Raw genomic sequence first — 40,809 nt, forward strand, 5'->3', positions numbered from 1 at the left:
CGTGAGGCAGCCTCTCGGCGACCCGCAAGGTCAGGTCCCAATCCTGCGCGCCCTCGAATCCCTCGAGGAAACCACCGACCGCATGCACCGCTTCGGCACGATAGACAGTCAGGTGGCAGACGCAGTTCTGCGACAAGAACAGATCGGGATTCCAGTCCGACTTGAAGTAGGGATCCGAACGCTTCCCCTCGATGTCGATCTTGTCTTCGTCGGTAAACAGCATCTGCCACTGGGGATTTTGTTCGAACGCGTGAACGCTCTTGAGCAGGGCCAGGGGATGCAGTTCGTCGTCGTGGTCGAGCAATGCCACGAACTCGCCCCTGGCCATCTGCAGGGCTGTGTTCGACGCCGCAGAAATGTGTCCATTCTGCTCCCGTCGCTGGAACCGCACGCGATGGTCGAGTTCGGCATATTCGGCAAGCACCTGCATCACCACAGGATCGGTAGAGGCATCGTCGGCGATGCACAACTCCCAATCCGGGTACACCTGCTCACGCACGCTTTCGATGCAACGCCGCAACCAACGTTCGGGGGTGTTGTACGTCGGCACGATGACCGAGACCAGCGGCCTGCGCGTCAGTGACGCGAGCTCGGCGTCTGCGGCCTCCTTCCATGCAGCGTCGCGGCAATCATAGAACTCCTGCCACACCTCGTAATCGGAGAACGACCCCGAACACATGCGAGCCGAATACTCGTGATAGAGGCGGTCGGCCATCCTGCGAACGCCCTTGGTCAACACATCGATCGCCGTTCGCGCCAATAGCCGGAGCTTGCTCACGCTACTTTCGCGGCGGGCAAACGATGCACTGAATAAACGCCGCATGGCTTCGCCGCGCTCGATGCGCTGCAACTGCAAGGTGGAATGACTGAAATCCATCGGCGCGACCGATGGATCGAAACGGATGCGTGTGGTCGACTCCACCAGACGGATTACGATCTCGAACCGGCACGTCTTGCCGCTGGGTATATCCAGGGGAAGATCGATGCGCTCGGCCTCACCGCTGTGTCTGACACGATAGGACGGATACAGCACCGGCGCGAACATGCGCCCGCGATAGATAGACAGTTCCCCGCTGAGCAGATACCAGCCCCCAGGCAGAGACTCGCCTTCCCAACGCAATTGCACCTGAGGATCGCTGCCAGAGGCGCGCCACCTTGCGTCGTGCGCTGCCGTGGTCGGGAATGTCGAGGCCAGCGGCGCAATCTGCTGCAGGGGAATAACGCTAAGTGCAATTGTTTCGGACATCTAGCCCTCGGGGAAGGTCCCTCGGGTCACCGGGGGTAGGTATTCTAAAGGATAAACGGGCTGTAAATCCCGTGCTAGCGTTTCCGCATGGCGGTCCGGATCTAGCGAGAAAGCGGGGCCATCAAGCGACAGGCACGGGCTGTAGGCCGGGTCGGCAGCGAGCACCTGCTGCCAACGCCCCAGCATCGTGGCGACCTCGCCTGCGAACCGCGCCTGCTTCTGTGGATCATCTTCAATGCCCCGGCTAGCCGATTCGTGATGATAGGCCTGGGCATGCGGCGTCCACGCGTTTTCGTAACCGTGCGCACGTAGCCGCAAGCAGAAATCGACGTCGTTGAAGGCCACCGCGATCGATTCATCCAGGCCTCCAACGGCGACATAGGCCGCACGCGTCACCGCCAGACAGGCGGCGGTGACCGCCGAATAGTGCTGCACCACAAGAGCGCGCCCGTATTCGCCGGCAAAATCGTGCGGCGCATGGGCAAAGGCATGCGCAGCAACGCCACCGATGCCCAGCACGACGCCTGCGTGTTGCAACGAGCCGTCCGGATAGAACAGCTTCGCACCAATTGCCCCCGCCCCCGGACGTAAAGCCAGCCGCACCAGTTCCTGCAACCAGCCCGCATCGGTGATCTCGATATCATTGTTGAGCAAAACCACGATCTGGGCAGCGCACTGCGCCACCGCATAGTTGTTGATCGCAGAATAGTTGAACGGGCGATCGTAGCGCAGTATCCGAACCCGAGCGTCTTGGCTGATCGCGTTGAAATAGGCATGCGACTGCGCTTCGATGGAACCGTTATCCACCACGGTGATGCGATAGCGCGAATACGCTGTCGTGGCGAGAAGAGTGCCAATGCACCGTTCAAGAAGATCGATGCGGTCGCGCGTCGGGATGATGATCTCGACCTCTGGCTCTGCGCCCAACCCATACCGCACGCGCAGGCGCTGCCGTCCGAAGACCTCGACCTCCGCGCCCTGTGTGCGCAATGCCCGCCCAAGCACGCGCGCACGCGCCGCCGCGTTCACCTCGTGACGCGCAAATGGCGCATAGATGGGGCCGACGTCGCCGCTCACGTGGCGCAGCACATGCGGCAAGTGCAGCGGGATGACACCGCGCTCGTGAATCAATGCAGACAGCAGCGAGAACCACGGCACTTCCGGATCCAGGCCCTCGAGCAGGCCGTCCTCGATCTCTTGCCTGCGCACGAACGCACTGCGCCCCAGATAATCCTGTTCGTACCAGCGCAAACGATCCCAAACCGGCTTGAACAGCGGCGCGAATCGCCCCCCCTGTTCCTGCACCCTATCTTCGTCGCTGTAGAGCACGGAAGCTGCGGGGAACGAGCAGGCCGCCATGGTCAGGACCTTGACGGTCATTGGATGGATGCGATCGTCCGCCGCAAGCACAGCGACAAAGTTCGCTTGAGCCATACGCAGACGAGCGCCCAGCGATGCGGAGGCATCCACCATCCGCAGCGACGGCATCGCACGGTCCTTGGGCCATTCGCCGATTTGCCGGGCATCGGCCACGATCTCGACGGCCTGACCCGCCAAGCATGCAAGCGCTTCAAGGCATGCGGAGAAATCCGCTTCCTCTTGGTCGTGGAAGATCAACGAAAGAACGCGAGCCTGCACCGATGTGTCGTTGTGTGCTGACGACACCAGCCCCGCCAACCACCGGTCCTCGCGCTGCGCCCAGGTCGCGTAGCCGGCATCGCGCGCCCTGGCATCCTCACGCTCGGTGTGGAGCAGCGCCTGCAGCGACGCGCTTGCGCCCTGCTCGCGCCATTGCGCCCGCGCACCATCGGCCAACTCCAGCGCCTCCTGTGGCGTATCGCGTAAACGCTCACCAATCCCGTTACGCAACAACAACCAGAACGCTTCGCGTTCACTCAACCGGTAGATTTCAAGCGGCCCCAGCTCAAACCTGGCATATGCGCCTGTCGGGTCGAACCGTAGCGCCTGCAAGGGATCGGAAAAATGCACCACAGCATCCAACATGCCACGACCTACAGCCAGAGCGAGATCGATGCGGGTGTCTTCGGCGATCCCGCTGCCATAGTCGGGATAGAGGCAGGGATCGGACAAGTGACCGTCCAATTCGCGCAAGCTGCCACGCAGCCTGTACCAGCCGGCGGCAAGGGGCAATGCCGAATGGGTCAAGGCGAACTGCGGGTCGGACCCGACAGATTCCCAGATTGGAATGCCGCCAGAGACGATGCAGGCAAGATTGGCCAACGGCGTCACATCCAGGCGCATTCGTGTCGGCAGTCGTTGGCTCGCAGCCGGCACCGTCACCGCAGCTTCCACCATCTGCGCCCTTGTAGCTTCACAAGCATGGCCATCTGCTGGTTCTGAATCTCGGCCATTGCATCCAGCTTGGCTTCCAGTGCAGGCAGCACTGCGGACGAATCAAGCTTCTCAATCGCGCCGCCGAGCCTATCGGTTAGTTCGCTCTGCTGAGTCCCCCAGTGCTGGATCGAGTCAACCAGACGGTCGTCGGTGGCAACGAGCCGGTCGTGCAACGCGCCCTGCCCTTCGGCCAATTGCTGGACGAGGGCCTCGATCCGCTGCAACGTCGGCTGCATATAGGCAAGGCCGCTCCCAAGAGCGGCATGCAGTTGCTCAATGGACGCGTACATATTCACGCCGTGCTGGCCCGCCAGGTTGAGCGAATGTTGCAGCGACGCGAACCCGTCGGCGATCTCCAGGTGCCTGCCGGCGCCGGCCGGCCCAAACCCCGCCGTGCGCGGCACGGATGCATCCAGCATGGCCTCGATCGCTTTGCGCTGGTCCTTGCCCGTGACCTGCCGCTGAAATGCCAATTCGCGGTCAAGCCAGAGATCAAAATTGCCATCCGCCGCCGAAGCGAACACGCCAGCCAACACGTCCAGCAACAGAGTCCGTAGGTTGATCGGCTCGCCTTCTGCCATCGTGGCCACGACACTGCCGCCATAGGTGAACAGCAGCGAGCGCAGCAGCAGCCAGCCGAGCGTTGGGCGCTCGACGACCCACTCGCGATCGAAATAGACGATCCGACCATCGGCGGTGCACAACAAATTCGATGGAGTGGCGTCGAGGTAGTCGTCAGGCAGAACGCTGCCGGCGCTGTCCAGCGATACGGCATGCCCGTCGTCGTGGAGCACCTGCGCCAAAGCATGCAAATAACGCCGCGCTTCCGCGACGATGTCGTTCCGGGTCCAGCCAGGCTTGGCCAGTGCCGCGCGGATTCCGTCGACCAGCAAGACTCCCTGAAAGTAGTCGGAATCGCCTTGCACATGCAGACGGACGCCGCTCTCTGCCGGAGGCGAATCGGACAATCTGCGCGCGCGCACCCGCAACGACTGATCTGGCTCCGCTACAAAAAGCGTTTCGCGGGCATAGGCAGCCAGCCGTTGCGTGCTGTAGTGGTAAGCCAGTTCCGTTTGTTCGGCCATCACGTCTTCGGCCACAGCTTCGACCAAGAAGGAGTTGGCCAGATCCAGCGCCAAGCCGTTGGAAGCGACCACCGGCCAGACGCGCTGCAGATTGAAGGTCGTCGGTGTGAGTTGAGGATCGCGACGAACCGCCTGCGCCGCCAGCGCACCGGCATCGAACAGCGACGGATCGGCAGAGAGGCCGCGCTCGGTCACGATCGTTGCCGGCATCTTGTAGTCGGGCAAGGGCGCCGAAAAACGGCTGCGTCCATATCCGGCTTCGCGGAGCAGTCCATCGAGCTCGGAGCGTCCGTAGGTGCGTGCGCCACGTGGTTGATAGCGATTTTCAAGCCCGACCATCGGATGTCCCAGATGGTCTTCCGGCACGCCGGCCATATATTTCAGGCCCAGCTGATTCTCGATAGCCAGAATCAGTCGTCCACCCGGCGCCAACAACTGCCTGGCGGCCTGCAGCATGTGCAACGCGGGATTCTGTGCATCGGAGAACAGACTGGCGTATTCCAGCACGCCGATCAGGGTCACGACGTCGAAGCGTTCGGCAACAGCGAAGTCCTGAAAACGCTCGGCCACCACAGCAACATTGCGCAACTCGCGGGTGCGTTCACGGGCAATGCTGGCACGCCGCAACGAGCCTTCGAGCGCCAGGACGTCCGCCCCGCTCTCGCCGAGGTAGCGCGTGATCGCACCGCATCCGGCGCCGATTTCGAGAACTCTCGCACCCGGATGAAGATACTGCGCGAACGGCCGCAGCAGGTTCGCCCGCTCCGTGGACAGGTGATAACGACTCGGCCAATCAACGCAGGCAACTGCCAGTTCGGCCGAGAACACGCTGACGTCGGCAGCGGCGCGCAACGTCGCCAGGAGTCCATCTTCGGAGTTGTCGCCATCGCTGTAGTCGATGCTGTCATAACCCTCGCGGCGCCACACGGCAACGTCCGCAGGCAGGACATAGCCAGCTGCTACCAATAGATCATTCATGCAATGCTTCCCTTGAATCATCGACGCGACTGGTCAGTCGGACTGGCGAGGCGCAGCTATCTCCAGCCGCATATCAAGCCCGCCCATACCGAAAAAGTCGGCGTTGATCACTTTGAAATGGATGCTGTCGTAGCGCCTGTCATGGGGCACCACATCTTCTTCGCCGCGACTGGCCACGCCGACGGATAAGAAATAGTCGCCATCGGCCAGGTCGCAGCGGAATGCGGCCACGACATCGACCGTGCTTCCGGCGATGCCGCCGGCAATGAACGCAGGCAGCGGCTTGTACTCGCTATTGGTGCCGTAAACCACGACCCCCTCGGCCGTCTTCAAGGTGAAACCGACGATCGGCCTGACCACCTCGCGATCGAACACCATCCTGACCACGAGGCGTACTTCCTGCCCGGATTCGAGAATCGGCGGGTAAAGCGTGTTCGCCGATCGCAACTCGAAGTCGGTGATACGGACGGCTGCGTCGCCCCAGCGGAATTCGTTCGGATTGTAGTTGGGGCGCGACTCGTAGCTACTGTCCGCGCCGGAAAACGGCACAGTCTCTTCGAATGGCGTCTCTGCAGCCCGTTCGCCTGCATCGGACGAGGGAGCATCGGTATCTCCGCTACCGAACAACAGGTTGTAGTAGGCATTGACCACATCCTTGGGTTTGCCTTGACGCAGGACGCGGCCGCTGTCCAGCAGCTGGGCAAACTCGCAATGCTGGACGATCTGATCGGCCGAGTGGCTGACCAGCAGGATCGAAGCGCCGTCGTCCTTGAGCTGCTTCAGACGCGCAAAGCACTTGGCCTGAAACTTTGCGTCACCGACCGACAAGGCTTCGTCGACGATCAACAACTGCGGATGCACCTGCGCCTGCACCGCAAACGCCAAGCGCACCACCATGCCACTGGAGTAGCTGCGGATCGGCTGGTCGATGAACGCGCCGATGTCGGCAAACGCGAGAATGCGATCAAGCGCCGCATCCACTTCTTCCTTGCTCAATCCGAGGATGGCCGCATTGAGATAGACGTTCTCGCGCCCGGTGAATTCGGGATTGAAGCCGCTTCCCAGTTCCAACAATGCTGCGACGCGCCCCTTTACCTGGATGCTGCCCTCCGTTGGCGTCAGCGTGCCGGCAATCATCTGCAAGAACGTCGATTTCCCCGAACCGTTGCGACCGATGAGGCCGACCGTCTGGCCGCGACGCACCTGCAAGTCGGCGCCGCGCAGCGCCCAGAATTCCCGGTAATAGCGCCGCGAACCGCCGACCAAGCCCTGCAACAAGCGGTGCGAAGGGCGATCGTAGATGTGATAGCACTTGCCGACCCCGCGTGCGTCGACGATCAGGTCGGCGTCGCTGGAAATCGGGTTGACGGCGTGTGACGCAACCTGGAGTTCAGAGGACATCGGCGAATCCCCGACGCGTCTTCTGAAAGACGAAATAGCCAAAATAGGCGAACGCCAACGCGCCAAGCGTATACAGCCCCAAACCCGCCCAATCCGGCGCACGCCCCCAGAACGCGACGTCGCGCGCCTCGTCGATGATGAAGGTCAGGGGATTGAGGTGGAAGACGAACTGGTATTTGGGCGGCAGCGTGCTCACCGGAACGATGGCCGAAGACAGGAACAACGTCGCCGTGGCGATCACGCCGGTCATCTGCCCGATGTCGCGCAGGAAGACGCTCAGCGAGGACAGCAGCCACCCCAAGCCAAGCAATCCGACTGCCAGCGGCAGGAACACGATCGGCAAGAAAACCAGCGTCGGGTGCATTTCATGCCGCACGATCAGGTTCAGCACGACGAACACCAACGAATTGGTGCAGGCATGGAACAGTGCCGACAGCACCATCGTCCACGGCAGCACGTCGAGCGGAAATACGATCCGCTTGACCAGGTTGGAATTCCCGATGATCAAGGTGGGCGCACGCGTCAGGCATTCGGCAAACAGTCCATGCACGATCAACCCGAGGAACAGCAGCATGGCGAAGTCCGCGATGTTGCCGCTGGTACCGGGCCAGCGCGATTTCAGCACGTAGCCAAATGCCAGTGTGTAGATGACCAGCATCATAAAGGGGCTGATCAGCGACCACAGCAGACCAAAGCTGGCGCCGCGATAGCGACCGAGCACGTCACGCCGGGTCATTTCCATGGTCAAACTGGGATAGTGCAGCCAGGCATGGAATGGACCGGTCGGCGAAATGCGAGCCGCCCGTTGCAACACATCGTGCATGTCAGTTCCCCAGCGCGTCATCAAGGTCGGCACGCAAATCCCCCACATCCTCAACGCCCACACTCAGCCGCACCAGCGCATCGCTGATGCCGAGATTCGTGCGCCGTTCTACCGGAATGGAGGCGTGGGTCATCACAGCCGGATGGTTCACCAGGCTCTCCACACCACCGAGGGACTCGGCCAGGGTGAACAGTTCGGTCTTTTCGCAAAACCGCTTGGCTGCGTCGAAGCCGCCCTTGAGCACGATCGAGACGATGCCGCCGAAACCTGACATCTGGCGTGTGGCGAGCGCGTGCTGCGGGTGCGAGGCGAGGCCGGGGTAGATCACTTTCTCGACGGCGGGATGGGTTTCCAGCCACTGGGCCAGCGCCAGCGCGTTCTCGCAATGCGCGCGCATGCGCAGCGGCAGGGTCTTGAGGCCACGCAAGGCGAGGAAGCTGTCGAACGGGCCTTGCACGCCACCGATGGAGTTCTGCAGGAAAGCCATCTGTTCGGCCAGTTCGGCGTTGTCGCCGACCACCGCGATGCCGCCGACCATGTCCGAGTGACCATTGAGATACTTGGTGGCCGAGTGCACGACGATGTCGGCACCCAATCCGAGCGGGCGTTGCAGCATCGGCGAGGCGAAGGTGTTGTCGACCACGATCAGCAGGCCGTGCTTGCGCGCGATGGCGACAATCGCAGCGATGTCGACCAGCTTGAGCATCGGGTTGGTCGGGGTTTCGATCCACACCATCTTGGTGTCGGGACGAATCGCGGCTTCGAAGGCGGCCGCATCGGTCAGATCGACGAAACTGAAATCCAGGCCGGCGGTGCGGCGACGTACGCGCTCGAACAAACGGAACGTGCCGCCATACAGGTCGTCCATCGCCACCACGTGGCTGCCGGCGTCCAGCAATTCCATCACCGTGGAGGTGGCGGCCATGCCGGAGGCGAATGCGAACGCGCGCGTACCGCCTTCCAGCGACGCGACGCAGCGCTCATAGGCGAAACGCGTGGGGTTATGGGTGCGCGAATACTCAAAGCCCTGATGCTCGCCCGGGCTGGATTGCGCATAGGTGGACGTTGCGTAGATCGGTGGCATCACTGCCCCGGTGCTGGGGTCCGGCGACTGCCCTCCATGGATCGCCCGCGTGGCAAGCGAGAGTTCGCGCTCGCCATCGTGGCTAGTTGTGGTGCGATTGGACATGGAGGTTCCCGGAAAAGTGGCGAATTGTAACAAGCAGGTCTGAACGGCCAATGCCGCGCGTCTCACTGACACGCGCGGGCTTGCGCGATCACTGCACGCGACGGCGCAGGTAGTTGAGCAGATCGATGCGGGTGATCAGGCCCAGGAACTGGTTGCCGTCCATGACGATGGCGACCTGGCCGCGATCGAACACCGGCAGCAGCGCTTCGATCGGGGAGGCGACATCCAGGCGATCGAGCTTGCTGACCATCGCGGTGGAAATCGGGTCGCGGAAGCGCGCCTCATCGCCATACACATGCAGCAGCACGTCGCTCTCGTCGACGATGCCGACCAGCTCGCCGTCGTCGATCACCGGTAGCTGCGAGACGTCATACAGCTTCATGCGCTGATAGGCGGTGGTCAGCAGGTCCTTCGGACCCACCACCACGGTGTCGCGCTTGTTGTAGGGGCGCAGGATCAGGTCGCGCAGGTCGCCGTGCTGCGGGCGCTCCAGGAAACCGTTGTCCAGCATCCAGTAGTCGTTGTACATCTTGGACAGGTACTTGTTACCGGTATCGCAGACGAATACCAGCACGCGCTTGGGCGTGGTCTGCTCGCGGCAATACTTCAGTGCTGCCGCCAGCAGGGTGCCGGTGGACGAGCCGCCCAGGATGCCCTCCTTGGCCAGCAACTCGCGCGCGGTGTGGAAGCTTTCCGCGTCGCTGATCGAATAGGCCTTCTTGACCCGCGAAAAATCCGAGATATCCGGCAGGAAGTCCTCGCCGATGCCCTCGACCAACCAGCTGCCGGACTTTTCGCTGACTGTGCCCTCTTCGATGTACTGGGTCAGGATCGAGCCGACCGGGTCGGCCAGCACCAGTTCGGTATGCGGCGAGGCCGTGGCGAAGGCGCGCGACAGCCCGGTCATGGTGCCGGAGCTGCCGCAGCCGAACACGATCGCGTCCAGATCGCCGTCCATCTGCGCCAGGATTTCCGGACCGGTGCCGAATTCGTGCGCGGCCGGGTTGTCCGGGTTGCCGAACTGGTTGATGAAGTAGGCGCCGGGCGTGTCGGAAGCGATCTTGGCGGCTAGGTCCTGGTAGTACTCCGGATGGCCCTTGGCCACGTCCGAACGGGTCAGCACCACCTGGGCGCCCATGGCCTTGAGGTTGAAGATCTTCTCGCGGCTCATCTTGTCCGGCACCACCAGGATCAAGTGGTAGCCCTTCTGCTGCGCCACCAGCGCCAAGCCCAGACCGGTGTTGCCGGCGGTGCCTTCGACCAGGGTTGCGCCGGGCTTCAGATCGCCACGGCGTTCGGCCGCTTCAATCATCGACAGACCGATGCGGTCCTTGATCGAGCCACCGGGGTTGGCCGCCTCCAGCTTGAGGAACAGCTCGCAGACGCCAGTGTCCAGGTGCTGTGCCTTGACGATCGGCGTGTTGCCGATCAGTTCGAGTACGGAGGAATGGATCGCCATCGGGGATATGTCACTGCGTCGCGCGGGGCTTGGCCGCCCATTATCCGACGAACGGCTAGGGAATGCTCATTCAGGCTGGAAGCGAACGCGCCCGCGCATGAACAAGCGGGCTCGGCAAACGCGCGCAACGCGCCGCGGCCCCGCAGAACAAAAGACGCGGACGGTGGCAAGCCGACGAGGAGGCCGCCACCGCCCGCGACGGTGAACTTGTTCTAACGGTGGGGAAGGATCAGTGGGTGCGCTGGTCGTACATCCGGGTGAGCTTTTCTTTGGCCTGCAATTTCTCGCGTTTCATCTGGCCCAAGGTCACGTCATCGATGGGAAGCACCCCGAGTTCGGCATCCATGCATTTCTTGTTCAAGAGCTTGTGCCGTTGGTAGAGCTGCTTGAACTCGGGATCGGACTTGACCAATGCGTCGATTTCGGTCTGCGGTTGCCCTTCGAACATGGCGTTACCTCCTTCACTTAAAACAAGAACGCCCCGGCCGCTGGCGGCACGGGGCGCTGCTTGGGGATGGAAGACTCGCGGATCACGTCAGCAAGGACCACAACGGCAAGCGCACAGGCAGAACCAGACACCTTTCCACCCGATTGCGTTGATGCGCGCCCTTGCGTCACTGGCCCGGCCCTCCGTACATCCAGGCAGCGGAGTTGCTGCCCGGAGGTACGACCCTACGCCGGTCGCGGAGGGGGTTCAAGGCCGGAAAGGCCGCTTTTGCCGTTCCCTGTACCAATCAGTGACCGCGGTTCAACCGGGCGTCATGCCCGGGTTAAAAGCCCTTAACTTCCAAACAGTTGCATCATGGCGCGACAACGACCTCGGCAGCGCGGCTCTTGCTGGCTGCGGCCTTGGTGCCACTGACCTGCACCCGTGCACTGGCGACACCGGCGGCAACCAGGGCGTCGCGCACGGCTTCTGCCCGCTTCTTGGCCGTTGCGGGATCGGTGTCGTAGCCGACGATGCTGACCCGGCCTTTCTTGCCGATGTTCAGATACTCGGCCAACGCCTTGGCCTGGCCCGTGGCATCGCCAGACAGTGCAGCCTTGCCGCCGAACGCACCGCTGCCCAACGAAAACACTTCGCCGCGGCTATCGAACTTGGCAGACGGCAGTTTCGCCCCGGCCACCAGTTCGGCTTCTTCGTGCGCCAGTTGCACGGCCTTTTGCTGCGCCGCATTGAGCTTGGCGGTCTGCTTGCCGGCCACGCTGGTCAGCGCCAGCTCGGCGTCCTGGCGGGCCAGGGTCTCCTGCTCGGCCGCCTGACGCATGCGCTCGGCCTCTTCGGCCTGGATCTGGGTCTGCACGCGCAGGCGCTCGGCCTCCTGCCGGGCGCGCGAGGCATCACGGCGGCTGGCTTCGATCAGCAGATCGTTGCGGGTGCTTTCCAGCCGGTCCAGTTCGCGCCGCGCCAGCGCCGTGCGGGCAGTAAGCTCGGCGATCTCGACCCGACGATCGGCCAGAAAGACCAGTTCGTCGCGGTCGCGCCGCTTGGCCTCGGCCAGGGCGGCCACACTTTGCTGCGCCTGCAGCCGCTCGAAGCGGGCCACCTCGCTCGTCTGCGGATCGTTCTGCAGCATCGCCAGGCGTCGGTTGAGCGCGTCGGCCTGCGGGTCGTCCTTGGCGGCCATCGCCGATAGCGGCAATGTCGCCAGACTCAGCACACCGATGTAAAGGAATGGACGCAGGTTCATCGGCCGCCCTCCCCGGTGTTGAGGCTGTTCTGCAACTGCGCCACTTCCTTGCGCCGCTGTTCCAGCTGGGCGCTGACCACAGCTTCTTCGCTGCGCGCCTTGGCCAGATCGGCATCGGCGGCCGCACGCAACGCGATCTGCGGCACCTGCTTGCGCTGGCGCTTGTCCAGTTGAGCCTGCTGGGCCTGCATCAATTCCTGGCGGGCCAGATTGACCAGATCAGGGGCGTATTGGTCGGCATCGGCCTGGGTGGCGCGTTGCACGGCCTGTTCGGCGGCGGTGAGCTCCGGCGCCACCTGGGCGGCAACCGGAGAGGAAAGAACCATGAAACAGGCGATGCCACACAGGGATCGCCGCAAGTATGCGAAGCTAGCCGTCATTAGGGGAGCCGTAGCGAGAAGTCTCGATCGCGGCCATTGTCGGAAGCCTGCGGCGGACTTGCAACGAGACGCTGCTGTTTGTTGGGGAACCATTGCGCATGGATATCGGCTACTTCCTGAAGCTGATGACCGAGAAGAACGCCTCGGACATGTTCTTGACCACCGGCGCGCCGGTGTACATCAAGATCGAAGGCAAGCTCTACCCGCTCGGCAATACGGGCCTGCCGCCGGGGATGGTGAAGAAAATCGCCTACTCGTTGATGGACGAAGGCCAGGTGCCGCAGTTCGAGCGCGAGCTGGAACTCAACATGGCCATTGCCCTGCAGGACGCCGGACGCTTCCGCGTGAACGTGTTCAAGCAGCGTGGCGAGGTCGGCATGGTGATCCGCGCCATCCGCAGCCGGATTCCCAGCATCGAAGAGCTCAACCTGCCGCAGGTGCTCAAGGACGTCATCATGACCCCGCGCGGGCTGGTGCTGGTGGTCGGTTCCACCGGCTCGGGCAAGTCGACCTCGCTGGCCTCGATGATCGACCACCGCAACAGCACCACTACCGGGCACATCCTCACCATCGAGGACCCGATCGAATATCTGCACAAGCACAAGATGTCGATCGTGAACCAGCGCGAGGTGGGCCTGGACACCCATGCCTTCCAGAGCGCGCTGAAGAACGCGATGCGCGAGGCGCCGGACGTGATCCTGATCGGCGAGATCCTGGATGCCGAGACCATGGAGGCGGCGATTGCGTTTGCCGAAACCGGCCACCTGTGCCTGGCGACGTTGCACTCCAACAACGCCGACCAGACCATCGAGCGCATCCTCAATTTCTTCCCCGAAAGCGCGCACAAGAACGTGCTGATGAATCTGGCGCTGAACCTGCGCGCCGTGGTGTCGCAGCGCCTGGTCAAGGGCGTGGACGGACGCCGCCGTCCCGCCACCGAGGTGCTGCTCAACACCCCGATGATCCGCGACCTGTTGCGGCGCGGCCAGGTGCACGAGGTCAAGCAGGCGATGGAAGAGTCGCTGGAAGAAGGCATGCAGACCTTCGACCAATGCCTGTTCCGCATGGTCAAATCCGGCGAAATCGAGCAGGAAGAAGCGCTCCGCGCCGCCGACTCGCGCGATGGCCTGGCGCTGAAGTTCCGCCTGTCCGAAGGCGGCTCCGGCGAGCACGACCCGTACGCAGATTACGAATCGCCGGCGTCACCGCAGATCAGCCACGGGTTCAGTTAGCAGGGCGGTGTATCTGGTGGCTGGGTGTTGCCTTGCCTTGTTGCAGAGCGCAGCGAGAAGGGCCGGGTCAACGTATCGCGGGGTAGTCACCTGCAGTTGCGGCGATGGGGTTTGAACGGCGGGCTGGTTTGCCGATGCGCGTGGGTGTGCGTCGGTCATTTCGGTGCGCACTGGCCCCTCAACTGCGCCCGGCCCTCATCCGCCCTTCGGGCACCTTCTCCCGCAGGCGGGAGAAGGGAAGACAAGGCCTCTGCCTTCTGGCTTGGATTCGGCCCTTGGCTTCGCGTTTGGCGTTTGGCGTTTGGCGTTTGGCGTTTGGCGTTTGGCGTTGGCGTTTGGCGTTGGGGTTGGGCTTTTAGCTTTTAGCTTTTAGCTTTTAGCTTTTAGCTCTCCGCTCCTGCCGCCTCCCTTCTCCCGCTTCGCGGGAAAAGGTGCCCGAAGGGCGGATGAGGGCGCAGAAAACCCCAACCACTACACCCCGGCATCCAGCTGCGTTTCCGGCCGCGCCGCGTCGAATGCCGGCAATGCCAGACACGCCTGTTCGATCCGCCGCAAGGTCGGATACGGGCTCAGCTCCACCGCAAACCGATGCGCGTTGTAGAGCTGCGGAATCAGCACGCAATCGGCCAGGCCCGGGTTGTTTCCATGGCAGAACATGCCGGTGTGCGGATCGTTGGCCAACTGCGCTTCCAGCGCTGCAAATCCGCACTCCATCCAGTGCCGCGCCCACCCCTGGCGTTGCCCAGCATCCAGGCGCCATTGGCGTTCAAAAAATTGCGTCACGCGCAGGTTGTTGAGCGGGTGCACATCGCAGGCGATCACCTGCGCCAGCGCACGTACGCGGGCGCGCTCGGCGGCTGCGGCGGGTAGCAGCCGCGCACTGTCCGGGAACGCGTCTTCCAGATACTCCAGGATCGCCAGCGACTGCGGAATCACCACCGCGCCATGCCGCAGCGTGGGCACCAGTTGCTGCGGGTTGAGCTGCGCATACGTCGGCGCATGCTGTTCGCCGCCATCGCGCACCAGATGCACCGGATGCGCAACATAGGCCAACCCCTTCAACTGCAGGCCGATACGCACGCGATACGCAGCGCTGGAGCGCCAGTACGAAAACAGTTCCAGTTGCATACTCATAGACGACCTCGTGCACGGTTTTCTACAGAGACCTGCGCCGATGTCATGGCAGCGGTTGACGTTCGACGCGCTGTTCGATCGCACCGAAAATGCTGGCGCCATCTGCGGCGAACATTTCGATCCGCACCACGTCGCCGAACGCCATGAAGGGCGTGCTCGGCTTGCCGTCGCGCAGGGTTTCCACCACGCGCTGCTCGGCAAAGCACGAAGCGCCCAGCGTGGTGTCCTGATTGGCGATGGTGCCGGAGCCGACGATCGTGCCGGCCGACAGCGGCCGGGTCTTGGCGGCGTGGGCGATCAACTGGGCGAAGTCGAACTGCATGTCGTTGCCCGCTTCCGGCGCGCCGAACCAGGCGCCGTTGACGTGGGTCACCAGCGGCAGATGCACTTTGTTGTCGCGCCACGCATCGGCCAATTCGTCGGGCGTGACGAACACCGGCGACAGCGCCGAGCGCGGCTTGGACTGCACGAAACCGAAGCCCTTGGCGAGCTCGGCCGGGATCAGGTTGCGCAGCGAGACGTCGTTGACCAGGCCGACCAACTGGATGTGCGCTGCCGCCAACTCGGGCGAGGCGCCCATTGGCACATCGTCGGTGACCACCACCAGTTCGGCTTCCAGATCAATGCCGTGGTCTGCGCTGATGACCTTGATCGCGTCGCGCGGGCCGTAGAAACCCGCGCTGGTCGCCTGGTACATCAGCGGGTCGGTGTAGAAGCTCTCCGGCACCTCGGCATTGCGTGCGCGGCGGACGCGCTCCACATGCGGCAGGTAGGCGCTGCCGTCGACGAACTCGTAGGCGCGCGGCAGCGGCGCGGCCAATGCCTGCAGATCCAGGTCGAACACGCCATCGGCACTACCCTCGTTGAGCGAGGCCGACAAGGCATTCAGCCGTGGCGCGGCATTGCTCCAGTCTTCCAGCGCGCGCTGCAGCGTGGCGGCGATGCCGGTGGCGCGGACCGCCGTTTTCAGGTCGCGCGAGACCACGATCAGGCTGCCATCGCGGCCGCCTTCCTTCAGGGAACCTAGCTTCATGACCATCCTGTGCTGTGGCTGATCGGCCGATTGTACGGCCTGCCGCCACAGTGGTTGCAACTGAAACAACTGACCCGTAGCCCAACCGATGACCTCGCCTTTTGTGCAGCGCGCCAAACGCGCGTACACTTGCCGGGTCTGCATGCGGCCGTCCGTTTCCCTTAGGGACAGCCGGCGAGGCCAGGATCGATCGATCCGCTCGCCCGCCCCACCCGACGCCTTTCGTGGTGCCGACAAACCCATCGCTCTTTGATTGGGTTGTTCCACCATCTCGCAGCGCGGTTCACGGGAACGCTCCGAGCCTCACTTTTTGCATCTGCAATGCGTCTGCGCTCCGGGCCCGTCCTGGCGGCAACGCTTTACTTGGAGCTTCCTGATGTCTTTTGAATCCCTGGGCCTTGCGCCCTTCCTGCTGCGCGCGTTGGCCGAGCAGGGCTACGAAACCCCCACTGCGATCCAGCAGCAGGCAATCCCGCTGGTGCTGGCCGGTCACGACCTGCTGGCCGGCGCACAGACCGGTACCGGCAAGACCGCCGCATTCGGCCTGCCGCTGCTGCAGCACCTGGGCACCACGCCGCAGCCGGTCAACGGCCCGCGCAAGCCGCGCGCGCTGATCCTGACCCCGACCCGCGAGCTGGCCACCCAGGTGCACGACAGCCTGCGTGGCTATAGCAAGTACCTGCGCATTCCGAGCGCGGTGATCTACGGCGGCGTCGGCATGGGCAACCAGCTCGACACCCTGCGTCGTGGCGTGGATCTGCTGATCGCCTGCCCGGGCCGGCTGATCGACCATATCGAGCGTCGCAGCGTGGACCTGTCCGGCATCGAAGTGCTGATCCTGGACGAAGCCGACCGCATGCTCGACATGGGCTTTTTGCCGTCGATCAAGCGCATCCTGACCAAGCTGCCGCGCCAGGACCGTCAGACCCTGCTGTTCTCGGCGACGTTCGAAGAGAACATCAAGCAGCTGGCGCTGGAGTTCATGCGTAACCCGATGCAGATCCAGGTCACCCCGAGCAACACCGTGGCCGAGAGCATCACCCACCGCGTGCACCCGGTCGATGGCGCGCGCAAGCGCGATCTGCTGCTGCACCTGCTGGCGCAGGACAGCCGCGAGCAGACCCTGGTCTTCGCGCGCACCAAGCACGGCAGCGACAAGCTGGCGCTGTTCCTGGAGAAGTCCGGCATCAAGACCGCGGCGATCCACGGCAACAAGAGCCAGGGCCAGCGCATGCGTGCCCTGAGCGACTTCAAGGCCGGCCGCGTGACCGTGCTGGTGGCCACCGATATCGCCGCGCGCGGTATCGATATCGACCAGCTACCGAAGGTCATCAACTACGACCTGCCGATGGTGGCCGAGGATTACGTGCACCGCATCGGCCGCACCGGCCGTAACGGCTCCACCGGCGAAGCGATTTCGCTGGTGGCGCAGGACGAAGCCAAGCTGCTGCGCCAGATCGTGCGCATGCTGGGCCGCGACGTGGAAATCCGCGACGTGCCGGGCTACGAGCCGCAGACCCCGATCCGTTGGGGCAACAGCGCCCCGGGCCGTGCCGAACAGCCGGGTGGCGATCGCGCGCCGCGCAAGAGCCACGCCCGTCGTCCGCATGGCGATGCACCGCGTCAGGCACATGCGCATGCCGGCCCGAAGAAGCCGGGTGGCCAGCGCAGTAGCGGGCCGCGTCAGGCCGGTGTTGCCGCCGGTGCTGGCGCAGGCCGTCGCGATGGTGGCCGTGGTGGTCAGCGTCCGAGCGGTACGCGCTGAATCCTGCGCGCCGGTGTATCCGGCGCCCAGGCATGCGGTGAACTGACAGAAAAAGCCGCCCTTCGGGGCGGCTTTTTTGTGGGCGACCTGTCGCCGGGGCGGTCCGCGCTGTCCATCCATGGCTGCAATGCGCCGGTCGCACCGGCCTGCGAGCCGATGCGAGCCAGCGCGGCGCAACGGGAAGGCGCTCGCCTCGGTCGTGCGCGAGGACACCGGCAAGGGCCACTGGCGCTGCGCGGCCGCAGCGAAACGCCCACCGTCAGCCCGCCTTTCATGGTCTGGCTGCGTGATCCGATCGAGCATGCCGCTCGCCTGTGACGCGACATCGGCAAGCCGAGATGGCTGCCGGTTTTCCCCGGCAGTGTCCCGCTGACGCCTGACCGACTGCAGTGGCCGCGCACGGATGGATACCCGCAGTGTCCAGGCAGCGTCATACACCGGATCCGGGATGCCAAGCACCAACCCGCCGCGGCCTGCAATGCCTGGGTGCGACGCCATCGAGCACCGGGAGCTGCCCGCATCGGCCACACCTGCACCACAACGTTGCCGTCGCCAGCGGCCGCATGACCGCTGGCGCACTTACAATGCCGTGCATGGATATCTTCAAAGTCTTTACGCTCGAAGCCGCGCATCGGCTCCCCAATGTGCCGCCCGGCCACAAGTGCGCCCGTTTGCACGGGCATTCGTTCCGGGTCGAACTGCATGTCAGCGGCGAACCCGATGCCGAGACCGGCTGGATCATGGATTTCGGCGACATCAAGGCCGCCTTCCAGCCGATCTACGACCGCCTCGACCATCATTACCTCAACGACATCGAAGGGCTGGAGAACCCGACCAGCGAGCGTCTGGCGATCTGGATCTGGCAGCAACTCAAGCCTGTCCTGCCCGCGCTGAGCGAGATCGTGGTGCATGAAACCTGCACCTCCGGCTGCCGCTACCGCGGCTGATCCACCAGCGCACCGTGTGACCCAAGGCCGCCTGCTGGGCGGCCTTGGCATTTCTGGGGCAGCGCTAAATTATTGAATTTTCAATACTTCCACAGCTGTTCTGGAAATTTTCAGCAAACTTGTTGCATCGCAGCAGTATCTGCGTATGCTGCAACGCAACAGGCGGTCACCGCATTCCCCAAGGGGTTCGCAATGTCGGCGCAGTTCGAAAACGGCTTCAACAGCTTTGCTTCCGCCGCGGCACGCGCCAACCAGTTGGCGATGGAACACGCAGAAAACGCGTTTGGCCTGCAGTTGAAGACGCTCGAACGCAACGTCAGTGCAACCACCAGCTTCTTTGGCGAGTTTGCACAGGCCCGCGACGTGAGCGCCTACCAGGCGCTGTTGCCGAAGGGACTGCAACTGGCACGCGACAACCTGGAACGTCTGGCCTCGGCCAATCAGGAAGTTGTCGGTCTGGGGTTGAAGGCGTCCGATGCATTCGGCGCGTTGGCAAAGCAGCAGTTCCACGCCAACAGCGAGCAGGCGAGCACAGGCAAGACCCGGCGCACCTAACGGCCACCAAAATTCAGCGTCTTTGCATGGGTCCCTCCCCCCATGCAATCCCGGCCCGACAGATCCCTCCCTCTGTCGGGCTTTTTTATTGTCCACACGTTGGGCCCCGTGCTGCCGTTGCGGCCTGTGGCGCATGGCGGCACGGTGCAGTGCGCCCAACGACCGAGTGTGCCGACGACGTCTGGGACACAGACGCTGGCTGGTCGCCGATGCCTGCAGCGCTTGGCGTTGTCTGCCCGTTGAAACCAGCGGCAGCCGTGGCCTGGCCGCTACGTAATCGCCAACTTGCCGGCCTCACTCAGATCGGCACTTGCAGCCCGTGTGCCTGCATGGCGGCATCGGCATCCGGTCGCCATGGAATACGCCCCCAGCACGGCATCGCCAGGCGCTGGCGCAACATGGCGATGTTCTCCTCGATACGCTCCATCTGCGGATCGACCTGGTTGGCGATCCAGCCGATGCAGTCCAGCCCATCGGCAGCGATGGCGGCGGCGGTCAGGCGCGCATGATTGATGCAGCCCAGCCGCACACCGACCACCAGCACCACCGGTAGCTGGAGCGCACGCACCAGGTCGGCCTGGTCCAGGTCGGCGCTCAACGGTGCGGCCCAGCCGCCGACGCCTTCGACCACCACCACCTCGGCCTGGGTACGCAATTGCGCAAAGGCCTGGGCGATCGGCTCCAGCGACAAGGTCACGCCGACGTCGGCGGCGGCCAGTTCCGGCGCCAGCGGTGCGGGCAAGGCGTAGGGATTGAGGGTGGCGTAGTCCGGTTGCGGAGCGCTGGCGGCCTGCAACGCCAGCGCGTCCTCGTTGCGCCAGCCGTGCGGCGTGTTCTCGCAGCCGCTGGCCACCGGTTTCATCCCCACCGCCGAGTGCCCGCGTGCGCGCAGCGCGTGCAGCAACGCGGTACTGGCCATGGTCTTGCCGATACCGGTGTCGGTGCCGGTGACATACAACGCCGAGTGCTGCATGCATGCGTTCCTGCGGCCGCGCCGCCATTGCCCTGAGGGCGCGCAGCATAGCGCGCGGACCCGAACGCGCGGCTGAGTCGCAATGCCGCTGCGGATGGCCGCTGCTAAACTTCGGCCATGTTCGCAACCTCTTCGCTGACCGGCAGCAAGCCGGAACAATACGCCCAGCTCACCGCCCAGGCCCAGGCACTGGTGCACGGCGAGCCGGATCGGATCGCCAATGCCGCCAATCTGGCCGCGCTGATCTTCCATTCGCTGCCGTCGCTCAACTGGGCCGGTTTCTATTTCCACGATGGCCGCGAGCTGGTGGTGGGGCCGTTCCAGGGCTTGCCGGCGTGCGTGCGCATTCCGTTGGACAAGGGCGTGTGCGGCGCGGCCGCCAGCACCCGGCAGAGCCAGCGCATCGCCGACGTGGAGGCCTTCCCGGGACATATCGCCTGCGATTCGGCGTCGCGCTCGGAGCTGGTGATCCCACTGGTCAAGGACGATGCGCTGATCGGCGTGCTTGATCTGGACAGCCCGGAGCTGGATCGCTTCGATGCCGACGACCAGCGCGGCCTGGAAGCCATTGCGCAGGTCTTTGTCGGCGCGCTGACATGACCACCGAACGGCTGCGCAATATCGGCCCGAAAAGCGCAGCGTGGCTGCGCCAGGTCGGGCTGCGCACGCAGCAGGACCTGCAGGCGGTGGGCGCGGTGGGCGCCTTCGTCAAGGTCCGCCGCGCCGGTTTCAAGCCCAGCCTCAACCTGCTGTATTCGCTGGAAGGCGCGTTGACCGACTGCCATTGGCAGGACGTGCCGGAAGCACGCCGGCATGCCTTGCTGGCCGAATACGAAGCGGCCAGTGCGCTGTTGCCGGTGCGCGGCCGCGCAGTCGGTGGGCCGGTGGAAACCGTGCATTACGCACGGGCGGAGAACGACGACACGCATAGCGACATGCTCGAAGCAGACGACGATGCGACGCCAGGCCAGACGCACGACGATTGAGGGTTGCTGATGCGATCGGCAGATGGGCGATTGCCGCTATCTCGATCGTTGACCGACTGCTCGCTCGATCGCGCCTTCAATGTGCCGCTGCAGCGCGCAAGGTTGGCGCAGGCGATGCACCCAGCGCCCCTGACCGTGGCTGAGGGCTGAGGGACTCGGTTGCTGCCATCGCGCGCGTTGCGCCCGAAACTGCGGCCATATCCGCCGCATCGCGCGACGCCACCGACTGACCATCGACCAGATGTGTTTCTCCGTGCCCAGGCCGTGCAGATCGAGCTGACGCTTGTTGCGGTACTGCATCGGGCGATCTGGAAGTGTTTTCCCGACGCATTCGTATAGCTGGATATCGCCCATCCGGACTCTGTCGAACGAACTCGCTGCGGCTGATGTTCCTGGTCGTCCTGTGCGGGGCCGACGCCTGACGAAGAAAAAACCAGGGTGATTTCACAGCTTGTTTGCGTGCGCTATCCGGTCAAGCTGTTTTCGCGCACGCTCCACCACGCTGTGATCCGGATGGTGCAAGAGCCGACGCAGTGCGTTGACTGCGGCGTCCGCGACCTCAGGATCACTCTGCCTGGCATCCAACGGCAAAGCCATTTTTCCGAGGCCCCAGATCGCCCTGCGAGACAATGCATCTGCTTGGTCTATCTGCGCCAGCACAGGCGGCTTCATCTCCACCATATGCCTCAGTGTTTCGACCGTTTTCAGGTGAGGGAAATGTTCAAGCTCCGCGACCAGGTCTTCATGCGCGCCATGCCATGGCTGCAAAAGAATGTCGGTGATGAGGTCTACCGACTCCTCGACGACAGCGTGGTCGCCGCGTTTTGCGACCCCATAAAATGACTGCCTGGGCCCAAGAACCGAGCTTATCGCGTCCACCAAGGCGCCACTTTTCCGATGCAGGGCAACCCATAGCAAGGAGTTGATATCGCCCTCAATGCCGTGGTTGTCCATGAAATCCGTAACGAGGCGTACATAGTCATCATAGCTGCGGACTTCCGTGCCGATGTCTCTTTCAAGCGCTTCTCGTGTCATGTCGTCCACTCTTCTCTTGATATTTCCGGGTCAACCTTATCCAGCATCGGTCCTCTGGCCAGCGTCGACGTTCCCGGATCACGTCCGGATTCTTAAACATCCCGCAGTGTTCGTCCATGTCTTGGATCTGTGAGGTCGAGATACGTCTTTGTCGAAATTTCCCGGTGCGCGGCGGCATGTAGTGGGAACCGTGCATGACGCCTGGAAGGACAACAACACGACGCACGCTGAGATGCTCGAAGCAGATGGCGATGCGAGACCAGACAGGCGCGCAATGCTTGCGTGTGGGTGATGCGATCGGCAGCGATGCGATTTTCGATATCTCGATCGCCTGATCGTCACCGAAGCACGCCTTCAACGCGCCGCCGCGTCTGGCAAGGTCGGCGCGAGCGATGCGCCCGGCGTCTGACCATGGCCGAGGCCGGGCAGCGGTTGGTACTCGGCGGCGAGCCCGGGTGACGACGACAGCATCTTCATCGCGTGGTGTGCGCTACATGGATCTGCACGCGATCTCCCCGGACGATCCGGTTTTGCAGGGGTCGCCGGCGCTGCGCCCTCGCCTGCCCTCAACCTCAGACGACGCTTCGCCTGCCGCATGTCTGCAGGGACTTCCTGTGCACGATCGAGCACGCGCTGCGCCTGCTGGACGACAAACCCATCGCGCCACCACAGCGACGGAGCGACCGCGACATCGTGCTGGAATAGCTTTGGCTGCGTCAGCAACACCTGTAGCACGAACAACCCGCCATCCGAATGGCCCCATCGCGTCTATCGCTGACGATCCCACCGCCCCGCGCGCGTCCACCCGCGAGGCGAATACGTGTTGCGATCAGCTGCGCGAACGCAGCCGCGCCGCCGGTTCTGCGCTGCGGATTGAGCGGATCGGTCCCCACCCGACCATCGCCGTAGCACGCAGGCGTGTCATCCAGGCTGCGCTCCACCGCATCGATACGCAGCGCACTGTCGTCGGCGATGAACACCAGCACCGGCACATCGCCGTGCATGGACAGGCTCTCGAGCAGGCGCTCATCCAGTTTGCTCGATGCCGCGTTGCCATCCAGCAGATACACCATCGGATACCCCGCAGCCGGCGCCGCCGCGTTGGGAGGGGCAACGCGCACGCGATCATGGTGCTGGCCATTGGCCGAATCCGGCCGCAACGCGCTGAAGACATAGGATGCGCTCGGACATCCATTCAATGCGACAAACGCGGCCATATCACAGCCGCGCATCCGTCACTTCCCGCCGTGACTGGCGATGCCTTCAGCACGCGCCGTTGCTGCCGAGCGGCTACTTCAACGCAAGCAATTGCCGCATGTCATCGACAATGGCCACCGCACCGGAGGTCTGCACATCGAAGCCGCGCAGATAGCCGTAACGCACCATCGCCAGCGGCATCGCAGCAGCATTTGCGGCGGCCGCATCGGTGGCCGAATCGCCCACCATCAGGCACTGCTGCGGCGTGTGCTGGAAGTGTTTGGCCAGGTGCAGCAGCGGCGCCGCATCGGGCTTTCGCTGCGGCAGCGAGTCGCCACCGAGCACGCTGCTGAAATGCGCTGCGATGCCCAGATGCTCCAGCAGCGGCGCGATGAAACGCGCTGGCTTGTTGGTACACAACGCCAATGTGACGCCGGCCTCGCGCAGGCTGGCCAATGCCTCGGCAACACCGGGATACAGCTGCGGGTTGTGCAACAGGCAGTCCGCGTAGTGACGCATCATCACCGGCATCTCGGTGTCGGCATCGTGCGTGCTGCCGGCTTGGCGCAAGGCAGTGGCGAGCAGCACGTGCACCCCTTCGCCGATCCAGCTGCGGATCGTCGCCTCGCTGAACTGCTGCAACCCTAGCTCCTGCAAGGTGGCATTGAGCGCTTCGGCGATGTTGGGTGCGCTATCCACCAGCGTGCCATCCAGGTCGAAGATCACCAGCGAATACGGAAACATGCGCACGGCCTCGTGTGGGAGCGGACTGCAGTGTACGAAGTGCAGGATTCAGCGCGTGTCACCGCCGGGGAGGCAAGCGGAATGTCCCCGCTTGCGTCGGATGCGGGTAGCACGCCCAGGCAGCGGTACTGCATGCACAACGCGGCGCGCTCACTGCGCCTGCGGCAGATCGCCGAACAAGTCGCCCTGCACCGCGCCCTGCTCCACATCGCTGAAACCGCTCAGTCCCACACCGACCAACCGATATCGGGTGTCGTCCGGCAACTCCACCCGTCGGGTCAGCGCCAGTGCAATCTCTGCCAATGCATCGAGCGAGGCAGGTGGCTGATCGGGCGTGTAAGAGCGGGTCAGAATCCGAAAATTGGAGGTCTTCAATTTCAGCACCACCGTGCGCCCGATACGCTCGGTGCGCCGCGTGGCGAGCCAGGTTTTCTCGGCCAGGCGCAGGATGTGCGGATCCAGCGCCTCCAGCGCGATGTCTTCGCTGAAGGTGTCTTCCGACGACACCGACTGCACCTCCTGATCCGGTTCCACCGGGCGCTCGTCGATGCCGCGCGCCCGGCGATACAGGCTCTGCCCGAAGCTGCCGAAATGGGCCTGCAATTCTTCCTGGGGACGCAGCCGCAGATCGCTGACGGTAACGATGCCCAACGCGGCCAGCTTGCCGTTCATCACCTTGCCGACGCCGGGAATGCGATTGACCGGTAACGGCAGCAGGAATGCATCCACACGGCTGGGCGCGATGACGAACTGCCCATCGGGCTTGCGCCAGTCCGAGGCGATCTTGGCGAGAAATTTGTTCGGTGCGATGCCGGCCGACGCGGTGAGCTGGGTTTCCTCGCGGATCTGGGCACGGATCAGCTGCGCGATTTCGGTAGCCAACTGCATGCCGGTCTTGGCGTGCGTGACATCAAGATAAGCCTCGTCCAGCGACAACGGCTCGACCAGATCGGTGTGTCGATGAAAGATCTCGCGCACCTGCCGCGACACCGCCTTGTAACGCGCAAAATCCGGCGGCACGAAGACCGCATCCGGACACAGACGCTCGGCACGGATCGCCGGCATGGCCGAACGAATGCCGAAGGTGCGCGCCTCGTACGATGCCGCGCAGACCACCGAGCGCGCGCCGCGCCAGGCCACCACCACCGGTTTGCCGCGCAGCGAAGGATCGTCACGTTGCTCCACGGACGCGTAGAACGCATCCATGTCCACGTGCACGATCTTGCGCATCAAACTGGCGTCTCTCCATCGATAGGCCGTCCATGATAAATCAGCCGCGTCTCATGCCTTGAGCTGGCATCGCGCCTGGCGAGCGCGACCGCGACGCAACACCACATGCGCAAGCCGTTGGCAGCGGGTCCTGCGCCTCCCCGCCCCAGTCTCACGGCTGCATGCCATGAGGTGTGGCGCGCCATCGATCCGCTGGCACAGATTGCCTGCCGCTCCACGCAAACGGCGGAAAACAGCACGCATGCGTACGGATAAAACGTTTGATTGAACCGCGCGCCCTCATGCACCCTTGCGGGCTTGGCCTTATCGCTGCTTGCAGGAATGTTCGTGATGACTCGTCAAAATGCGTACTCGCGTGACCAGTTGCTGGCCAGCGCGCGCGGGGAATTGTTCGGGCCCGACAGCGGGCGTCTGCCCAACGATCCGATGCTGATGTTCGACCGCATCACCGAGATCAACGACACCGGTGGTGCGTACGGCAAGGGCGTGATCCGCGCCGAACTGGATGTGCGCCCCGATCTGTGGTTCTTCGATTGCCACTTCATCGGCGACCCGGTGATGCCCGGTTGCCTGGGCCTGGATGCGATGTGGCAGCTGACCGGCTTCTTCCTCACCTGGATCGGCGCAGCCGGCCGTGGCCGCGCGCTGGGCTGCGGCGAGGTCAAGTTCACCGGCCAGGTCTTGCCGAGCGCCAAGCTGGTGAGCTACGAAATCGATATCAGCCGCGTGATCAACCGCAAGCTGGTGATGGCGCAGACCGATGCACGCATGCTGGTGGACGGGCGTGAGATCTACACCGCCAAGGATCTGCGCGTAGGCATGTTCACTTCAACGGAGAATTTCTGATGCGCCGCGTCGTCGTCACCGGAATGGGCATTACCTCGTGTCTGGGCAATGACCTGGACACCGTTTCAAGCGCACTGCGTGAAAGCCGCTCCGGCATCACCGCATTGCCCGATCACGCAGAGGCCGGCCTACGCAGCCAGGTCGGCGGCGCGGTGGCGCTGGATCTGGACAGCCTGATCGACCGCAAGCTCAAGCGCTTCATGGGCGATGCCTCGGCCTACGCGTACCTGGCCATGCGCGATGCGATTGCCGATGCCGGCCTGGATGCTGCGCAGGTCAGCGACCTGCGGACCGGCGTGATTGCCGGCTCCGGTGGCGGCTCGAGCCAGTGGCAGGTGGAAACCGCCGACCTGCTGCGCAACCGTGGCGTGCGCAAGGTGGGCCCGTATATGGTGCCGCGCACCATGTGTTCGGCGGTGTCCGCATCCTTGGCCACCGCATTCAAGATCCGTGGCCTGAGCTATTCGCTGTCGGCCGCCTGCGCGACGTCGGCGCATTGCATCGGTGCGGCCGCCGATCTGATCCGGCACGGCGCGCAGGATGTGATGTTCGCCGGCGGCGGCGAAGAATTGCACTGGACCATGAGCGTGATGTTCGATGCGATGGGCGCGTTGTCCACCGGCTTCAACGATCGCCCTGCAGTGGCCTCGCGCCCCTACGATGCGCAGCGCGATGGCTTCGTCATCGGCAGCGGCGGCGGCATGCTGGTGCTGGAAGACTACGACCACGCGATCGCCCGCGGCGCACGCATCCATGCCGAACTGCTTGGCTATGGCGTGACCTCCGATGGCGCCGACATGGTCGCCCCGAGCGGCGAAGGCGCGGTGCGCTGCATGCAGATGGCCATGCAAGGCCTCAGCCAGCCGATCGACTACCTCAACACCCATGGCACCTCCACACCGTTGGGCGATGTCACCGAGCTGGGCGCGGTGCGCGAGGTGTTCGGCGACAACGTGCCGCCGCTGTCCTCGACCAAGGGATTGTCCGGGCATTCGCTGGGCGCGGCCAGCGTGCATGAGGCGATCTACAGCCTGCTGATGCTGCGCGACGGCTTCATGGCCGGCTCGGCGCATATCGACGAACTCGACCCACGTGCGGAAGGCTTCCCGATCCTGCGACAAACCCAGGACGCCACGTTGAACACGGTGATGTCCAACAGCTTCGGCTTCGGCGGCACCAACGCGACGCTGGTGTTCGGCCGGGTGTGAGGACACGGCGGCGGTATTGATTGCCGGGTGCCAGTGCAGAACAGCGTCTCCGAGCAGGAAGTGAAGCCGTCTTTCACCGAGCCGAGGGTGCTGGCCGGCTTGTTCGATGTGATCCACAGCCTGTATGGCCTGACCGTCAAACCCGATGGCGCGCCGGTCTGGCGTGAGGACGTGCGCTTTTATCGTCTGCAAGATGCGCAGGGCGCGCTGGTCGGCCAGGTCCAACCGCCGCGATACCGCCAACGGCGTGCAGACGCCGCTGGTGTATCTGGTGTGCAACTCGCGTGCAGACCGGCTAACCGCTGCCACGCAATCTGTTCGATCGGTTGCTGGCCGCACGCACTTTCCAGAGCGGCATGTTCACCGTGCGTCAGTGGCCAACAGGCGCGCAGCGAGGTGGTCGTCGCGGCAGTGCGATTCCGGCATGGCCGCATCGCATACATTGATCAGGACACAAGGAGAGCGCAATGAAGCGACGTCCGTCATTGACTGTACTGTGGTTGATGCTTGTGGCGGCGCCGGCGGCGGCGCAGCACGCCGGGCATGCCAGCAGCCTGGCCGGCCTGCGCGCAGGTCCTGCCGAGGAGTATCGACGTGTGGGCGAGGTCCAGCCTGGCGGGGCGCTGAAGGTCTACGGCTGCTTCAACAATCGCCAATGGTGCGACGTGCGCTCGGCAGATGCGCGCGGCTGGATGCCTGCGCAGGCCATCGCCCTCAACGGTGGCGTTGCGACCCGCGTTGTGCCGAGCGTTGGGTTTTCGCTGGATGCGTACTGGAATGCCCATTACAGCGGCCGCGACTGGACCATCGAGAGCGAACGCGCGCTCTGGCGCGAGCATACGCCGGGCAGCGCGCCGGAGTTGGAGATCCTCGCCCCCGGTGAGGGCCTGCCGGCGATGGGCAAGCCCTCCATCGCAAGACGTACCAAGGCAGAAACACGCGCAGACAGCGAGCGGATCCAACGTGACCGGGCCGAGACCGAGCGGGCGAAGCAGGAGGGGGCCAAGAGAGAGCGTGCCGAGCAAGCCGAGCGGGAGTGCATCGACAAGGCCCGCGCCGAGCAGAACGTGCGAGGCCGCGGCCCGGTGAGCGAAGCCTCGGCGACGGCATGTCGCAAGGCAAGCTACTAGCCAGGCGATGGGTTCGAACACGCGAGCGGCGGGCGGTCCGCCATGGCGCGTGCATGGCGTGCCTCAGCCATGCGCGCATCGAACGCTGTGGAATGCAGCGGTTCGATGCTGGCGGGGGATCGAAACCTTGTGAACAATCGTTGGCGGCAAGAGGCGCGCACCGGAACCGGAGCGGGTGCGTGGTAATGCCGACTCCGAACACAGCGCCTGACTACGGGCGCATTGGCGCTGTAAGTCGCTCTTGAACTGCGTCAAGCCTCCTGGCCGATCCACCTCCCGCCAGCGAAGCTCGCCCTATGAGCGCGGTGCAGCCGGAAGAACCGGCGGCCTTGTCGGCATGCGTGGTGATGACCCTGACGTGTCTGAGACGAGCGAGGCACGACCGATGTCGCGTCATCGCACGCGCCCTGCTACCTGATCGCCCGGTGCGAGCCGGTCGTCTTGCACACGACCGGTTTGCTCTTAATCGTCACGCTTGAAAAATTCACGTTGCCGTTCTTCGTTCTCGAAAGAGGTACGCTTCTCGTCGATACAGCTCTTCACGGCACTACTCTCCAGTCCCGATCGCTTGCAGCGATGGAGCTCGTCCTGCTGCCTGTCCATGCGTATGCGCGACCTCTGGTATGCATCGATCTGCGCCCGCTCCCGCGCGGTACGTTCGTTGTTTGCGCGGGTTTCTTGCTTGACACGTTTTGCGATGGTGTCCGGGCCAGCGCCCGGGTCGTTACTGGGCGCCATCATGTCCAGGCTGGGAGCGTCGCCCGGCATATAGTCGCGCCACAACGCACGTTCGCTCTCAACGGTCCATTCGCGGCCGCGATAATGCGCATCCCAGTAGTCATCGAGCGAAAACGACACCACGCGGGTCACCGCCTTGCGATCGAATGCAATGTCCTTGGCCAGCATCCAGCCACGCGAATCGGGTGAACGCACGTCGCACCATATCGTGTTCTTCAGGCAACCGTAGACCTGAAGCGTATTGCCCTGCTGCACATCGCCAACGCGCCGGAATTCCGCAGCCGGGCCGGCGCGCAAACTGGTGCTGCTACTAGCGTGGCTGATCTGTTGCGCCACGACCGGAAAGGCCACCGCCATCAGCCCCCCTGCAATCCATGACAGATGACGTGTCATCGCATTCTCCTTATGTTCCGATTACTCCGCGCGATCCAACCACGTCGGGACCGGCGATGGGCGCAGATACAGCGAAAGCAACCTCAACGTAACGCGAACGCACCACCAGGCCAACGCCCGGCAAGGCAGCGCAGCGCCGGCCGCGATCCCGCAGGTTCCAACACGATCTGCAGCGCATCGCCAGGCGCATGATGAATATGGCGATATCCAGTGGTGCAGGTTCGCCGCAACACATGCAACATCGCTGTTCGGACCGATGTGATGGAGCGCTGACGGCCAACGTCTGTCATCTCAAACGACAGAACACGCGCTAGTTGTGGTCCTGCAGCTGGTAAGGCCGCGGCGGCCACCAACCGGTTTGGGGCGGATCGTTCTCATAGCGTTTACGTTCCCGCTGGATGCGTGCATCGCTTTCGCGCGCTTCTCTTTCGCGGTTGCGCTTTACAACATCCGGTGGCGGAGCCTGATACATGCGTTCGCCGGGTGGCACCCACTGCGGCGGCGGCGCGGCGCCAAGGGTCGGCGGCGGCACACTCGCCTCGGCGGGCCGCGCGATCATGCCCGGGGCCAGGGGAGTGCCTGGCTCATGCCTGCGCCAGTAAGCGCGCTCGCTCTCGACGGTCCATTCGCGGCCGCGATAATGCGTATCCCAGTAGGTGTCCAGCGAAAATGGCACCACCGGGACTACGCGGGTCACGCTGCCGCGATCCAGGGCGATGGCCTGCGCCGGCATCCAGCCGCGCGAATCGGGCGAGCGCACATCGCACCATGCCCCGTTCTTCAGGCAACCGTAGACCTTGAGCGCACCGCCGGGCTGGACGTCGCCCACACGCCGGTATTGCGCGTCAGGGCCGGCATGCAGGCCCACCGCGCGATTGGCGTGACCGGCCTGTTGCGCCGCGACCGGAAAGGCCACGGCCATCAATCCTGCTGTTATCCATGCCAGGCGTCGCATCATTGCGTTCTCCCTGTGTCCTGATCCATTCACCCGGTCCGACCACCGCAGCGGTCACCGGCGCGACAGATATAACCCAGGCAACCTCAACGCAACACGAACGCGACACCTCGAACCATCGCAGCGCAAGGCACGCTCAGCCGGCCATGCCGTTGTGCCGCAACAGCGCATCGATGGTTGGCGCGCGACCACGGAAAGCGCGGAAGTTGTCGGCCGCACTGCGGCTGCCGCCACGCGACAACACTTCATGGCGGAAGCGCGCGCCGGTATCGGCCACCTGTTCGGGTGCTTCTTCGAAGGCGGCGTAGGCATCGGCACTGAGCACTTCGGCCCACTTGTAGCTGTAGTAACCGGCAGCGTACCCCCCGGCGAAGATGTGGCTGAACTGGTGCGGGAAGCGATTCCACGTCGGCGGACGATTGACCGCCACCTCGTCGCGCACGCGCTCGATCAGCTGCAGCACGTTGTCCTGGCTGGGGTCGAAGCTGCTGTGCAGTTGCATGTCGAACAGTGCAAATTCCAGCTGCCGCACGGTGAACATGCCGCTCTGGAAATTGCGTGCGGCCAGCAGCCGATCGAACAGATTGCGTGGCAGCGGCTCGCCGGTCTGCACGTGCGCGGTCATCGCCTGCACGCGCTCCCATTCCCAGCAGAAGTTCTCCATGAACTGGCTCGGCAGCTCCACCGCATCCCATTCCACGCCATTGATGCCGGCCACACCCAACTCGCCGATGCGCGTGAGCAACTGATGCAGGCCGTGGCCCATTTCATGGAACAGCGTGGTGACTTCGCCATGCCGGAACGTGGCCGGCGTATCGCCACTGCCACGCCCGAAGTTGCACACCAGATACACCAGCGGCGTCTGCACGCCGTTGGCGGTCTCGCGGCGGTTGCGGCAATCGTCCATCCACGCGCCACCACGCTTGCCTTCGCGCGCGTACAGGTCCAGATAGAACTGGCCGACCAGCGCGCCCTGTGCATCCTGCAGACGGTAGAAACGCACATCCTCATGCCAGACCGGGGCGCTATCGGGTTCCACACTCAGTCCATACAGGCTGTGGATCACATCGAACAGGCCGGCCAGCACCTTCGGCTCGGTGAAATACTGCTTCACTTCCTGCTCGGAGAAGCTGTAGCGCGCCTGCTTGAGTTTTTCCGAGGCGTAGGCCAGATCCCAGGCCTGCAGTTCGTCCAGGCCCAGTTCGTCGCGGGCGAAGGCTTCGAGCTCGGCGCGATCGCGCTGCGCATGCGGTTTGGCGCGCACCGCCAGATCGCGCAGGAAGCCCATCACTTCGTCCGGGCTCTGCGCCATCTTGGTGGCCACCGAATACTCCGCGTAACTGGCAAACCCGAGCAGCTGCGCCAACTCGGCGCGCAAGGCGAGGATGCGATCGATATTGGCGCTGTTGTCCAGCGCGGCATCGCCGAACTCGGAGGCACGCTCGGCATTGGCGCGATACAGCCGCGCGCGCAGTTCGCGATTGTCCGCATCGGTTTGCACCGGCAGATAGCACGGCATCTGCAAGGTGAGCTTCCATCCCGGCATGCCGTCTTTTTCCGCAGCAGCGCGTGCGGCAGCGACGACTTCGGCCGGCAGGCCAGACAGTTCGGCCTGGTCTTCGGTCAGGTACGACCACGCATCGGTGGCATCGAGCACGTTCTGCGAAAACGTGGCGGCCAGCGCTGACAGGTCTTCCTGGACTTGCGCAAACCGCGCCTTGGACGCGTCATCCAGCTCGGCACCGCCGAGGCGGAAATCGCGCAACGCATTCTCCAGTACCTTGCGGCGTGCATCGTCGTAGTGCGCGGCTTCCGGCGATGCGGCCAAGGCCTTGTATTGCGCATACAGCGCCAGATTCTGCGCCAGCGCGCTGCCGAAGCGGCTGATCTTGGGCAGGTTGCTGTTGTAGGCCTCGCGCAGTTCGGGTGTATTGACCACCGCCTGCAGATGACCCACCTGCCCCCACGCACGCCACAGCCGCTCGGTGGCATCGTCCAGCGGCACCACGAAGCTGTCCCAGCGCACCGGGCTGACCTGCTCTGCCGCTTTCACTGCGGCTTCGGCGTCGGCCAGCAGTTGATCGATCGCCGGGCCCACATGCGCGGGGCGGATGGCATCGAAGGACGGCAGTCCGGACAGGTCGAGCAACGGGTTGGTCATGGGGCGCTCCGGCGGTGGACTGGATCAGGAAGAACAGAAAGAGGGGATGGCGACACCTGGCGAGCAGCTGTCAGGTGTATGCGGACGGCACGCAGGAACCGGTATGCACGCGCGGCACATGCCGATTCCGAACACAGATCGCGCCCGCCTGGCGGTGAGCGCTGTCGCGTTGATCGTCATTCCAGGAGATGGCGGTCATTCCAGCGCTGCACAAGGCAGCGTCGGCAACTCGCCGCCGTTCACGGCAGTGGCGATGGCCGCATCGCTGGCGGTGACGTCGATGTCGCGCGCCACGTACCAGGCCGGATCGTAATAACTGTGCGCGTAACGCTCGCCGGCATCGCACAGGATGGTGACGATGGAGCCGGTGCGGCCTGCCGCGCGCATGCGCTGCGCAGCCTGCAGTACACCGACGAAGTTGGTGCCGGTGGAGCCGCCGACGCGCTTGCCCAGCGTGGCGCTGACGTGGCGCATCGCGGCCAGGCTCAGCGCATCGGGCACCTTGATCATTTCATCCACGCAGCTGGCGATGAAGCTGGACTCTACCCGCGGGCGGCCGATGCCTTCGATGCGCGAGCCGCCGGTGATGGCCAGTTCCTTGGGGCAGTGCCCTTCCACCGCACGGCAATAGCCGTCGAAGAACACCGACACTTCCGGGTCGGCGCACAGGATACGGGTGGCGTGGCGCCGATAGCGCACATAGCGCCCCAAGGTGGCGCTGGTGCCGCCGGTCCCGGGGCTGCAGACGATCCACTCGGGAATCGGGTGCGGCTCTTCGGACAGCTGCTTGAAGATGGATTCGGCGATGTTGTTGTTGGCACGCCAGTCGGTGGCGCGTTCGGCGTAGGTGAACTGGTCCATGAAATGCCCGCCGGTTTCGCGGGCGAGCTGGTGCGAGGCGCTGTCCAGATCGCAGGCGCGCTCGACCAGGTGGCAGCGGCCGCCATGGAATTGAATCGCGGCGATTTTTTCCGGCGAGGTCGAGGCCGGCATCACCGCGATGAACGGCACGCCCAGCAAGCGCGCGAAATAGGCCTCGGAAATGGCGGTGGAACCGCTGGATGCCTCGATCACCGGTCGCCCGGCGCGCAACCAGCCATTGGTCAGCGCATACAGGAACAGCGAGCGTGCCAGCCGGTGCTTGAGGCTGCCGGTCGGGTGGCTGGACTCGTCCTTGAAGTACAGGTCGATGCCCGGATACCCCGGCAAGGCCATCGGGATCAGGTGGGTGTCGGCCGAACGGTTGAAATCGGCTTCGATCTTCTGGATGGCGGCGGCCACCCACTGGCGCTGCGACATGGCGGCACTGTGCGGCGAAAGGAAACCCCAATTCTACCGCTGCCGGGCATGCAGCCACGGCGGGCGGGTCATCGGGCGGACAGCTGGGAGCCGATGCTATGCTCGCCACACCTGCCCGCCTGCGTTGAATGCCGTGCTGCGTTGTCTGCTCCGCCTGCTGCTGTGCCTGTGCCTGGTTGCCAATACGGCCACCGGCGCGTGGGCGTCGGTGGGCATGGCGATGTCGCAGACTGCAGTGGCTGCAATGGCATCGACCGCATCACGGGCGCAAATGGCGCATGCGCCCGTGTCGGCCGCGATGCCCTGCCACGAGCCCATGCCGGCGCAGGCGCAGATGCCGTTGCCCGACGATGGCAAGCATGCGCATGCGGCCGATTGCTGCAAACTGGGCAGCTGCGACTGCCTGCAACACGGCAGCCTCGCCCTGCTGACCTTGCCTGCAGTCCCGGCGGGGCTGCCTGGTCGGCCCGCACTACCTGCCACGCTGGCCGTGGGGCGCAGCAGCCCCATGCCCGAGCAACCGGTTCGACCTCCCATCGCCTGAGCGCTGACGGCGTTGCCGTCATCGGCCCCGCGTGCGTGTTGCGCGGGCTTTTCAGCGATGCGCCGTGTCCGCCGCGTTGGCGGATGGCGTCGGAGATGTCATGTCGTTCGATCCCTCTTCTTTCGATCCACCCTCCCATGGCGGCCTGAGCCGGCGCCGCTTCGTGCAAGGCCTTGCGCTGGGCGGTGTTGCCGCAGCCGGCAGCCTCTGCCGCGGCGCGGCGCATGCGGCCACGCCGGTGACGCCTGTATTGCGCGGCAGTAACCAGGCGCTGCAGATCGGCCGCATGCCGGTCAACATCACCGGGCGCACGCGCACCGCCATCACCGTCAATCAGAGCCTGCCGGCCCCCACGCTACGCTGGCGCGAGGGCGACACGGTGAGCGTGCGCGTGCGCAACGCGCTGGCCGATCAACCGACCTCGGTGCATTGGCACGGCCTGTTGCTGCCGGCCAATATGGACGGCGTGCCGGGCATGAGCTTCGATGGCATCGCGCCGGGGCAGGAATATCACTATCGCTTCGCGCTACGCCAATCCGGCACCTACTGGTACCACAGCCATTCGATGTTTCAGGAGCAGAGCGGGTTGTACGGCGCGATCGTCATCGACCCGCTGATACCGCCGCCATATCGGCACGATCGCGAGCATGTGGTGCTGCTCTCGGACTGGACCGATCTGGACCCGGCCGCGCTGTTCCGTCGGCTCAAGCAGATGCCCAGCCACGACAACTATGCGCAGCGGACCGTGGGCGATTTCCTGCGCGATGCGCGCGAAGATGGCTTGCGCGCAACACTGGCCGATCGCGGCATGTGGGGGCGCATGCGCATGACCCCGACCGACCTGTCCGACGTCAATGCCAACACCTACACCTACCTGCTCAACGGCGTCGCGCCAGCCGGCAACTGGACCGGGCTGTTCAAGCCTGGCGAAAAGGTGCTGCTGCGTTTCATCAACGGCTCGTCGATGACCTACTTCGACATCCGCATTCCCGGCCTGCGCATGACCGTGGTGGCGGCCGACGGGCAGTACGTGCACCCGGTGAGCGTGGACGAACTGCGCATTGCGGCGGCCGAAACCTTCGATGTGCTTGTCGAACCCATCGGCCAGGATGCGTTTACGGTGTTCGCGCAGGACATGGGACGCACCGGATTCGCCTGCGGCACGCTGGCGGTGCGGCATGGGTTGCAGGCGCCGATTCCTGCGCTGGACCCGCGCGCGATCTTGACCATGCAGGACATGGGGCACGGCGACGGCATGCACCATGACATGCCGCCCATGCACGGCGCCGCCGGGATGCAGGCCGCGCATGCGGGGCATGAACTGCACACGCATGACGCTGCCCCAGCGCATGCGCACGACAAGACCCCACACCACCCTGCCAGCGAAGATGGCAATCCCTTGATCGACATGCGCAGCAACGCCACTGCGCCGCGCCTGGACGATCCCGGTGTTGGCCTGCGCGACGACGGCCGCCGGGTGCTGTGCTACGCCGACCTGCACAGCCTGTTCGACGACCCGGACGGCCGCGAACCCGGTCGCGAGATCGAGTTGCATCTGACCGGGCATATGGAAAAGTTCGCATGGTCGTTCGATGGCATTGCCTTCGCTTCGGCAGAGCCCTTGCGGCTGCAGTACGGCGAGCGGCTGCGCATCGTGCTGGTCAACGACACCATGATGCAGCACCCCATCCATCTGCACGGCATGTGGAGCGACCTGGAAGACGCCGACGGCAATTTCCAGGTGCGCAAGCACACCATCGACATGCCGCCCGGCACACGCCGCAGCTATCGCGTCCGCGCCGATGCACTGGGCCGCTGGGCCTATCACTGCCACCTGCTGTACCACATGGAAGCGGGCATGATGCGCGAAGTACGGGTGGACGCATGAGCGCGCCCGGCACCCACTATCGGTTGATGATTGCGCTGCTGCTGAGCGCATCGGCTGCTGCGCAAGAACATGTGCATGCGGCGATGGATGGACCTGCGCGCGACGATGGTGCAGCTGCAATGCACGGCGCCGACCAGGCAACGGCAGCCAAGCCACAGGCCTCTGGCGCGACAGATGCATCGCCGCCATCTGCGCGCAAGAGCGCAGATGCGATGCAGATGGAGCATGCGCATCCGCAGCACTCCAGCACTGCATCGCCAGTCGCCAACCTTGCGGACAGCACGCCTGCGCAACGCCCGGGACAAGACGACGTTTCCGCATCGCCTGCATCGATGCGTCACGCAGGCATGCAGCACGTTGATGACCAGCATGCCGCACACGCGACCTCTCCGAACCCACAACCGGACCACACCCACCAGCCGCAGGCGAACACGGACCACGGTGCAATGGATCACGCGTCGATGCCGCATGGATCGATGGATCACATGCAGATGGGGCATGCGCCGCCCAGCAACGCACAGACCCCCCCCACGGCATCGCTTGCCGGTGCCGCGCTGCCGCGCGAGCCGATTCCGGAACCCACTGCCGAAGAGATCGCTGCGGCGTTCGTGCCATTGCACCGCCATGCGATGCACGCACCAGGCATCCACCACTATGTCCTGCTCGATCGGCTGGAAGCCTCCGACACCGATCGCGGCAGCGGCCAGGAGTGGGAAGCACGTGCGTGGATCGGTGGCGACATCGACCGGGTGTGGCTACGCAGCGAAGGCCAGCGGCATGCCGGACGCAGCGAGGATGCAGCGATCGAGGCGTTTTACGGTCATGCCGTCTCGCCATGGTGGGATCTGCTGGTGGGTGCACGCCAGGACATCGGAGCGGGCGAGCAGCGCAGCTGGGCGGCCTTCGGCGTGCAGGGGCTGGCGCCCTACAAGTTCGAAACCGACGCCACGCTCTACGTCGGTGGCGGTAGCCGCGCGGCATTGCGATTGGAGGGCGAATACGAGGTGCTGCTCACCAACCGCCTGATCCTGCAACCGCGCGTGGAAGCCAACATCGCCCTCACCGACGATGACCGGCGCGGCGTGGACACCGGACTGGAGCAGGTCGAGGTCGGCCTGCGGCTGCGCTACGAAATCACCCGTCGTTTTGCGCCATACGTCGGCTGGGTCCACAGCCGCCGCTTCGGCGACACTGCCCGACGCGCCCCGATGGACGACGAACCGGCACGCGACAGCCGGTTCGTTGCCGGCGTGCGCATCTGGTTCTGAGATAGCCACAGTGGTGCGCATGGGCGCCAATCACCACGCCCATGCGCACCGCCTGCACGCGTGCAGCTGCAGGCATCCCCGACGACCGGCCACGACCCATGGCGGCCAGACCGCCAACTTGCGCAATGCAGACACGCCGACGACCATTGCCTCGCTAACATCGGTGTCCACTGCAGCGCTGAACTGCCTCCCGATTTCAACAAGGAAACCGCAATGCCTTTGACCGATCTGCAACACGTCCCCGGCGCCAGCACCGCGCCCGCCGACACCGCCGGCTTCGTGTTCAACCACACCATGCTGCGCGTCAAGGATGCGCAGCGTTCGCTGGATTTCTACACGCGCGTGCTGGGCTTTCGCCTGCTGGATGCGCGCGACTTTGCCGATGCCCAGTTCAGCCTGTACTTCCTGGCGCTGCTGCCCGAAGGCACCGCAATCCCGGACGACGATGCCGCACGTCGCCTGTGGATGGCCGGCATCCCCGGCGTGCTCGAACTCACCCACAACCACGGCACCGAAACCCAGGACGGCCCGGTCTACCACGACGGCAACAGCGAGCCGCGCGGCTTCGGCCACATCTGCATCTCGGTACCTGACATCCACGCCGCCTGCGCGCGTTTCGACAGCCTCAAGGTGCCTTACCAGAAACGTCTGGAAGACGGCCGCATGAAGCACCTGGCCTTCATCAAGGACCCGGATGGCTACTGGGTGGAGATCATTTCCAATACGCCGCTGGCGTAACGCATCAAAAAGCCCGGAATCGTTCCGGGCTTTTTATTTCAAACCTGTGCGCCGCCGGCAGTTGTTGCAAAGCGGCGTGCTCAGGCAGGGCGTGTCGGCAGGGATGACTGCCCGCCTGGTTGAACAAACGCCGCGCACTCAGCACGCAGCGCGGCGCGTAGTGTCAGTTCGAGGTCGCAACAGCCTCTCTGTCCGGGAACCACTGCGGCAACCGCTCGGCGAATTTCGCCGCGCATTCGTCGCTGTAGGCTTGCGCGGCCTCTTTGACCAGCGCGTAGTCGTTCGCTTCCCACTCTTCCAGCGAGGCGGTGCGCGGTGTCGGCGCACAGTCCAGATTGACCGGGCTCGCCTTGCGCTTCAGAAGGCCGCTGCGCTCTCCGCCGATCGTCACTGCATAGCGCAGCTCGTAGGGCGATTTGGTGTCGGCCAGGCTCTGGTAGACAAGCAGCCAATCCGATATCACCACCTGCAGCGGGAACGGATCCACCGGCAGCGCTGCCGGATGCCCGGTGAAGTAGGTCTTCAGGTGCGCATTGACCGCATCGCGCTGCAATTGATAGCCAGGGTTGCCCAGGCCTTCCATCTTCTCGCCCTTCAGCTGGCCCTTGCCGAAGGCCGACACTGCGATGCCGCGCGCGAACAGGCTAGTGGCGATCTGCAGACCCACTGCCGCACCAGTGTGCCCGCGCCGTACCACCCGTAGCATCTCGTCGCCATTAGGCAGACCGTTGGAACCCACACGCATGCTGGAATGCAGCGGAAGCTGCAATGCCCAATCCGCCGACGGTGCAACGACCGCACCGGCATCGCCCTGCGTTTGCGGGGAGGATTGCTGTTGTGTTGTAGCAACCGACACCGTACCCGCAGCTACGGCGGCCGCATACGTTGTCGCTGTCGAAAAATCGCCGGCGGCAAATGCGGGTATCACGGCCACGGCCTCTGCACCACGCGTGGCCGTACAGAACGCACTGGACGCACGCATCTGCGCTTCGTGAAAGCCGATGCCGCTGACCTGATGTACAGCTGCATCCTGGCCGTATTGCGTGACCAGCTTGGCAACGAGGGCCTCCTGCTCGACAGGCTGATGGCCGCACACCTTGGCAGCAGCGATGCGCGACCAGGCAAATTGCAGTGCAGGATCCCAGCCCATCGCATCTTCGCCAACGAACCCATGGTCGTAGTGATAGGCATAGATGGCAGGATCGATCTCCTGCAGCGTCATTCCACCTTCACCGGCATAGCCCGGCGGCAGGTCTTGCGCAATGGCAAGCCCAGGCAATGCCAGCAGCACCGCCGCGATATACGTTTTCATGAATCCCCGTCCCTATGGATGATTGCGACGCGCTGCATGTCCCCCATGCAGCGCGACCGATGTGCCACAGCACATCAACGCTGTGGCCATCAACAATGCAGGACATCGATTGCCGGGTATGGCACAACCCCACCCGGCAGATCTGCCTGCCGGGATAGTGTGCGCCAGCGAGAGGGCGACCGCAGTCAGGACGGGCCCGACGCGGGTGTCGGGACCGGCCCTGCCTGCGATCACTGCTCAGGCATGCAGGATCCCGCCTGCGCCCGGCTGCCAGTTGCACGGGGTGCGTAAGGCGGCGAGCGTGCGTACCAGTTCGTGGTAGCTCCCGGCCAGCTGCGCGAACAGGCCGGCATCGCTGCAACGCGTGTCGGCCACTTCGAAATAGGCACCGCGCCCCAGATCGATGAAGTAGTCCACGCTGAGCCGACGACGCTGCGCCACGCCCGGAAACAGCCCGGCAATCAACAGACAGCCATCGCCGACATCGCGCAATGCATCGGCACGCACGCTGCCAACCTGATCCTGCGCGTGCAGCCACGCCAGCGCCTGCGTGCGCGAGAGCAAATGCGCATCGCGCTGAAAGCGCAGCAACACAAACACCAGATAGTGCTCGCGTGATTCGTCCAGCGGACGTGCAATCCGCTGCCCCGCCTCACGTACCAACGCCTGCCACAACTCGGCCGGCGCGCCCTGTTTGAAAGACTCGTGCATATGTCCTCCTGCGTGGTGGGACCCTCGCCAAGACAGAAGCATATTCCAGGCCAAACTGTTAGCACTGCCGGTTACCGAGCGCTAAGGAAGGTCTGAACAATGAGGCCTGAGAGTGCGGGATGTCGCATCGTTCCGGAGAGTCGCGTTTGGATCTTCGGATTTTTCGCAATTTCTGGAGCT

Annotated in this window: 37 protein-coding genes, 1 other RNA gene and 1 pseudogene (1 of these 39 cut by a window edge); 14 read left to right on the forward strand and 25 right to left on the reverse strand. The window is 64.3% G+C overall.

The genetic code is table 11. From position 1 onward, the window contains the following. The 10 genes from GGR62_RS15850 to GGR62_RS15895 all read right to left on the reverse strand — a co-directional run. Positions 1-1,246, reverse strand: partial view of a glycosyltransferase family 2 protein gene (locus GGR62_RS15850; RefSeq protein ID WP_184408814.1) — the 5' portion only. It extends 1,079 nt beyond the left edge of the window; the window shows 1,246 of its 2,325 coding nt (coding positions 1-1,246); it begins with the start codon at positions 1,244-1,246; its stop codon lies off the left edge, out of view. Continuing rightward, positions 1,247-3,562 carry a glycosyltransferase family 2 protein gene (locus GGR62_RS15855; protein WP_260306168.1) on the reverse strand — a complete coding sequence of 772 codons (2,316 nt, stop codon included), beginning with the start codon at positions 3,560-3,562 and terminating at the stop codon, positions 1,247-1,249. Continuing rightward, complete coding sequence (locus GGR62_RS15860) at positions 3,544-5,664, reverse strand: class I SAM-dependent methyltransferase (protein WP_184408815.1); 2,121 nt, start codon at positions 5,662-5,664, stop codon at positions 3,544-3,546. Before GGR62_RS15860 ends, GGR62_RS15855 begins: the two co-directional genes overlap by 19 nt. A gap of 33 nt (positions 5,665-5,697) precedes the next feature. Beyond that, the gene (locus GGR62_RS15865; RefSeq protein WP_260306169.1) at positions 5,698-7,107 is read right to left on the reverse strand and encodes an ABC transporter ATP-binding protein; all 1,410 of its coding nucleotides are present in this window, start codon (positions 7,105-7,107) and stop codon (positions 5,698-5,700) included. Further along, positions 7,055-7,888, reverse strand: a complete 834-nt coding sequence (locus tag GGR62_RS15870) for an ABC transporter permease (RefSeq protein ID WP_184408816.1) — start codon at positions 7,886-7,888, stop codon at positions 7,055-7,057. Before GGR62_RS15870 ends, GGR62_RS15865 begins: the two co-directional genes overlap by 53 nt. A gap of 1 nt (position 7,889) precedes the next feature. Next, positions 7,890-9,077, reverse strand: coding sequence for a cystathionine gamma-synthase (locus GGR62_RS15875; protein ID WP_184408817.1), 1,188 nt, complete (start codon positions 9,075-9,077; stop codon positions 7,890-7,892). An 88-nt stretch (positions 9,078-9,165) separates the two neighbouring features. Beyond that, positions 9,166-10,536, reverse strand: a complete 1,371-nt coding sequence (locus GGR62_RS15880) for a pyridoxal-phosphate dependent enzyme (RefSeq protein WP_184408818.1) — start codon at positions 10,534-10,536, stop codon at positions 9,166-9,168. Positions 10,537-10,765: 229 nt separating this feature from the next. After that, positions 10,766-10,984 (reverse strand): YdcH family protein, encoded by a 219-nt coding sequence (locus GGR62_RS15885; RefSeq protein ID WP_168957165.1) that lies wholly within the window; start codon positions 10,982-10,984, stop codon positions 10,766-10,768. 352 nt (positions 10,985-11,336) lie between these two features. Further along, a complete protein-coding gene (locus tag GGR62_RS15890; protein ID WP_184408819.1) occupies positions 11,337-12,227 on the reverse strand; it encodes a hypothetical protein in 891 nt (296 codons plus the stop codon). Beyond that, positions 12,224-12,607: a DUF4398 domain-containing protein gene (locus GGR62_RS15895; protein WP_326520267.1), complete on the reverse strand. Its 384-nt coding sequence runs from the start codon at positions 12,605-12,607 to the stop codon at positions 12,224-12,226. The genes GGR62_RS15890 and GGR62_RS15895 overlap by 4 nt, the downstream gene beginning before the upstream one ends. A 98-nt stretch (positions 12,608-12,705) precedes the next feature. Between GGR62_RS15895 and GGR62_RS15900 the strand changes: the two genes are divergently transcribed. Then, positions 12,706-13,839, forward strand: a complete 1,134-nt coding sequence (locus GGR62_RS15900; RefSeq protein ID WP_184408820.1) for a PilT/PilU family type 4a pilus ATPase — start codon at positions 12,706-12,708, stop codon at positions 13,837-13,839. 471 nt (positions 13,840-14,310) lie between these two features. On the opposite strand, the gene maiA is transcribed toward GGR62_RS15900, so the two are convergent. Beyond that, a complete protein-coding gene (maiA, locus tag GGR62_RS15905) occupies positions 14,311-14,973 on the reverse strand; it encodes a maleylacetoacetate isomerase (protein WP_184408821.1) in 663 nt (220 codons plus the stop codon). Between the two features lie 43 nt (positions 14,974-15,016). Continuing rightward, positions 15,017-16,075, reverse strand: a complete 1,059-nt coding sequence (locus GGR62_RS15910) for a fumarylacetoacetate hydrolase family protein (RefSeq protein WP_184408848.1) — start codon at positions 16,073-16,075, stop codon at positions 15,017-15,019. Positions 16,076-16,382: 307 nt separating this feature from the next. Between GGR62_RS15910 and GGR62_RS15915 the strand changes: the two genes are divergently transcribed. The 3 genes from GGR62_RS15915 (at position 16,383) to GGR62_RS15925 (ending at position 19,273) form a co-directional block, all read left to right on the forward strand. Next, a complete protein-coding gene (locus tag GGR62_RS15915; protein ID WP_104549301.1) occupies positions 16,383-17,771 on the forward strand; it encodes a DEAD/DEAH box helicase in 1,389 nt (462 codons plus the stop codon). Between the two features lie 593 nt (positions 17,772-18,364). Beyond that, entirely contained in the window at positions 18,365-18,718 is a 354-nt protein-coding gene (gene queD, locus GGR62_RS15920) for a 6-carboxytetrahydropterin synthase QueD (RefSeq protein WP_184408822.1), read from the forward strand. A 192-nt stretch (positions 18,719-18,910) separates the two neighbouring features. Beyond that, positions 18,911-19,273, forward strand: a complete 363-nt coding sequence (locus GGR62_RS15925; protein WP_184408823.1) for a phasin family protein — start codon at positions 18,911-18,913, stop codon at positions 19,271-19,273. Between the two features lie 298 nt (positions 19,274-19,571). On the opposite strand, the gene bioD is transcribed toward GGR62_RS15925, so the two are convergent. Continuing rightward, positions 19,572-20,246, reverse strand: a complete 675-nt coding sequence (gene bioD, locus GGR62_RS15930) for a dethiobiotin synthase (RefSeq protein WP_184408824.1) — start codon at positions 20,244-20,246, stop codon at positions 19,572-19,574. A gap of 117 nt (positions 20,247-20,363) precedes the next feature. Here bioD and GGR62_RS15935 point away from each other — a divergent pair, with 117 nt between their 5' ends. Together GGR62_RS15935 and GGR62_RS15940 are read left to right on the forward strand one after the other, a co-directional pair. Further along, the gene (locus GGR62_RS15935) at positions 20,364-20,846 is read left to right on the forward strand and encodes a GAF domain-containing protein (RefSeq protein WP_184408825.1); all 483 of its coding nucleotides are present in this window, start codon (positions 20,364-20,366) and stop codon (positions 20,844-20,846) included. Continuing rightward, on the forward strand, positions 20,843-21,232 hold the full coding sequence (locus GGR62_RS15940) for a TfoX/Sxy family protein (RefSeq protein WP_184408826.1): 390 nt from the start codon (positions 20,843-20,845) through the stop codon (positions 21,230-21,232). The genes GGR62_RS15935 and GGR62_RS15940 overlap by 4 nt, the downstream gene beginning before the upstream one ends. A 444-nt stretch (positions 21,233-21,676) precedes the next feature. Here GGR62_RS15940 and GGR62_RS15945 read toward each other — a convergent pair whose 3' ends face one another. The 5 genes from GGR62_RS15945 to dinB all read right to left on the reverse strand — a co-directional run bounded on the left by GGR62_RS15945 (position 21,677) and on the right by dinB (position 25,438). Further along, positions 21,677-22,267 carry a hypothetical protein gene (locus GGR62_RS15945; RefSeq protein ID WP_184408827.1) on the reverse strand — a complete coding sequence of 197 codons (591 nt, stop codon included), beginning with the start codon at positions 22,265-22,267 and terminating at the stop codon, positions 21,677-21,679. A 354-nt stretch (positions 22,268-22,621) separates the two neighbouring features. Next, entirely contained in the window at positions 22,622-22,744 is a 123-nt protein-coding gene (locus tag GGR62_RS21310; protein ID WP_260306172.1) for a hypothetical protein, read from the reverse strand. Between the two features lie 239 nt (positions 22,745-22,983). Next, positions 22,984-23,499 (reverse strand): hypothetical protein, encoded by a 516-nt coding sequence (locus GGR62_RS15950; RefSeq protein WP_184408828.1) that lies wholly within the window; start codon positions 23,497-23,499, stop codon positions 22,984-22,986. 58 nt (positions 23,500-23,557) lie between these two features. Beyond that, a complete protein-coding gene (locus GGR62_RS15955; RefSeq protein WP_184408829.1) occupies positions 23,558-24,208 on the reverse strand; it encodes a phosphoglycolate phosphatase in 651 nt (216 codons plus the stop codon). A gap of 150 nt (positions 24,209-24,358) precedes the next feature. Beyond that, positions 24,359-25,438: a DNA polymerase IV gene (dinB, locus tag GGR62_RS15960; RefSeq protein WP_184408830.1), complete on the reverse strand. Its 1,080-nt coding sequence runs from the start codon at positions 25,436-25,438 to the stop codon at positions 24,359-24,361. Positions 25,439-25,768: 330 nt separating this feature from the next. Between dinB and fabA the strand changes: the two genes are divergently transcribed. From fabA to GGR62_RS15980, 4 genes and pseudogenes are all read left to right on the forward strand, one after another. Further along, positions 25,769-26,284 carry a 3-hydroxyacyl-[acyl-carrier-protein] dehydratase FabA gene (fabA, locus tag GGR62_RS15965; RefSeq protein ID WP_184408831.1) on the forward strand — a complete coding sequence of 172 codons (516 nt, stop codon included), beginning with the start codon at positions 25,769-25,771 and terminating at the stop codon, positions 26,282-26,284. Beyond that, positions 26,284-27,492: a beta-ketoacyl-ACP synthase I gene (gene fabB / locus GGR62_RS15970; RefSeq protein ID WP_184408832.1), complete on the forward strand. Its 1,209-nt coding sequence runs from the start codon at positions 26,284-26,286 to the stop codon at positions 27,490-27,492. The genes fabA and fabB overlap by 1 nt, the downstream gene beginning before the upstream one ends. A 36-nt stretch (positions 27,493-27,528) precedes the next feature. After that, positions 27,529-27,866 (forward strand): annotated as a pseudogene (locus GGR62_RS15975) (M3 family metallopeptidase); the annotation flags it as partial. A 93-nt stretch (positions 27,867-27,959) separates the two neighbouring features. After that, the gene (locus tag GGR62_RS15980; RefSeq protein WP_184408833.1) at positions 27,960-28,622 is read left to right on the forward strand and encodes an SH3 domain-containing protein; all 663 of its coding nucleotides are present in this window, start codon (positions 27,960-27,962) and stop codon (positions 28,620-28,622) included. Positions 28,623-29,084: 462 nt separating this feature from the next. Here GGR62_RS15980 and GGR62_RS15985 read toward each other — a convergent pair whose 3' ends face one another. From GGR62_RS15985 to GGR62_RS16005, 5 genes are all read right to left on the reverse strand, one after another. Next, complete coding sequence (locus GGR62_RS15985) at positions 29,085-29,753, reverse strand: SH3 domain-containing protein (RefSeq protein ID WP_184408834.1); 669 nt, start codon at positions 29,751-29,753, stop codon at positions 29,085-29,087. A gap of 310 nt (positions 29,754-30,063) precedes the next feature. Continuing rightward, entirely contained in the window at positions 30,064-30,675 is a 612-nt protein-coding gene (locus tag GGR62_RS15990) for an SH3 domain-containing protein (RefSeq protein ID WP_260306179.1), read from the reverse strand. Positions 30,676-30,844: 169 nt separating this feature from the next. Beyond that, positions 30,845-32,869 carry a M3 family metallopeptidase gene (locus tag GGR62_RS15995; protein WP_184408836.1) on the reverse strand — a complete coding sequence of 675 codons (2,025 nt, stop codon included), beginning with the start codon at positions 32,867-32,869 and terminating at the stop codon, positions 30,845-30,847. A 44-nt stretch (positions 32,870-32,913) separates the two neighbouring features. Next, positions 32,914-32,989, reverse strand: a non-coding RNA gene (locus GGR62_RS16000) — sX9 sRNA. 75 nt (positions 32,990-33,064) lie between these two features. Beyond that, positions 33,065-34,168 carry a PLP-dependent cysteine synthase family protein gene (locus GGR62_RS16005; protein ID WP_184408837.1) on the reverse strand — a complete coding sequence of 368 codons (1,104 nt, stop codon included), beginning with the start codon at positions 34,166-34,168 and terminating at the stop codon, positions 33,065-33,067. A 133-nt stretch (positions 34,169-34,301) separates the two neighbouring features. Here GGR62_RS16005 and GGR62_RS16010 point away from each other — a divergent pair, with 133 nt between their 5' ends. From GGR62_RS16010 to gloA, 4 genes are all read left to right on the forward strand, one after another. After that, positions 34,302-34,712, forward strand: a complete 411-nt coding sequence (locus tag GGR62_RS16010; protein WP_184408849.1) for a CopL family metal-binding regulatory protein — start codon at positions 34,302-34,304, stop codon at positions 34,710-34,712. A 100-nt stretch (positions 34,713-34,812) separates the two neighbouring features. After that, positions 34,813-36,600: a copper resistance system multicopper oxidase gene (locus tag GGR62_RS16015; protein WP_184408838.1), complete on the forward strand. Its 1,788-nt coding sequence runs from the start codon at positions 34,813-34,815 to the stop codon at positions 36,598-36,600. After that, on the forward strand, positions 36,597-37,868 hold the full coding sequence (locus GGR62_RS16020) for a copper resistance protein B (protein WP_184408839.1): 1,272 nt from the start codon (positions 36,597-36,599) through the stop codon (positions 37,866-37,868). Before GGR62_RS16015 ends, GGR62_RS16020 begins: the two co-directional genes overlap by 4 nt. Before the next feature lie 213 nt (positions 37,869-38,081). Continuing rightward, a complete protein-coding gene (gene gloA, locus GGR62_RS16025) occupies positions 38,082-38,606 on the forward strand; it encodes a lactoylglutathione lyase (protein ID WP_184408840.1) in 525 nt (174 codons plus the stop codon). A 163-nt stretch (positions 38,607-38,769) separates the two neighbouring features. Here the strand turns inward: gloA and GGR62_RS16030 are convergent, their stop codons facing one another. Both GGR62_RS16030 and GGR62_RS16035 read right to left on the reverse strand, forming a co-directional pair. Continuing rightward, entirely contained in the window at positions 38,770-39,918 is a 1,149-nt protein-coding gene (locus GGR62_RS16030) for a hypothetical protein (RefSeq protein WP_184408841.1), read from the reverse strand. A gap of 237 nt (positions 39,919-40,155) precedes the next feature. After that, the gene (locus tag GGR62_RS16035) at positions 40,156-40,629 is read right to left on the reverse strand and encodes a hypothetical protein (RefSeq protein ID WP_184408842.1); all 474 of its coding nucleotides are present in this window, start codon (positions 40,627-40,629) and stop codon (positions 40,156-40,158) included. Positions 40,630-40,809 lie beyond the last annotated feature (180 nt).

It is taken from the genome of Xanthomonas sp. 3075, from assembly GCF_014197275.1.
In the GTDB taxonomy this organism is placed as follows: Bacteria; Pseudomonadota; Gammaproteobacteria; order Xanthomonadales; family Xanthomonadaceae; genus Xanthomonas; species Xanthomonas campestris_B.

Bases quoted from the DNA above. Each gene is read 5' to 3' on its own strand.
- GGR62_RS15885 (WP_168957165.1), bottom strand. From the start codon at position 10,984: ATGTTCGAAGGGCAACCGCAGACCGAAATCGACGCATTGGTCAAGTCC.
- GGR62_RS21310 (WP_260306172.1), bottom strand. From the start codon at position 22,744: ATGAAGATGCTGTCGTCGTCACCCGGGCTCGCCGCCGAGTACCAACCG.
- GGR62_RS15895 (WP_326520267.1), bottom strand. From the start codon at position 12,607: ATGACGGCTAGCTTCGCATACTTGCGGCGATCCCTGTGTGGCATCGCC.
- gloA (WP_184408840.1), top strand. From the start codon at position 38,082: ATGCCTTTGACCGATCTGCAACACGTCCCCGGCGCCAGCACCGCGCCC.
- GGR62_RS15985 (WP_184408834.1), bottom strand. From the start codon at position 29,753: ATGACACGTCATCTGTCATGGATTGCAGGGGGGCTGATGGCGGTGGCC.
- maiA (WP_184408821.1), bottom strand. From the start codon at position 14,973: ATGAGTATGCAACTGGAACTGTTTTCGTACTGGCGCTCCAGCGCTGCG.
- GGR62_RS15955 (WP_184408829.1), bottom strand. From the start codon at position 24,208: ATGTTTCCGTATTCGCTGGTGATCTTCGACCTGGATGGCACGCTGGTG.
- GGR62_RS15945 (WP_184408827.1), bottom strand. From the start codon at position 22,267: ATGACACGAGAAGCGCTTGAAAGAGACATCGGCACGGAAGTCCGCAGC.
- GGR62_RS15940 (WP_184408826.1), top strand. From the start codon at position 20,843: ATGACCACCGAACGGCTGCGCAATATCGGCCCGAAAAGCGCAGCGTGG.
- queD (WP_184408822.1), top strand. From the start codon at position 18,365: ATGGATATCTTCAAAGTCTTTACGCTCGAAGCCGCGCATCGGCTCCCC.
- fabA (WP_184408831.1), top strand. From the start codon at position 25,769: ATGACTCGTCAAAATGCGTACTCGCGTGACCAGTTGCTGGCCAGCGCG.
- GGR62_RS15925 (WP_184408823.1), top strand. From the start codon at position 18,911: ATGTCGGCGCAGTTCGAAAACGGCTTCAACAGCTTTGCTTCCGCCGCG.
- GGR62_RS15860 (WP_184408815.1), bottom strand. From the start codon at position 5,664: ATGAATGATCTATTGGTAGCAGCTGGCTATGTCCTGCCTGCGGACGTT.
- GGR62_RS15870 (WP_184408816.1), bottom strand. From the start codon at position 7,888: ATGCACGATGTGTTGCAACGGGCGGCTCGCATTTCGCCGACCGGTCCA.
- GGR62_RS15855 (WP_260306168.1), bottom strand. From the start codon at position 3,562: ATGGTGGAAGCTGCGGTGACGGTGCCGGCTGCGAGCCAACGACTGCCG.
- GGR62_RS16015 (WP_184408838.1), top strand. From the start codon at position 34,813: ATGTCGTTCGATCCCTCTTCTTTCGATCCACCCTCCCATGGCGGCCTG.
- GGR62_RS15915 (WP_104549301.1), top strand. From the start codon at position 16,383: ATGTCTTTTGAATCCCTGGGCCTTGCGCCCTTCCTGCTGCGCGCGTTG.
- GGR62_RS15880 (WP_184408818.1), bottom strand. From the start codon at position 10,536: ATGGCGATCCATTCCTCCGTACTCGAACTGATCGGCAACACGCCGATC.
- GGR62_RS15990 (WP_260306179.1), bottom strand. From the start codon at position 30,675: ATGGCCGTGGCCTTTCCGGTCGCGGCGCAACAGGCCGGTCACGCCAAT.
- GGR62_RS15980 (WP_184408833.1), top strand. From the start codon at position 27,960: ATGAAGCGACGTCCGTCATTGACTGTACTGTGGTTGATGCTTGTGGCG.
- GGR62_RS15875 (WP_184408817.1), bottom strand. From the start codon at position 9,077: ATGTCCAATCGCACCACAACTAGCCACGATGGCGAGCGCGAACTCTCG.
- GGR62_RS15995 (WP_184408836.1), bottom strand. From the start codon at position 32,869: ATGACCAACCCGTTGCTCGACCTGTCCGGACTGCCGTCCTTCGATGCC.
- GGR62_RS15890 (WP_184408819.1), bottom strand. From the start codon at position 12,227: ATGAACCTGCGTCCATTCCTTTACATCGGTGTGCTGAGTCTGGCGACA.
- GGR62_RS16030 (WP_184408841.1), bottom strand. From the start codon at position 39,918: ATGAAAACGTATATCGCGGCGGTGCTGCTGGCATTGCCTGGGCTTGCC.
- GGR62_RS15900 (WP_184408820.1), top strand. From the start codon at position 12,706: ATGGATATCGGCTACTTCCTGAAGCTGATGACCGAGAAGAACGCCTCG.
- GGR62_RS15950 (WP_184408828.1), bottom strand. From the start codon at position 23,499: ATGCGCGGCTGTGATATGGCCGCGTTTGTCGCATTGAATGGATGTCCG.
- GGR62_RS16035 (WP_184408842.1), bottom strand. From the start codon at position 40,629: ATGCACGAGTCTTTCAAACAGGGCGCGCCGGCCGAGTTGTGGCAGGCG.
- GGR62_RS15935 (WP_184408825.1), top strand. From the start codon at position 20,364: ATGTTCGCAACCTCTTCGCTGACCGGCAGCAAGCCGGAACAATACGCC.
- dinB (WP_184408830.1), bottom strand. From the start codon at position 25,438: ATGCGCAAGATCGTGCACGTGGACATGGATGCGTTCTACGCGTCCGTG.
- bioD (WP_184408824.1), bottom strand. From the start codon at position 20,246: ATGCAGCACTCGGCGTTGTATGTCACCGGCACCGACACCGGTATCGGC.
- GGR62_RS16005 (WP_184408837.1), bottom strand. From the start codon at position 34,168: ATGTCGCAGCGCCAGTGGGTGGCCGCCGCCATCCAGAAGATCGAAGCC.
- fabB (WP_184408832.1), top strand. From the start codon at position 26,284: ATGCGCCGCGTCGTCGTCACCGGAATGGGCATTACCTCGTGTCTGGGC.
- GGR62_RS16020 (WP_184408839.1), top strand. From the start codon at position 36,597: ATGAGCGCGCCCGGCACCCACTATCGGTTGATGATTGCGCTGCTGCTG.